This window comes from Brevundimonas sp. AVps31, from assembly GCF_058681355.1.
In genome coordinates this window covers 2,390,155-2,443,733 of record NZ_CM178736.1, presented here as the reverse complement: position 1 = coordinate 2,443,733, position 53,579 = coordinate 2,390,155, and the positions used below count along the sequence as shown (strand labels likewise).

61 protein-coding genes, 1 tRNA gene and 1 pseudogene (2 of these 63 only partly in view) are annotated in these 53,579 nt (G+C 68.5%); 25 read left to right on the top strand and 38 right to left on the bottom strand.

The genetic code is table 11. The features are described from left to right. Positions 1 to 54, bottom strand: partial view of a phage holin family protein gene (locus ACW174_RS11945; protein WP_492014644.1) — the beginning only. 309 nt of this gene lie to the left of the window's left edge; 54 of the gene's 363 nt are visible here — the first part of the coding sequence; its start codon is at positions 52 to 54; the stop codon falls past the left edge of the window. Positions 55 to 155: 101 nt separating this feature from the next. Between ACW174_RS11945 and ACW174_RS11940 the strand changes: the two genes are divergently transcribed. Then, entirely contained in the window at positions 156 to 590 is a 435-nt protein-coding gene (locus ACW174_RS11940) for an HIT family protein (protein WP_492014643.1), read from the top strand. Here the strand turns inward: ACW174_RS11940 and ACW174_RS11935 are convergent. Next, entirely contained in the window at positions 587 to 940 is a 354-nt protein-coding gene (locus tag ACW174_RS11935; protein ID WP_492014642.1) for a DMT family protein, read from the bottom strand. The genes ACW174_RS11940 and ACW174_RS11935 overlap by 4 nt on opposite strands. A 61-nt stretch (positions 941 to 1,001) precedes the next feature. On the opposite strand from ACW174_RS11935, the gene ACW174_RS11930 reads away from it, so the two are divergent. The 3 genes and pseudogenes from ACW174_RS11930 (at position 1,002) to ACW174_RS11920 (ending at position 2,591) form a co-directional block, all read left to right on the top strand. After that, positions 1,002 to 1,077, top strand: a tRNA-Thr gene (locus ACW174_RS11930). 307 nt (positions 1,078 to 1,384) lie between these two features. Then, positions 1,385 to 2,196 (top strand): annotated as a pseudogene (locus ACW174_RS11925) (TIGR02587 family membrane protein). Next, complete coding sequence (locus ACW174_RS11920) at positions 2,196 to 2,591, top strand: hypothetical protein (protein ID WP_492014641.1); 396 nt, start codon at positions 2,196 to 2,198, stop codon at positions 2,589 to 2,591. The pseudogene ACW174_RS11925 and the gene ACW174_RS11920 overlap by 1 nt, the downstream one beginning before the upstream one ends. A gap of 384 nt (positions 2,592 to 2,975) precedes the next feature. Here ACW174_RS11920 and ACW174_RS11915 read toward each other — a convergent pair whose 3' ends face one another. The 4 genes from ACW174_RS11915 to ACW174_RS11900 all read right to left on the bottom strand — a co-directional run bounded on the left by ACW174_RS11915 (position 2,976) and on the right by ACW174_RS11900 (position 6,669). Further along, positions 2,976 to 4,100, bottom strand: a complete 1,125-nt coding sequence (locus ACW174_RS11915) for an MDR/zinc-dependent alcohol dehydrogenase-like family protein (RefSeq protein ID WP_492014640.1) — start codon at positions 4,098 to 4,100, stop codon at positions 2,976 to 2,978. A gap of 292 nt (positions 4,101 to 4,392) precedes the next feature. Continuing rightward, positions 4,393 to 5,286, bottom strand: a complete 894-nt coding sequence (locus ACW174_RS11910; RefSeq protein ID WP_492014639.1) for a sigma-70 family RNA polymerase sigma factor — start codon at positions 5,284 to 5,286, stop codon at positions 4,393 to 4,395. Continuing rightward, positions 5,283 to 5,888 (bottom strand): glutathione binding-like protein, encoded by a 606-nt coding sequence (locus tag ACW174_RS11905; protein WP_492014638.1) that lies wholly within the window; start codon positions 5,886 to 5,888, stop codon positions 5,283 to 5,285. The genes ACW174_RS11910 and ACW174_RS11905 overlap by 4 nt, the downstream gene beginning before the upstream one ends. 28 nt (positions 5,889 to 5,916) lie before the next feature. Then, the gene (locus ACW174_RS11900) at positions 5,917 to 6,669 is read right to left on the bottom strand and encodes an SDR family oxidoreductase (RefSeq protein WP_492014637.1); all 753 of its coding nucleotides are present in this window, start codon (positions 6,667 to 6,669) and stop codon (positions 5,917 to 5,919) included. Between the two features lie 251 nt (positions 6,670 to 6,920). On the opposite strand from ACW174_RS11900, the gene ACW174_RS11895 reads away from it, so the two are divergent. The 4 genes from ACW174_RS11895 (at position 6,921) to ACW174_RS11880 (ending at position 9,663) form a co-directional block, all read left to right on the top strand. After that, positions 6,921 to 7,481, top strand: coding sequence for a type 1 glutamine amidotransferase domain-containing protein (locus ACW174_RS11895; RefSeq protein WP_492014636.1), 561 nt, complete (start codon positions 6,921 to 6,923; stop codon positions 7,479 to 7,481). An 80-nt stretch (positions 7,482 to 7,561) separates the two neighbouring features. Further along, entirely contained in the window at positions 7,562 to 7,795 is a 234-nt protein-coding gene (locus tag ACW174_RS11890) for a hypothetical protein (RefSeq protein WP_492014635.1), read from the top strand. Between the two features lie 121 nt (positions 7,796 to 7,916). After that, positions 7,917 to 8,522: a flavodoxin family protein gene (locus tag ACW174_RS11885; RefSeq protein ID WP_492014634.1), complete on the top strand. Its 606-nt coding sequence runs from the start codon at positions 7,917 to 7,919 to the stop codon at positions 8,520 to 8,522. A gap of 157 nt (positions 8,523 to 8,679) precedes the next feature. Beyond that, positions 8,680 to 9,663: a sensor histidine kinase gene (locus ACW174_RS11880; RefSeq protein WP_492014633.1), complete on the top strand. Its 984-nt coding sequence runs from the start codon at positions 8,680 to 8,682 to the stop codon at positions 9,661 to 9,663. Between the two features lie 37 nt (positions 9,664 to 9,700). Here the strand turns inward: ACW174_RS11880 and ACW174_RS11875 are convergent, their stop codons facing one another. The 3 genes from ACW174_RS11875 to ACW174_RS11865 form a co-directional block, all read right to left on the bottom strand. Next, a complete protein-coding gene (locus ACW174_RS11875) occupies positions 9,701 to 10,180 on the bottom strand; it encodes a hypothetical protein (RefSeq protein WP_492014632.1) in 480 nt (159 codons plus the stop codon). An 83-nt stretch (positions 10,181 to 10,263) separates the two neighbouring features. Beyond that, the gene (gene feoB, locus ACW174_RS11870; RefSeq protein WP_492014631.1) at positions 10,264 to 12,147 is read right to left on the bottom strand and encodes a ferrous iron transporter B; all 1,884 of its coding nucleotides are present in this window, start codon (positions 12,145 to 12,147) and stop codon (positions 10,264 to 10,266) included. Continuing rightward, a complete protein-coding gene (locus ACW174_RS11865; protein WP_492014630.1) occupies positions 12,147 to 12,413 on the bottom strand; it encodes a FeoA family protein in 267 nt (88 codons plus the stop codon). The genes feoB and ACW174_RS11865 overlap by 1 nt, the downstream gene beginning before the upstream one ends. 153 nt (positions 12,414 to 12,566) lie before the next feature. Between ACW174_RS11865 and ACW174_RS11860 the strand changes: the two genes are divergently transcribed. Beyond that, on the top strand, positions 12,567 to 13,085 hold the full coding sequence (locus tag ACW174_RS11860) for a c-type cytochrome (RefSeq protein WP_492014629.1): 519 nt from the start codon (positions 12,567 to 12,569) through the stop codon (positions 13,083 to 13,085). A 47-nt stretch (positions 13,086 to 13,132) separates the two neighbouring features. On the opposite strand, the gene ACW174_RS11855 is transcribed toward ACW174_RS11860, so the two are convergent. The 4 genes from ACW174_RS11855 to ACW174_RS11840 form a co-directional block, all read right to left on the bottom strand. Next, the gene (locus ACW174_RS11855; protein ID WP_492017273.1) at positions 13,133 to 16,357 is read right to left on the bottom strand and encodes an efflux RND transporter permease subunit; all 3,225 of its coding nucleotides are present in this window, start codon (positions 16,355 to 16,357) and stop codon (positions 13,133 to 13,135) included. Continuing rightward, complete coding sequence (locus tag ACW174_RS11850) at positions 16,357 to 17,505, bottom strand: efflux RND transporter periplasmic adaptor subunit (protein ID WP_492014628.1); 1,149 nt, start codon at positions 17,503 to 17,505, stop codon at positions 16,357 to 16,359. Before ACW174_RS11850 ends, ACW174_RS11855 begins: the two co-directional genes overlap by 1 nt. 127 nt (positions 17,506 to 17,632) lie before the next feature. Further along, positions 17,633 to 18,415 (bottom strand): hypothetical protein, encoded by a 783-nt coding sequence (locus tag ACW174_RS11845; RefSeq protein ID WP_492014627.1) that lies wholly within the window; start codon positions 18,413 to 18,415, stop codon positions 17,633 to 17,635. Continuing rightward, complete coding sequence (locus ACW174_RS11840; RefSeq protein WP_492014626.1) at positions 18,412 to 19,176, bottom strand: class II aldolase/adducin family protein; 765 nt, start codon at positions 19,174 to 19,176, stop codon at positions 18,412 to 18,414. Before ACW174_RS11840 ends, ACW174_RS11845 begins: the two co-directional genes overlap by 4 nt. A gap of 160 nt (positions 19,177 to 19,336) precedes the next feature. On the opposite strand from ACW174_RS11840, the gene ACW174_RS11835 reads away from it, so the two are divergent. The 3 genes from ACW174_RS11835 (at position 19,337) to ACW174_RS11825 (ending at position 21,837) form a co-directional block, all read left to right on the top strand. After that, a complete protein-coding gene (locus tag ACW174_RS11835; protein ID WP_492014625.1) occupies positions 19,337 to 20,479 on the top strand; it encodes a DUF2336 domain-containing protein in 1,143 nt (380 codons plus the stop codon). Positions 20,480 to 20,510: 31 nt separating this feature from the next. Further along, the gene (locus tag ACW174_RS11830) at positions 20,511 to 21,293 is read left to right on the top strand and encodes an NAD kinase (protein ID WP_492014624.1); all 783 of its coding nucleotides are present in this window, start codon (positions 20,511 to 20,513) and stop codon (positions 21,291 to 21,293) included. Positions 21,294 to 21,360: 67 nt separating this feature from the next. Next, positions 21,361 to 21,837 carry an Hpt domain-containing protein gene (locus tag ACW174_RS11825; RefSeq protein ID WP_492014623.1) on the top strand — a complete coding sequence of 159 codons (477 nt, stop codon included), beginning with the start codon at positions 21,361 to 21,363 and terminating at the stop codon, positions 21,835 to 21,837. Between the two features lie 63 nt (positions 21,838 to 21,900). On the opposite strand, the gene spbR is transcribed toward ACW174_RS11825, so the two are convergent. Further along, positions 21,901 to 23,040 carry a SpbR family protein gene (gene spbR, locus ACW174_RS11820; RefSeq protein WP_492014622.1) on the bottom strand — a complete coding sequence of 380 codons (1,140 nt, stop codon included), beginning with the start codon at positions 23,038 to 23,040 and terminating at the stop codon, positions 21,901 to 21,903. 78 nt (positions 23,041 to 23,118) lie between these two features. Continuing rightward, positions 23,119 to 23,919, bottom strand: a complete 801-nt coding sequence (locus tag ACW174_RS11815) for a transglycosylase SLT domain-containing protein (RefSeq protein ID WP_492014621.1) — start codon at positions 23,917 to 23,919, stop codon at positions 23,119 to 23,121. 169 nt (positions 23,920 to 24,088) lie between these two features. Here ACW174_RS11815 and ACW174_RS11810 point away from each other — a divergent pair, with 169 nt between their 5' ends. Continuing rightward, positions 24,089 to 24,835, top strand: a complete 747-nt coding sequence (locus tag ACW174_RS11810; protein WP_492014620.1) for an energy transducer TonB family protein — start codon at positions 24,089 to 24,091, stop codon at positions 24,833 to 24,835. On the opposite strand, the gene ACW174_RS11805 is transcribed toward ACW174_RS11810, so the two are convergent. Together ACW174_RS11805 and ACW174_RS11800 are read right to left on the bottom strand one after the other, a co-directional pair. Beyond that, a complete protein-coding gene (locus tag ACW174_RS11805) occupies positions 24,804 to 25,841 on the bottom strand; it encodes an NAD(P)/FAD-dependent oxidoreductase (protein ID WP_492014619.1) in 1,038 nt (345 codons plus the stop codon). The genes ACW174_RS11810 and ACW174_RS11805 overlap by 32 nt on opposite strands. 86 nt (positions 25,842 to 25,927) lie before the next feature. Further along, positions 25,928 to 27,772, bottom strand: a complete 1,845-nt coding sequence (locus tag ACW174_RS11800; protein WP_492014618.1) for a phosphoenolpyruvate carboxykinase (GTP) — start codon at positions 27,770 to 27,772, stop codon at positions 25,928 to 25,930. A 208-nt stretch (positions 27,773 to 27,980) separates the two neighbouring features. Here ACW174_RS11800 and ACW174_RS11795 point away from each other — a divergent pair, with 208 nt between their 5' ends. Both ACW174_RS11795 and ACW174_RS11790 read left to right on the top strand, forming a co-directional pair. Further along, positions 27,981 to 28,616 carry a DUF938 domain-containing protein gene (locus ACW174_RS11795; protein ID WP_492014617.1) on the top strand — a complete coding sequence of 212 codons (636 nt, stop codon included), beginning with the start codon at positions 27,981 to 27,983 and terminating at the stop codon, positions 28,614 to 28,616. Between the two features lie 28 nt (positions 28,617 to 28,644). Continuing rightward, positions 28,645 to 29,403 carry a pseudouridine synthase gene (locus ACW174_RS11790; RefSeq protein ID WP_492014616.1) on the top strand — a complete coding sequence of 253 codons (759 nt, stop codon included), beginning with the start codon at positions 28,645 to 28,647 and terminating at the stop codon, positions 29,401 to 29,403. On the opposite strand, the gene ACW174_RS11785 is transcribed toward ACW174_RS11790, so the two are convergent. Beyond that, on the bottom strand, positions 29,400 to 29,930 hold the full coding sequence (locus ACW174_RS11785) for a dihydrofolate reductase family protein (RefSeq protein WP_492014615.1): 531 nt from the start codon (positions 29,928 to 29,930) through the stop codon (positions 29,400 to 29,402). The genes ACW174_RS11790 and ACW174_RS11785 overlap by 4 nt on opposite strands. Position 29,931: 1 nt before the next feature. Then, a complete protein-coding gene (locus ACW174_RS11780) occupies positions 29,932 to 30,606 on the bottom strand; it encodes a glutathione S-transferase family protein (protein ID WP_492014614.1) in 675 nt (224 codons plus the stop codon). Positions 30,607 to 30,686: 80 nt separating this feature from the next. Between ACW174_RS11780 and ACW174_RS11775 the strand changes: the two genes are divergently transcribed. Continuing rightward, the gene (locus ACW174_RS11775) at positions 30,687 to 31,127 is read left to right on the top strand and encodes a MarR family winged helix-turn-helix transcriptional regulator (RefSeq protein WP_492014613.1); all 441 of its coding nucleotides are present in this window, start codon (positions 30,687 to 30,689) and stop codon (positions 31,125 to 31,127) included. A 332-nt stretch (positions 31,128 to 31,459) separates the two neighbouring features. On the opposite strand, the gene ACW174_RS11770 is transcribed toward ACW174_RS11775, so the two are convergent. Further along, positions 31,460 to 32,203: a glutaredoxin family protein gene (locus tag ACW174_RS11770; RefSeq protein WP_492014612.1), complete on the bottom strand. Its 744-nt coding sequence runs from the start codon at positions 32,201 to 32,203 to the stop codon at positions 31,460 to 31,462. A 70-nt stretch (positions 32,204 to 32,273) separates the two neighbouring features. Between ACW174_RS11770 and ACW174_RS11765 the strand changes: the two genes are divergently transcribed. From ACW174_RS11765 to ACW174_RS11755, 3 genes are all read left to right on the top strand, one after another. Then, a complete protein-coding gene (locus ACW174_RS11765) occupies positions 32,274 to 32,660 on the top strand; it encodes a MerR family transcriptional regulator (RefSeq protein WP_492014611.1) in 387 nt (128 codons plus the stop codon). Between the two features lie 221 nt (positions 32,661 to 32,881). After that, positions 32,882 to 33,550: a hypothetical protein gene (locus ACW174_RS11760; RefSeq protein ID WP_492014610.1), complete on the top strand. Its 669-nt coding sequence runs from the start codon at positions 32,882 to 32,884 to the stop codon at positions 33,548 to 33,550. Positions 33,551 to 33,589: 39 nt separating this feature from the next. After that, positions 33,590 to 34,063, top strand: coding sequence for a surface-adhesin E family protein (locus tag ACW174_RS11755; RefSeq protein ID WP_492014609.1), 474 nt, complete (start codon positions 33,590 to 33,592; stop codon positions 34,061 to 34,063). A gap of 6 nt (positions 34,064 to 34,069) precedes the next feature. Here the strand turns inward: ACW174_RS11755 and ACW174_RS11750 are convergent, their stop codons facing one another. Beyond that, positions 34,070 to 34,381, bottom strand: coding sequence for a GIY-YIG nuclease family protein (locus ACW174_RS11750; protein WP_492014608.1), 312 nt, complete (start codon positions 34,379 to 34,381; stop codon positions 34,070 to 34,072). 285 nt (positions 34,382 to 34,666) lie between these two features. Beyond that, positions 34,667 to 35,002, bottom strand: coding sequence for a low molecular weight protein tyrosine phosphatase family protein (locus ACW174_RS11745; protein WP_492014607.1), 336 nt, complete (start codon positions 35,000 to 35,002; stop codon positions 34,667 to 34,669). Positions 35,003 to 35,037: 35 nt separating this feature from the next. On the opposite strand from ACW174_RS11745, the gene ACW174_RS11740 reads away from it, so the two are divergent. Further along, on the top strand, positions 35,038 to 35,604 hold the full coding sequence (locus ACW174_RS11740; RefSeq protein WP_492014606.1) for a hypothetical protein: 567 nt from the start codon (positions 35,038 to 35,040) through the stop codon (positions 35,602 to 35,604). 1 nt (position 35,605) lies between these two features. Here the strand turns inward: ACW174_RS11740 and ACW174_RS11735 are convergent, their stop codons facing one another. From ACW174_RS11735 to crcB, 8 genes are all read right to left on the bottom strand, one after another. Next, positions 35,606 to 37,138 carry an acyl-CoA carboxylase subunit beta gene (locus ACW174_RS11735; RefSeq protein ID WP_492014605.1) on the bottom strand — a complete coding sequence of 511 codons (1,533 nt, stop codon included), beginning with the start codon at positions 37,136 to 37,138 and terminating at the stop codon, positions 35,606 to 35,608. 190 nt (positions 37,139 to 37,328) lie between these two features. Further along, positions 37,329 to 37,631, bottom strand: a complete 303-nt coding sequence (locus tag ACW174_RS11730) for a winged helix-turn-helix domain-containing protein (protein ID WP_492014604.1) — start codon at positions 37,629 to 37,631, stop codon at positions 37,329 to 37,331. Beyond that, complete coding sequence (locus ACW174_RS11725; RefSeq protein WP_492014603.1) at positions 37,628 to 38,074, bottom strand: hypothetical protein; 447 nt, start codon at positions 38,072 to 38,074, stop codon at positions 37,628 to 37,630. Before ACW174_RS11725 ends, ACW174_RS11730 begins: the two co-directional genes overlap by 4 nt. 213 nt (positions 38,075 to 38,287) lie before the next feature. Continuing rightward, positions 38,288 to 39,049, bottom strand: a complete 762-nt coding sequence (locus ACW174_RS11720; RefSeq protein ID WP_492014602.1) for an ATP12 family chaperone protein — start codon at positions 39,047 to 39,049, stop codon at positions 38,288 to 38,290. Positions 39,050 to 39,063: 14 nt separating this feature from the next. Continuing rightward, on the bottom strand, positions 39,064 to 39,744 hold the full coding sequence (locus ACW174_RS11715) for an HAD-IA family hydrolase (RefSeq protein WP_492014601.1): 681 nt from the start codon (positions 39,742 to 39,744) through the stop codon (positions 39,064 to 39,066). After that, entirely contained in the window at positions 39,741 to 41,075 is a 1,335-nt protein-coding gene (locus ACW174_RS11710; protein ID WP_492014600.1) for a putative 2OG-Fe(II) oxygenase, read from the bottom strand. The genes ACW174_RS11715 and ACW174_RS11710 overlap by 4 nt, the downstream gene beginning before the upstream one ends. A gap of 25 nt (positions 41,076 to 41,100) precedes the next feature. Further along, the gene (locus ACW174_RS11705; protein WP_492017272.1) at positions 41,101 to 42,084 is read right to left on the bottom strand and encodes an RluA family pseudouridine synthase; all 984 of its coding nucleotides are present in this window, start codon (positions 42,082 to 42,084) and stop codon (positions 41,101 to 41,103) included. A 71-nt stretch (positions 42,085 to 42,155) separates the two neighbouring features. Beyond that, positions 42,156 to 42,542 carry a fluoride efflux transporter CrcB gene (gene crcB, locus ACW174_RS11700; RefSeq protein ID WP_492014599.1) on the bottom strand — a complete coding sequence of 129 codons (387 nt, stop codon included), beginning with the start codon at positions 42,540 to 42,542 and terminating at the stop codon, positions 42,156 to 42,158. A gap of 47 nt (positions 42,543 to 42,589) precedes the next feature. On the opposite strand from crcB, the gene ACW174_RS11695 reads away from it, so the two are divergent. From ACW174_RS11695 to ACW174_RS11685, 3 genes are all read left to right on the top strand, one after another. Then, complete coding sequence (locus ACW174_RS11695; RefSeq protein WP_492014598.1) at positions 42,590 to 42,934, top strand: hypothetical protein; 345 nt, start codon at positions 42,590 to 42,592, stop codon at positions 42,932 to 42,934. A gap of 10 nt (positions 42,935 to 42,944) precedes the next feature. Then, positions 42,945 to 43,343: a hypothetical protein gene (locus ACW174_RS11690; RefSeq protein WP_492014597.1), complete on the top strand. Its 399-nt coding sequence runs from the start codon at positions 42,945 to 42,947 to the stop codon at positions 43,341 to 43,343. Positions 43,344 to 43,497: 154 nt separating this feature from the next. Continuing rightward, positions 43,498 to 44,706 (top strand): hypothetical protein, encoded by a 1,209-nt coding sequence (locus tag ACW174_RS11685; RefSeq protein ID WP_492014596.1) that lies wholly within the window; start codon positions 43,498 to 43,500, stop codon positions 44,704 to 44,706. Positions 44,707 to 44,828: 122 nt separating this feature from the next. On the opposite strand, the gene ACW174_RS11680 is transcribed toward ACW174_RS11685, so the two are convergent. From ACW174_RS11680 to ACW174_RS11660, 5 genes are all read right to left on the bottom strand, one after another. Beyond that, positions 44,829 to 45,329 carry a CC0125/CC1285 family lipoprotein gene (locus ACW174_RS11680; RefSeq protein ID WP_492014595.1) on the bottom strand — a complete coding sequence of 167 codons (501 nt, stop codon included), beginning with the start codon at positions 45,327 to 45,329 and terminating at the stop codon, positions 44,829 to 44,831. A gap of 179 nt (positions 45,330 to 45,508) precedes the next feature. Then, positions 45,509 to 46,234 (bottom strand): RluA family pseudouridine synthase, encoded by a 726-nt coding sequence (locus ACW174_RS11675; RefSeq protein ID WP_492014594.1) that lies wholly within the window; start codon positions 46,232 to 46,234, stop codon positions 45,509 to 45,511. Then, a complete protein-coding gene (locus ACW174_RS11670) occupies positions 46,231 to 46,650 on the bottom strand; it encodes a hypothetical protein (protein ID WP_492014593.1) in 420 nt (139 codons plus the stop codon). Before ACW174_RS11670 ends, ACW174_RS11675 begins: the two co-directional genes overlap by 4 nt. A 53-nt stretch (positions 46,651 to 46,703) precedes the next feature. Beyond that, a complete protein-coding gene (locus ACW174_RS11665; RefSeq protein ID WP_492014592.1) occupies positions 46,704 to 47,159 on the bottom strand; it encodes a hypothetical protein in 456 nt (151 codons plus the stop codon). A gap of 88 nt (positions 47,160 to 47,247) precedes the next feature. Next, positions 47,248 to 48,552: a replication-associated recombination protein A gene (locus tag ACW174_RS11660; protein ID WP_492014591.1), complete on the bottom strand. Its 1,305-nt coding sequence runs from the start codon at positions 48,550 to 48,552 to the stop codon at positions 47,248 to 47,250. Between the two features lie 71 nt (positions 48,553 to 48,623). Between ACW174_RS11660 and ACW174_RS11655 the strand changes: the two genes are divergently transcribed. Next, complete coding sequence (locus tag ACW174_RS11655) at positions 48,624 to 49,046, top strand: VOC family protein (protein WP_492014590.1); 423 nt, start codon at positions 48,624 to 48,626, stop codon at positions 49,044 to 49,046. 28 nt (positions 49,047 to 49,074) lie between these two features. On the opposite strand, the gene ACW174_RS11650 is transcribed toward ACW174_RS11655, so the two are convergent. From ACW174_RS11650 to ACW174_RS11640, 3 genes are all read right to left on the bottom strand, one after another. Further along, entirely contained in the window at positions 49,075 to 50,448 is a 1,374-nt protein-coding gene (locus ACW174_RS11650; RefSeq protein WP_492014589.1) for a trypsin-like peptidase domain-containing protein, read from the bottom strand. 75 nt (positions 50,449 to 50,523) lie between these two features. Further along, positions 50,524 to 51,834: a TCR/Tet family MFS transporter gene (locus ACW174_RS11645; protein WP_492014588.1), complete on the bottom strand. Its 1,311-nt coding sequence runs from the start codon at positions 51,832 to 51,834 to the stop codon at positions 50,524 to 50,526. 49 nt (positions 51,835 to 51,883) lie between these two features. Continuing rightward, positions 51,884 to 53,119 (bottom strand): alkaline phosphatase family protein, encoded by a 1,236-nt coding sequence (locus tag ACW174_RS11640; RefSeq protein ID WP_492014587.1) that lies wholly within the window; start codon positions 53,117 to 53,119, stop codon positions 51,884 to 51,886. A gap of 136 nt (positions 53,120 to 53,255) precedes the next feature. Between ACW174_RS11640 and ACW174_RS11635 the strand changes: the two genes are divergently transcribed. Then, on the top strand, positions 53,256 to 53,579 hold the 5' portion of the coding sequence (locus tag ACW174_RS11635) for an ABC transporter ATP-binding protein (RefSeq protein ID WP_492014586.1). 585 nt of this gene lie beyond the right edge of the window; only the first 324 of its 909 coding nucleotides appear in the window; the start codon lies at positions 53,256 to 53,258; its stop codon lies off the right edge, out of view.

Genomic DNA, 53,579 nt, shown 5'->3' with positions numbered 1-53,579 from the left:
GGCCAGCCACAGGGCCAGACAGGTGACGAGGAACTGGACGATCAGGCGCAGCATGGCGAACTCCATCAGGGAACCTTGACCATAACACGCGAACCGCGCCGGGGCTCCCCTCCCCGCGCACGGATTGCTACCTTGGGATTCAGACGGAGCCCGACATGACCCTTCACGCGCCTTACGACCCCGACAACATCTTCGCGAAGATCCTCAAGGGCGAGATCCCGTCGGTGAAGGTGTTCGAGGACGACGACGTCCTGGCCTTCATGGACGTGTTTCCGCAATCGGAAGGCCATGTGCTGGTGATCTCGAAGACCTCCACCGCCCGCAACCTGCTGGAGATCGAGCCGGAGGCGCTGGCGAAGGTGACGACGGCGACGCAGCGCATCGCCCGCGCGGTCGAGGCGGCGCTGAAGCCCGAGGGCTTCCAGATCCTGCAGTTCAACGGCGAGGCGGGCGGGCAGACCGTCTTCCACCTGCATTTCCACATCGTCCCCCGCTGGGCCGACCGGCCCATGAAGGGCCACGGCCATGCGCCGATGGCGGAGGTCGGGACGCTGACGGCGCTGGCGGCGCGGATCGCGGCTGAGCTCTAGAGCGGCCCCCGGAAGATGAACCACGCCCCGCCCAGGATCAGGGCGAAGCCGACCGCGTGGTTCATCGTCAGCTTCTCGCCCAGGAAGGTGACGGAGAAGATCGCGAACACGACCAGGGTGATGACCTCCTGCATCGTCTTCAGCTCGGCGGCCGAATAGACCTGATGGCCGATGCGGTTGGCGGGCACGGCCAGGCAGTATTCGAAGAAGGCGATGCCCCAGCTGACGATCACCACGATCCACAGCGGCTTGGACCCGAATTTCAGGTGCCCGTACCAGGCCAGCGTCATGAAGACGTTGGAGGCCACCAGCATCAGGACGGGCGCGATATGAGGAATGGAAATCGGCACGGGCAACTCCGCTTGCGTCCGGCGTCTTGCGCCAGCATAAGGACCGCCCGTCAAGCGGGACGCCGGCTTAGCTCAGTTGGTAGAGCGCCAGTTTTGTAAACTGGATGTCGCGGGTTCGATTCCTGCAGCCGGCACCACAAAATCAATCATTTAGCTCCGAAAGTTGCTCCCTGACGGCTGACTGGGGCCCACCGGGAACCCGTATTTCGCGGTGTTTCGGGCCTCTCCGCAGGCTTTCAGGCCGTGGCGCCCCTGCCGAATTTCCAGACGGCGCCGGTCGTGGCGTCCTGAAGTCTCCGCTCCCGGAGCCCCGACCGCGCGCCGCTTGGCCCCCATGGGCAAGGCGTTCAGCCGACGATCGCCGGCCGGACCCCGGTAACCATCCGCTCGATCGAAGCACCCTGGCCAAGCGGAGCCATAGCCGTGCGGGCGCGTTTGGACGCCATGACCGCGATCCCGTCAGAACCCTTTTCCACGGCGCTGGGCCGCGCGGTCGTCGGCGCGATCTTCTTCGCCTTCCCCCTGCTGATGACGATGGAGATGTGGGCGCTGGGCTTCCACATGGATCGCGTGCGCCTGTTGATCTTCCTGGCGGTCGGCGTCTGCGTCGTTTTCGGACTCGCCTACTATGCCGGATTTCGCGAAGCCCGCGGCGTGTTCAATGATGCGGTCGACACCTTCGCGGCCCTCGCCATCGGCTTTCTGGTCAGCGTCGTCCTGCTCGCCGTCTTCGGCGTCTACAGCCTTGACGAGCCGCTCAGCGCCGCCGTCGGCAAGACCGCGCTGCAGGCCATTCCCGCGGCGCTGGGCGCGGTCCTCGCCCGCCATCAGCTGACGGGGGCGAAAACCAACGAAGCCTCCGCCGCGCCCGGGTCCACCTATGCCGGCGAACTGTTCCTGATGAGCGCCGGCGCCCTGTTCGTCGCGTTCAACGTCGCGCCGACGGAGGAGATGATCCTGATCAGTTTCCAGATGAACCTGTTGCAGACCCTGGCCCTCGCCGCCCTCTCCCTGGCCTTGCTGCATCTGATCGTCTTCAGCCTGGGGTTCGCGGGGCAGGAGGCGCACGACGGCCCGCTTCGCGCCCTCGCCCACTTCACCCTCCCCGGCTACGCCCTGGCCTGCTGATCAGCCTCTATGTCCTGTGGACCTTCGGCCGGACGGACGGCCTGTCGCCCCATGAGATCGTCTCGACGATGATCGTGCTCGGGTTTCCCGCCGCCCTCGGCGCGGCTCTGGCGAGGTTGGTGGTCTGATGCCCCGAAGCAAGGTGAAGACCTCGACGAACGCCCGCCCGGAGCGGCACGGCCCACTGACCTGGATCGTCTCCGGCCTCGGCCTGCTGGTCATCGTAACGGCGATCGTCATCGTCGCCCTCGACGCGACGAACCGCGAGACGCCGCCCGATCTGCGGGTGTCCGAAACCGGTCGCTCCACGAGCGCCGGCGTCACCCGGGTCGAGATCGAGATCCGGAACAATGGCGGCGAAGCGGCCTCTGCGGTCGAGGTTGCGGGCAAATCGGCCTCCGGTGAAACCGGCCAGGTCAGCCTGGACTATGTCGCCGGTCAGTCGCACCGCGAGGCGACGCTCGCCTTTCCGGGCGACCCCGGTCCCGTCACCCTCTCGGTCACGGGCTGGACCCAGCCCTAGAACAGCCGTTCAACGCTGACCTGAAGACCGCGCTGCGGCCGTGGTCAGCATCGCTCCGCCGAGTACAGCAGACCCCGGATGCCGCCGACGTCGAAGCGGTCCGGGCGCCGCGGCGGGCGTGGCGCCCCCACGCAAGCCTTCGCGGCCAGCACGCGGCGCAACCTTCGGGCCCGCACCTCCCGGCGCAACGCAGGGTCCAGAGCCGAGGCGAACATGTCCTCCGCAATCGGAAGGTCGCCTCTCGGATCGCCGATCAACAGGCCCAAATGGAGGGGAACCGCCGCATGATCCCGCGGCGACCGCCAAGCCTGCAAACGCCGTGATCGGGCGCCTGTCTTTCCGCCGCACCGGACCGGCCGCCTCGCCAGCCCCGTGCGGTGAAGCCTAGTTCAGGGTCGGATCGATGAGGTATTTTTCGCCGGTCGCCTTGCGCTCATAGGCGCGCAGCAACTCGGGGGTCAGGGCTTCAGCCAGACCGATCGTTCTGGTGTAGCGCGTCGCGAACGTGGTGGTCAGCTCATCGAACACCCGTTTGCGCATCCGCATCACTGTCTCGGCGCCGGCTTTTTGCAGGAACGGCGTCAGCAGCCACCCGGAGACGCTCCACTGGAACCCGAACGCCAGGCGGTCCAGCACCATCGGCGAGAGATCGAGGGCGCCGTAGGTGTAGAGCTGCTTGAAGCTGGAGGAGCCGTAACGGCTGTACTCCGTCATGCGATTGACCGCACCCTTCTCCATCGCACGCATGATGTCGCTGCCGAGCGTGCCGCCGCCGATCGCGTCGAACGCGATGGTCGCGCCGGTTGCGCTGACCGCGTCGACGAGTTGCGCCCGGAAGTCTGCGTCTCGGCTGTTGACGACAAAGCTTGCGCCCAGGTCCCGCAACAACCGGGCCTGCTCGTCAGATCGGACGATATTGACGAGGGGGATGCCATCGCGGATGCAGATCTTTTGCAGCATCTGGCCGAGGCTTGACGCTGCGGCGGTGTGAACAATCGCCGAGTGGCCCTCGGCGCGCGCGGTTTCGACAAAGCCAAGCGCCGTCATGGGATTGACCGTCAGCGCCGCGCCCTCGGCCGCGGTCACCCCGTCCGGAAGCGGCAGCGCGTCGCGCGTTCTGATCTTGCGAAGGTCAGCATACATCCCCCCTCCGATCATGCCGACGGATCGCCCGATCCAGTCCTGGGCCTGCGGCCCGGCCGCGACCACCGTGCCGGCCGCTTCATTTCCGACGCTGAGGGATTGGCCGAGACGGGCAGCGACGCCGGCGCGCCGGGCCTCCGGAATGTCGAAAACCAAGCGCGGCCGGTCGGGAGTTCCGTCCGAGCGCATCGACGCCACGTCAGCCGGGCCGAGCAACAGGCCGAGATCGCTGGGATTGATCGGAGCCGCCTCAACCTTCACGACGATTTCGTCAGGAGCCGGATCTCCGACGACAACGTCCTCAAGCGACAGCGTCAGTTGACCGTCAGATACGACTGACCGGAGTTCACGTCCCGTGAGCGACATAGGATTTCCTTTGCGGCGGCAATGTTCCGAGGCGCCCTTCGGTGCCCCTGACGGCGTGAAAGCGCAAGTCGCCCCGGCCCGTTCAGCTCAACGGCGCGCCGCGCAAAAGGCCCCTCGGGAAGATTTCGAGGCTGATCCGCGCCGCGGATGACCCCGCGCCGGCCACCAGCCTGAGCGCCGCCGTGTCGTCGATCCGTCCGGCCAGGGAGGCGATCGCCCCTGCCGTCCAGCGGACGGGCGCCGGCCAACGGCGGTCGAGCCGGGCGCAGCAGCGTCCTGCCCGCCACCTTTCCTACTGCGGCAGATGCCGCGAGGCCGCCATGCCGGATGCCGCGATCAGTTTGTCGGGATTGCGCATGATGAAGATCGACACGATCCGACCGTCCTCGATCTCCAGCGCGGTCGTCTGCAGGGCGCCGTCGCGTTCGTAGCTGACGTATCCCGGCAGGCCGTCGATCCACACCCAGTCGACCAAGATCGGCGGGTCGCGCGTCAGTTTCCGAGCCAGACCCTCAAACAGTCGGACCACATGATCCAGACCGACGATCGGGCGCCGCCAGGCGTTGGACTTGCCGCCGCCGTCGGCGGTCAGCACCACCGCATCGGCCAACAGGCTCCGCAGGCCGGCGAGGTCTCCCCTGTTCGACGCCGCATAGAAGGCCCGGGCCACGCGGTCGCCCTCCTCGCGCGTGACCGGATAGCGAGGGCGGGCGTCCCGAACATGCTTGCGCGCCCGGGCCGCCAGTTGCCGAACAGCGGCGGCGTCCCGCCCCAGGGTGACGGCGACCTCGGCCAAGGGCGTTCCGAACACGTCGTGGAGCAGGAAGGCGGCGCGCTCCAGCGGCGACAACCGCTCCAGCGCCATCATGAGCGACAGGGTCAGGTCGTCGAGGGCGGGCCCCGCTTCTTCCGGCTCGAAGATGGGCTCGGGCAGCCAGTTGCCGACATAGGCCTCACGCCTGACCCGGGCGGACTTCAGCGTATCCAGGCACAGGCGCGTGACAGTGCGCGCCAGCCAGGCGGCCGGCTGCTCGATGCCTCCGGGATCGACCCGACGCCACCGCAACCAGGCCTCCTGCACGATGTCCTCGGCCTCGGACGACGATCCCAGCATCCGATAGGCCAGCCGTAACAGCCGGGTGCGCTGGTATTCGAAAGTCGCGGTCGCGGGATCGGTCGGCGTCATCGAATGGGCGGCTCCCCGGGCAGAAGGCCTTCATACACCATCGCGGCCCGAACGGCGGGTCGCGTCCGCATCCGGTCCCGCAAGGCCTCCAGAGGCACCGGCGTCATCACGCCGAACCGTTCAGCCCACAGCAACATGACGAACAGGTAGAAGTCCGCCACGCAAGGCCGATCCGAGAACAGATAGTCACCCGCCAGAGAACCGGCGAACAGATCCAGGAGGGTGGTGACCCTAGCGCCGGCCTTCGCCTTTTCCTCGACCGAGCCGCCGTGCCACATCGGCTTGAAGGCGTGGTGGATCTCGGTGGTGATGTAGGTCAGGGCCTCAAGCGTGCGCGTCCGCCCCAACGGGCCCGCAGCCGACAGTTCGGGCGCCGCCGTCGCGATCCAGTCGAGGACCGCGACGTTCTCGGTGATCATTTCGCCCCCGTCGAGCACCAGAACCGGGACATAGGCCTTGGCGCTGATCTCTCGGAAATCGCGACCGGTTTCCGTGCGATGGGTTTTCAGGTCGACCCGCTCCAGGTCGAAGGCGAAGCCGGCCTCGCGCAGGGCGATATGATCGGCGAGGCTGCAGGCCAGCGGGCTGTAATAGAGTTTCATGACTTTGATCCTTGGGCTCGGGCTGAGGTCAGTCGGCGCTGAGGGTGCGGAGCCAGTCTTCCAGCGTGATCCTGCCGATCCGCGACCCCGGGCCCGGGGTCAGCGAGCCGTCGTCGATCACTGACCCGAAATAAAGACCCTCGGGCTCGGCCACGACGGTGCGGCGATCCTCTTGCGCGGCGAGGTACTCCCGGGCGAAGGCGTCCATCCGGATCGGCTCGGGACCGGCGATCTCGATCGTGTCGTTCAGGGGGGCGGCGAGGACCAGTTCGATCAGGGCTTCGACGACATCTTCGGCGGCGACCGGCTGGACCATCGCCGAGGACAGATGCACCTCGTCGCCGACGCTGCCCGACTGGATGATGCCTGCCACAAACGGGAAGAACTGCGTCGATCGGAGGATGGTCCAGGGCGTCGACGAGGCTTTGATCAGCGCCTCCTGGGCCAGTTTGGCGCGGAAATAGCCGCTGGACGTCAGACGATCCGTGCCGACGACGGAGAGGGCGACGTGGTGGGCGATGCCGGCGAACTGCTCCGCCGCCAGCAGGTTGGTCCCGGAGGTGCGGAAGAAGTCCAGCGCCGCCTCCGCCTCGAACGAGGGCGAGTTGGCGACGTCGACGACCGCGTGGGCGCCGGCCAGCACCTCGGCCAAACCCTGGCCGGTCAGGGTGTTGACCCCGGTGTTGGGCGAGGCCGCGACGGCCTCGTGACCAAGGGCCTTCAGTCCCGACACCACCCGGGAGCCGATCAGGCCCGTGCCGCCGATGACTACGATCTTCATGTTCGTCTCCTTCCCGTGACGGGCTTCGCCATCGAAGCCTCGCCCGGCCGTCACAGCGAAGACGAGACAGGGCGCGCGGATGTGACATGGGCGGCGGGTTTTCTACCTCTTCCCCGCCTGCAGGCGTCATGGCGGAGGGGGTTCACCGCCGGCCGGCGAGAAGAAGGGGGACCGCGAGATCCCCGCATTCGCCAAGGAACGACCTGCCTTCGCTTCGGTTAGCCGTCCGGCGCAACTGTAGGAGACACGTCATGGCGACCGCGGCCCTCGCTGGAAAAAAGATCGCCGTCCTTGCGACGGATGGATTTGAGCAGATTGAACTGACCGAGCCGGTCAAGGCGCTCAGAGCCGCCGGTGCGACGGTCGAGATCGTGTCGCCCAAGGGGGGCGAGATCCAGGGGTTCGAGCACCATGACAAGGGCGAGCGGGTCGCCGTGGACCGGACTTTGGGCGACGCGGACGCCGGCGACTATGCCGGCCTCGTCCTGCCCGGCGGCGTCATCAATCCCGACGCGCTCCGCCTCGAGGAAGACGCCGTCCGCTTCGTCAAGGCGTTCGCCGACGACGGAAAGCCCATCGCCGCGATCTGTCACGGCCCGTGGACCCTGATCAACGCCGGCGCGGTCCGGGGGCGCCGGATGACGTCGTGGCCGTCGCTGCAGGTGGACCTCGAGAATGCGGGCGCCGAGTGGGTGGATGAAGAGGTCGTGGTCGACACCGGCCTGGTCACCTCTCGCAAGCCGGAGGACCTTCCGGCCTTCTGCGCGAAGATGATCGAGGCGTTCATCGACGGTCAGGGCGCGACAAACTAGCGGGCAGCGGCGCTCATCGCAGACGCCCAAGGAACCGGAAGCGGCGCCCGCCGTTTCCGGCGCCACGCTGGAGTAATCGTGTGAATTCCTACTATTGCATCATCAACCTGCCCGGCGTGCCGGTTCGCGAAATCGCCGCCGTCGGGGCGCACGACGACGCGGCCGCCGAGCGCGAGACCGTTCGTCTGGCGGATCGCTGGCCGGGCTTCGAAACCGTCGCCCTGTACGACGGGGAGCGGCCGGTGTTGGTGCTCGCCAATCCCCATCTCGGCTTCGCGGTCGACGCCCTCGTGCCGGAGACCAGAGCCGCGTGACGACCGGGCTGTCGCCGTCGCCCGGACGAACTCCAGGCGATTTCACGACACGACTTTGATCACGGGTCAGGAACGCCCGGCCGCCCGGCGCGCTCCCCTGTGCAACAGATCGGAGACGACCATGCTGCGTGCCCAGCCCATCAACTGCACCCTCAAATCCGACGCCTCATCCCGCAGTTCGACCGACGTGATGATCGGCTTGCTGGGCACGGCGTTCGAGGCTTGCGACGTGACCGTGGAGGAAACGATCCGCATCGCCGCCCACAACGTTCTTCCCGGCGTGAAGTCCGACGAGGGCGAGGGTGACGACTGGCCGGGCATCCGGGAACGGATCCTGGCGGCGGACATCCTGATCTTCGGAACGCCGATCTGGATGGGCCAGGCCAGCAGCGTCGCCAAACGCGTGCTCGAGCGAATGGACGCCTTCCTCGGCGAAACCGACGCGGCGGGGCGGATGCCGTCCTATTCCAAGGTGGCGGTGGCGGCCATCGTCGGTAACGAGGACGGCGCCCATGGCTCCTCGGCCCAGATCTTCCAGAGCCTGAACGACGTGGGCTGGACGATCCCTGCTGTCGCCGCCTGCTACTGGGTGGGCGAGGCGATGCAGAATGTCGACTTCAAGGACCTGAAACATACGCCTGAGAAGGTGACCAAGACCACCAAGATGGTCGCCGCCAACGCCGCCCACCTCGCGTCGCTTCTGAAGGCGAACCCCTTCCCGGGATAGGACCGGCGGAGTGGGGCGGACGACCCGGCCCTTGATGCCAGACGCCTCCCTTCCGACAGCGAACAGCTTTGCAGTCAGATGGGGCGAGCAGGCTGGACGCGGGCACGCGACTACGGATAACTGAGCGTCACTGACGCCCGGCGTCCATGGGGGTCGCATGCATCGCGATATGTTTCGAACTCCGGCGTGGCGCGGGTATGTCCTGGCCGTCGCCGCGTGGGCGATCGCATTCGGCCTTCGCTACAGCCTGGCGCACTGGTTTCCGCCGGGGTTTCCCTACCTGACCTTCTTCCCTGCCGTGGTTCTGGTCGCCTTCTACGCCGGTGTCCGTCCGGCGATCCTGACCGCGGCGCTCTCGGGTCTGTCCGCCTGGTGGTTCTGGATCGGGCCGAAAGGCTTCGATCTCGGCGTCGCCACTCTCGTCGCGATCGGCTTCTACGTCTTTGTGGTTGCGGTCGACATCTTCTTCATCGTCGGGATGGACGGCGCTTCGCGTCGCCTGGCCCGCGAGGTCGAGCGAAACGCGGCGCTGGCGCACAGCCGCGACATTCTGCTGAAGGAAGTGCAGCATCGCGTCTCGAACAATATTCAGGTCGTCAGCGCCCTTCTGAGCGTCGAGGCGCGTGGGGCCACGGATCCGAGCGCACGCAAGGCGCTGGCCAACGCATCCGCCCGAACGGCCCTCATCGCCCGGATCCAGCGCAGTCTCGCGGATGCAGACCAGCAGGCGACCGCCTTCGAAACCCTCGCGAATGCGATTGCGGTGGACGCCCTGAAGGCGGCCGCGCGAGAAGACGTCACCCTCGAACTGTCCGGGGATGGGGTCGTGCTGTCGGCGGAAGAGGCCACGCCGGTTGTTCTGATCATGCTGGAGTGTGTGAACAACGCGCTTGAGCACGCCTTTCCGGATCGTTCAGGACACATCTCGATCAGCCTGTCCGACGACGGGACCCGCAGGAGCCTTCTGGTCACCGATGACGGCGTGGGCGTGCCTGAAGAGCCTTCCGGCACGGCCGAAAGTCTCGGCCTGAAGATCATCCATGCCTTGAGCCGCCAGTTGAACGGGACATGGTCGCTCGTCCCGGCCCGGCCTGGCTCTACAGCCCGCCTGACATGGCCGCCCCCCGTCGGTCAGGACTGACCGTCGCGCACCCTCTGGCTGAGCTCCGCCCCCTTCGTCAGAAGATCAGGCTGGTCCGGGTCTCATGCAGCCGGGCGAAATGGACCGCGGCCTGGTCGCCGAACAACACGGGGTCCGACGAGTGCGCGTCCTCGATCACCGCCAGCACGGCGTCGATGGCCTCTTCACGCGACGGCTGCCGTCCCTCCGCCAGTCGGTCCAGCAAGGCCAGCAACGCGTCCCGACGCAGTTTGGCCTGCGCCTTCAGCACCTTGTCGCTGGCAGCCGCGCGTTTGGGCGGCAGGGGAGCGTCAAAGATGGGGATGTCGAGAAAGCTGTCCTCGACCGGCGCCCCCATGACCGGCTCGGGCGGACGCACGGTGGCCACGGGTTTGGGCCAGTCGGCGAACGGCATCAGCACCGGGGACTCGGGCTGGGCGGCGTTCGGCTTGCCGCAGCGCCGACAAAGCTCGGCCTTGTGGCGTTCGGACCAGAAATAATCGTGTCTGCAAAGCAGCGGCTTGAGCGGCGACAGCATGGATCCAACCCCCGGATATCGGGGAAATCGACCCTCGCCGTCGCCTTGTCAATCACGGTTCGCCCGACGCGCGAGGCCCGCCGTCAGCCGCCGCCCATCGCCACGGAGACATGGTAGGTCACGTAGGACGCCAGATAGGCCAGACCGAACATGTAGCCGATCATGATCCAGGTCCACTTGAGCGAGTTGGTCTCGCGACGGACTACGCCCAGCGTCGGCAGACACTGCGGCGCGAAAATATACCAGGCCAAGAAGGACAGCCCGGTCGCCAGCGACCAGTTGGCGGCCAACACGCCTGCCATCGCGTCGAGTGAGTTCTCGGCGTCGGCGACGGAGTAGACGGTGCCCAGCGCCGCCACGGCGACCTCCCGCGCGGCCATGCCGGGCACCAGTGCGACCACCATCTGCCAGTTGAAGCCGATGGGACGGAACAGGGGCTCCAGCGCATGGCCGATCATGCCGGCGAAGGAATAGTCGATGGCCGGCCCGGTCGCGCCTTCGGGCGGATAGGGGAAGGTCGACAGGAACCAGACGAGGATCATCAGCGGCAGGATGATCCGGGCCGCGCGGTTGATGAAGATCTTCGCCCGGAGCCACAGATTGAACAGGACGTTCTTCAGGTCGGGCATCTTGTAGGCCGGAAGCTCCATCATGAAGGGCTCGGTCGAGCCCCTCCAGAAGATCTTGCGGATGACGAAGGACACCGTCAGCGCGCTGACGATGCCGGCCACATAGAGGCCGAACATGACCAGTCCCTGCAGGTTCGCGAAGCCCCAGACCTTCTCATTGGGGATGAAGGCGGCGATGATCAGGGTGTAGACCGGGATACGCGCCGAACAGGTCATCAGCGGCGCGACCAGGATGGTCGTCAGGCGGTCGCGGCGATTGTCGATCACCCGCGTCGCCATGATGCCCGGGATGGCGCAGGCCACGCTGGACAGCAGGGGAATGAACGCGCGGCCATGCAGGCCCGCCCCGCCCATGATCTTGTCCATCAGGAAGGCCGCGCGGGCCATGTAGCCGAAGTCTTCCAGCGCGATGATGAAGGCGAAGATGATCAGGATTTGCGGCAGGAAGACCAGCACGCTGCCGACGCCGCCGATCAGGCCGTCGACCAGCAGGCTCTGGACCAGACCCCACGCGCCCTCATCCGGGATGACGGCGGCGATCCCCTGCCCCATCAGGCCGACAAGGTTCTCGATCCCGTCCATCGCGGGCGCGGCCCAGGCGAACACCGCCTGGAACATCACGAACAGGATGGTCAGCAGGATGACCAGCCCGGCCACCGGGTGCAGCAGAACGCTGTCGATCTTGCCGGTCAGGGTGTCCGGTCGCTCGGGCGGCAGGACATAGGTCTTCATCAGGCGCTCGGCCTCCCGCGCCTTGCCCCGCACGGCTTCGGCGTCCGGGGCGATCCATTCGCTTTCGTCAAGGGTCGCGCTGACGGCGGCCGCGATTTCGACCTCGGTGACCAACTCCTCGATGCCGCGCCTGCGCGTCGCCACCGTCGTGACGATCGGCACGCCCAGTTCGGCCCGAAGACCGTCCAGATCGATGCGCAGGCCCTGACGCTGGGCGATGTCGTACATGTTGAGCGCCAGCACCATCGGACGTCCGATGGCCTTCAGCTCAAGGATCAGGCGCAGCACCAGTCGCAGATTGGTGGCGTCGGCCACGGCCACGATCACATCCGGCGGAACCTCGCCGGCCAGTCGGCCCAGCACGGCGTCGCGGGTGACTTCCTCATCGGGGCTGCGGGCGCGCAGGGAGTAGGTGCCGGGCAGGTCGAGCACCGACAGGGTCCGACCGGCGGCGGAGCGGATGAAGCCCTCCTTCCGCTCGACCGTCACGCCGGCGTAGTTGGCGACCTTCTGGTGTGCGCCGGTCAGGGCGTTGAACAGGGCGGTCTTGCCGCTGTTGGGGTTTCCGACCAGGGCGACGCGGGCGGTCTTCAGCGCGACATCCATCAGGCGGCGTCCGGCTTCATAAGCAGGCTGGCCGCTTCATGGCGGCGCAACGCCACGCGCATGTCGTCCACCTTCAGGGCGATGGGATCCCGCCCGAACAGACCCTCGTGCAGCAGTTCGATCCGCGCGCCCTCGACGAAGCCCAGCTCCAGCAGGCGGCGCTCCAGCTCGACCGCATCGTTCTGGTGGTGACAGTGCTCGCCGACCTTGACGATGACGCCGCGAGCGCCCTTGCGGGCTTCGCTCAACCTGAGGGTATCGGACATGGAACTCGTGAGACCTCGGCGCTGACGACGGCGCGCCTTTCCTGACACTGATTATCAGGTGCGATGCCCAAGCGTCCACCCCGGCCAAGCGTCGCAGGCGGTTGCCGAGGGTCGCGGTTGGCTGTCAAATGCGGCCGCTACCGGAGCCCGCCCATGATCCGCCCGACCCTCGCCGTCCTGTCCCTGCTGGCCCTGTCCGCCTGTGGCGAGCCCGGCCCGGCCGCGCCGGCGAAACCGGTCAGACCGCCGATGACGCCGGAACAGAAGGCGGTGCTGCTGGCCGCCCTGCCCGCCCCATATGATCAGGGGGATCTGGAGAACGGCCGTCGGGTCTTCGCCCGCTGCCGCTCGTGCCACACCGTGACCGAGGGCGGACCGAACATGACCGGGCCGAACCTGTATGGCGTATTCGGGCGTCAGGCCGGGACGGCGCCGAACTACACCTACTCCGCGGCCGTGAAAAACGCGGGCTTCGCCTGGGACGCCGAGCATCTGGATCACTGGCTGGAGAACCCGCACACCTTCCTGCGCGGCACCAAGATGAGCTTCGCCGGCCTGCCCGAAGCCGCCGACCGCCGCGACGTCATCGCCTGGCTGAAGGTCGAGACGGGCTATGCGCCGCCCGTCACGCAAGCGGCGCCCGCCGAGGCCGCGGAAGCTGCGGCGCGATAGGCCTCGCCGCCGTCCGGGCGCAGCCCGGACAGCGACCTTGCAGAGGACTAGTCCACCCGCTTGCCGTCGGTGCGGGCTTCCTGGGCTTCCCATTCCTCGATCTTGCGGGCGGTGTATTCCGGCGACTTGGTGAAGCGCGCCAGGACGCCGTAGATCACCGGCACCACGAACAGGGTCAGGACCGTGGCGAACATGGCCCCGGAGAAGATGACCACGCCGATGGTCTGGCGGCTGCCCGCGCCCGCGCCCTGCCACAGGGCCAGAGGCAGGGCCCCGAAGGCGGTGGCGATCGAGGTCATGATGATCGGGCGCAGACGCAGGGTCGACGACTCGATAATCGCCTCGGTGATCGACCGTCCCTGATCGCGCAGCTGGTTGGCGAATTCGACGATCAGGATGCCGTTCTTGGCCGCCACCCCGATCAGGATGATCAGGCCGATCTGGCTGTAGATGTTCAGGCTGGAGCCCGCCATCACCAGACCGAACAGGCCGCCCGCCGCCGCCAGCGGCACCGTCAGCATGATCACCGCCGGAGTGATCCAGCTTTCGAACTGGGCCGCGAGAACCAGGAAGACGAGCAGCAGCGCCAGACCGAAGGCCGCGGCGACCGCGCCGCCGGCCTCCTGCTGATCGCGCGCCGCCCCGCCCCACTGGGTCGCCACGACGCCCTGGGGCTGCTCGCTGGAGACCCGCTCGAGGAAGGCGGTGGCGTCGGCGATGGTGGTGCCGGGGTTCAGATCGGCCGACAGGCTGATCGAGCGTTGGCGATCCAGGCGGCGCCGGTCGGGCGTGTCGCCGGAGGTCTGGGTCGTGACCACCGCCGACAGGGGCACGAGCTGGCCGCTTCCGGTCGAGACATAGAGGGCTTCCAGATCCTCAACAGTGCGCCGGCTGTCGCGCTCGGTCTGCAGGATGACGTCATACTCCTGACCGCCCCGCAGATAGGTGGTGGCGCGACGGGAGCCGAACATGGTCTCCAGCGTCCGGCCGATGGACTGGGCCGAGACGCCGAGCGCCGCCGCCTTTTCAGGATCGACATCCACCAGCAGGCGGGGCGAGTTGGGCTCATAGTTCAGGCGTGGGCGCGAGAAGCCGGGATTTTCGAGCGAGGCCGCCAGAACCGGCTGCAGCCAGTTGTAGATGTCCTGATACTCCGACCCCGTCACGACCATCTCGACCGAGTTGGAGTTGCCGCCCCCGCGCTGGAAGGCGCCAGGGACGCTGGCGTTGACCTGGGCGTCGGTCTGGCTGCGCAGCTTGCCGTTGAGCTCCTGAGCGATCTCGTCGGCCGAGCGGGTCCGCTTGGACCAGTCGGCGAGGGTCAGGTTGGCGTTGCCGGAGTTGTAGCTGCCGCCGCCGAAACCGGGCGCGGAGATCAGATAGCTGTCGGCCTCGCCGTTTTCCCGGTACTCGGCCAGGATCGGTTCGAGGCCCAGCATGATGCGGCGGGTGTAGTCGAACCCGGCCCCCTCAGGCCCCTGGACGCGGATCTGGACGCGGCCCCGATCCTCGGGCGGGACCAGTTCATTGGGCAGGGTCATGAACATGGCCACCGCCCCCCCGGCCACCAGCACGATCACCCCGGTCACGCCGATCAGGGCGATGCGCTTGCCCAGCAGGACCTGAAGGGAGTTGCCGTAGGAGGACTTCAACCTGTCCATCGCCCAGTCGACCCGGCGCGACATCCAGCCGCCGGTCGTGACCGGGCGCAGGATCTTGGACGCCATCATCGGCGACAGGGTCAGGGCCAGGAAGGCGGAGAATGCCACGGCGGCGGCGATCGCCGCCGCCAGCTCGACGAACAGACGTCCGACATAGCCGGGCAGGAACAGCAGGGGCGCGAACACCGCCAGCAGCACGATGGTCGTGGCCACGACGGCGAAGAAGACCTGACGCGCCCCACGCTCGGCCGCGACCAGCGGCGGTTCGCCGTGATCCAGACGGCGCTGGATGTTCTCGGTCACGACGATGGCGTCATCGACCACCAGACCGATGGCCAGGACGAGCGCCAGCAGGGTCAGCAGGTTCAGGGAGAAGCCCAGCGGCGCCAGGACGATGAAGGTCGCCAGCAGACAGATCGGCGCCACGACCGACGGGATCAGGGCGGCGCGGAACGAGCCGAGGAAGACGAAATTGACCAGGGCCACCAGCGCCATGGAGATGCCGATGGTGATCCACACCTCATCAATGGCGTGCGAGGTGAAGACCGAATTGTCCGAGCCGATGACCAGTTCTGTGCCTTCCGGCAGGCTGGCGCGCACGCTGCCCAGCAGGTCGGTGACGCCGTCGGAGATGGCCAGATCGTTGGACTGGGCCTGACGGGTGATGGCCAGACCGATCTGGTCCAGACCATTGCCGCGGAACAGACGACGGTCTTCCTCAGGGGCTTCTTCAACGCGGGCGATGTCGCCCAGACGGGTGACATAGGCGCCGGCCCCCTGGATCGCCGTCGTCGCGCCGCTGGGCAAGGCCGTGGCGGCGGCCGCCCCGTTGGCGGCGCCGGTGGTCGCGGGTGCAGCGGTGGCCGAGCCGCGGGTGCCGATCGGCAGCTGTCGGAAGTCCTCGGCCAGCGCATAGGTGCGGGCCACCCGGACAGTGTAGTTCTTTTCGCCCGACTCCAGCGCGCCGGCCGGCAGTTCGACGTTCTGGGCCGTCAGGGCGGTTTCGACGTCAGTGACGGTCAGACCCCGCGCCGCCAGGGCGGCGGCGCCCAGCCAGATGCGCATCGAATAGCGCTGCTCACCGTAGATCTGGACCTGGGCCACGCCCGGCACGGTGGCCAGTTGGTCGATCAGGTACCGATCCGCATAGTCCGTCAGCTCCAGCCGGTTCATCGCGGTGGAGCGCAGGAACAAGATCATGATCGGCTGGCTATCGGAGTCCGCCTTGGCGACCTCCGGCGGGTCCGCCTGATCCGGCAGACGTCCGACGACGCGGCTGACCCGGTCGCGCACGTCGTTGGCGGCGTCGTCGATATTGCGGTCCAGCGCGAATTCGATGGAGACGCTGGAGCGACCGTCGCGGCTGGTCGAGTTGATGCGCTCCACGCCCTGCAGGCCGGCGATCTGCTGCTCGATCGGCTCGGTGATCCGACTTTCGATGACCTCGGCGGAGGCCCCGGCATAGCTGGTGTTGACCGACACGATCGGCGGATCGACGTCCGGAAGCTCGCGCACCGGAAGGAAGAAGAAGGCCGCTGCGCCGATGACGCACAGCACGATGGCCGCGACCGCCGCAAAGACCGGGCGGCGAACGGCCATATCGGACAACATCATCGGGCGGCTCCCTGCGCCCCGGCCGCAGCGCCCGGACGGGCGCCGCCTTGCCGGCCGCCGGCTCCGGCGACGGTCACGGGCGCATTGGGCTGGATCCGGTTCAGACCCGAGGCGACGATGCGGTCGCTGGCGTTCAGACCGGACAGGATTTCGACAAAGCCGCCTTCGACCGCTCCGGCCTCGATCTCGACCCGCTGGGCGGTGGATCCTTTTTCACCTCGGGCGATCCGATAGACGAAGGCCGCATCGCCCTCGTACTGGACGGCGGCTTCGGGCACGGCGACGGAGGTGCGCTGGCCCTGCTGGACCGCCACCCGCACAGCCATGCCGGGACGGATGCGACCGCCGGGGTTCGGAATCTCGGCGCGGGCCGTGACCGAGCGGGTCTGCTCGTTGACGCGCGTGTCGATCAGGGCGATCCGGCCGGTGAAGGTCTCGTCGCCATAGGCGTCGATATTGGCGGTGATCGCCGCACCGGGCCGCAGGACCGACAGATAGCGCTCGGGAATCGGGAAATCGACGCGCACGACATCGATGTCGTCCAGGGTAGCGATGATGCCGCCCGGATTGACCAGCGTGCCGGCCGTCACCGTGCTGAGGCCCAGCACGCCGGCGAACGGGGCGCGGATCGTGCGGTCGCCCTGACGGGCCCGGGCGGCTTCGAGCGAGGCCTGGGCCGTGGCCAGTTCCGTCTCATACTGCTCGATCATCATCGGCGAGGCGAAACCGCGTTCGCCCAGCTGACGATAGCGATTGTACATCGAGCGGGCCTGATCCACCCGCGCACGGGCTTCGCCGACGCCGGCGTCTTCCTCGCGGGCCTGCAGTTGAACCAAGGGCGCGCCGGCCGCCACCCGCTGCCCGTCGGTGAACAGGACGCGCGTGATCAGCTGGCTGGTCGGGGAGGTGATGTTGACCGAGCGACGGCCCCGGGCCACGCCCAGGACGCGGATCTGGTCGCTGAACTGGCGCGGCGTCGCCACGGCTTCGGACACCGTCTGGCCGCGGCCGCCGCCGGGTCCGCCGCGACCGCCGCCGCCGCCACCCTTCTCATCGTCGGCGAAGGCCATGCGCATCACCAGCGCGACGACCATCAGGCCGAGGACCACCGCTGCTGCGATGAGGAAGAAGTGACGCTTTATCACGCGGCGGGCGCTCCTGAATCCGGGGACGAGCCGACTTAGCGGCTCCCGCCGTCGACGCAACTAAAGTTCATGTAACGGAGGCGGTTCCGGTTTCCGTCGCCAACCTCTGGACGACGGCTTGTCGCAGTCAGAAGCGTCGCCAGACGCCGATCACGGGGCCGGACGCGTTCGGCGTTTCCCGTCCGGTCAGGGTGGTGCGCCAGCCGCCCTGAACGTTCCATCGCCCGAAGCGCCGGACCAGCGAGGTCTCCAGCGACAACCAGCGCGCGCCACCATTGTCGGCCTCGCCGCCATAGGCCTGATTGAGCAGCATCCAGTTGTCGCCGTAGTGGGCGCCCAGCGTCGCATCGACCCGTGTCTCGTCCGGCAGACCGCTGCGGAACCGGCGCGCGACCTCCAGCGTCACGAAGCCGCCGGTGGATTTGGTCGGGAGCCATTTCGGCATGCCGAAGGCGTGGCCGACCTGGGCCCGAACCTCCCAGTCCTGCCCGCCGACGCCGGGGGCCGCATAGCCCGCATTGCGCCCCTCCCCGCCGTCGGCCACGCCGCCGTACAGCGCCAGGGCTGTGTGATCGTCGCGCCAGACCTGCCAGTTGAGCCCGACCTCCAGTGGTCCCCGCCCCTCGTAGTCGACGAAGGCGTCGCTGCCCGACTGCCAGTCGCCCTTGACCCGGACCGTCAGGCGGGAGGTGAGGCCGTATTCGGTGAAGACGGACCAGACCGTATCGCGTCGCTCGGCCGGCAGGGGCGCGGCGACGCCGTCGGGATCGAACCCCTCGCTGGCCCGCATGTCCTCATATTTGACGATGATCTGCCCATCGCCCTTCGGCAGGGTCCAGGGACCGGCGACAGCCGGGGCGGCGACCGCGAGGGCCGCCAGCGTCAGCAGCAGCCCCCCGGCCGGCTTCAAGTGTCGTAGCCGGGCGACTTCCTGTCGAGCATACGCAACGCGCCCGGCCAGGCGAGGGCCGAAATGAAACCGATGCCGCGACCCTGTTCTTTCGTCTCGGCCTGTGCGGCGTCGGGCGCGAACAGCACATGCTCGCGTCCGCCGGACAGGGCGGCGACCTGCTGGGCGCAGGCGCGCTCCAGGAAGAAGATGCCGATCCAGGCCTGCGCCGCCGTCTGGCCGACCGCCAGGGTGCCGTGGTTGCGCAGCAGCATCAGCGGCTTGTCGCCGAGATCCGCCACCAGCCGCTCGCGCTCGTCGTGGTTCAGCGCCAGCCCCTCATAGCCGTGGTAGGCGACCTGATGCTGCAGCAGGCAGGCGTTCTGGCCGATCGGCAGCAACCCCTCCTGCTGCGCCGCCACGCCCACGCCCGCGACGGTGTGCAGGTGGATGACGAAATGTGCGTCCTCGCGGGCCCCGTGAATGGCCGAGTGGATGGTGAAGCCCGCCGGATTGATGAAGTTCTCGGTCTCCTGAACGATGTTGCCGTCCAGATCGACCTTCACCAGACAGGAGGCCGTCATCTCCTCGAAATACCAGCCGTACGGGTTGATGAGGAAGTGATGCTCCGGTCCTGGAACGCGGGCCGACACGTGGGTGAAGATCATGTCGTCCCAGCCGTGCAGGGCGACCAGACGATAGAGGGCGGCCAGTTCGACCCGCACCTTCCATTCCGCTTCTGAAACCTTCGACCGGATCGACGTGATCGCACCGTCAGCCATGACTGTTTCCTCTGCCGTCTTGTTCGTCGGCCTGTTCTGGAGGCGCACGCTCGCGCCAACGTTGATCTGCGTCAAGATTCAGGTTCCGTTAACCGCGTCTTAGTTAGCGGCCCCTTAGCGTAACTGTAGCCGATGCTCCGTCGGCGCGCCGGAGGCGTGAGTGACCGTGCTCGTCCAGCTTAATCCGTCACGGACTTCGGAAAGCGCGCCGCGCGCCGATGAACTGCTGGCGCTGGCCCGGAACAACAGTCCGGACGCGCGCCAACGGCTGTTGCTGGGCGTCATGGCCCTGTGCGACGCCAGCCCGCCCGACGGCCAGTTGTCGCCGATCCTGGGCGAAATCTTCCTGTTCCTGGCCCGTCAGGCCGAGCGTGACATTCGCAAGGCCCTTGCCGCGCGACTGGCCCACGCGGACTGGGCCCCCACCGCCCTGGTCAATGTGCTGGCGCTGGACGAGATCGAGATCGCCGCCCCCATCCTGGCGTCGAGCCCCGTGCTGCACGACGAGGACCTGCTGCAAATCCTCGTCGAAGCCTCACTGGATCACCAGATCGCCGTCGCCCGTCGCCCCCATATCAGCGGCCGCATCGCCGACGCCGTCATCGACCGCGGCGTGCCCGCCGTGCTCACCGCGCTGGCGACCAACCGCACCGCCCAGATCAGCGGCGAAGGCTTCCGTCGGCTGGTCGATCATTCGCGACGCATCGCCGCCCTGCGCGGTCCCCTGTCGCGCCATCCCGGCCTGACCGAGGCGCTGGCGGAACAGATGTACCACTGGGTCGGCGCGGCCCTGCGCGAGTCGATCAGCACCCGCTTCCAGGTGGACGAGCGCAAATTCGGCGCCGCCGTCTACGACGCCGTGCAGGGCGTCATCCGCAAGGATCGCCCTGAGGAAGCCCCTGACGACACGCCTGAACGTGAGGAGATGGAGCGCCGGCTGGTCGCCAAGCTGCAGGCCGCCGGCCAGTTGAAGCCCGCCCTGCTCATCCGCGCCACGCGGGAAAAGCGGCTCAGCCTCGTCGTGCATGGCCTGTCCGCGCTCAGCGGCTTCACCGTCGGCCAGATCCGGCAGGCGCTGAACGCCCCGACGCCGGAAGCCCTCTACTACGCCTGCGCCTCGGTCGGCATCGACCGGGCCGTCTTCCCCACCCTGCTGGTGGAACTGCGCAAGCTGAACCATGGCCTGCCCGGGGACAACGGCAACCCGATCTGGCAACGCGGCGCCCTGTCGGCGGCCTCCTGCGTCCGCGCCTTCCGCGCGCTGGTGGACCCGGATCCGGGCGAACAACGCATCGCCGTTTGACTTCACCGGTCCGCTCGGCTTGCGTGTGCGGGTGACCTTGCCTTCTGAACCCGCCCTGCGCATCGCCTTCGCCGCCTCGGACCGTCCCGAGGCGCAGGAGGCCCGCGAACGCCTGATCGCCCGCTACGGCTCAGCCCGGGAGGAAGAGGCTGACGTGATCGTCGCCCTGGGCGGCGACGGCTTCATGCTGGAGACCCTGCACACGGTCATGGAGCGTCGCACCCCGGTGTTCGGCATGAACCGCGGCTCGGTCGGCTTCCTGATGAACGACTACGAGGAAGAAGGCCTGCTGGAACGGCTGGGCGACGCCGGTCGCGCCGTCATCCACCCGCTGCAGATGGACGCCTGGACCGAGAGCGGTCAGGTCCACAGCGGGCTGGCGATCAACGAAGTCTCCCTGCTGCGTCAGACCCGCCAGAGCGCCAAGCTGCGGATCAGCGTCGATGACCGCGTGCGGCTGGAGGAACTGTCCTGCGACGGCTGCCTGGTGGCCACGGCGGCAGGGTCGACCGCCTACAACCTGTCGGCCCACGGCCCGATTATCCCGCTGGATTCGCGCGTCCTGGCCCTGACCCCGATCAGCGCCTTCCGCCCCCGCCGCTGGCGCGGAGCCCTGCTGCCACACCAGGCCAAGGTCTGTTTCGAGATTCTGGAGGCCGACAAGCGTCCGGTCAGCGCCACCGCCGACAATTTCGAGGTCCGTCGGGTCGTGAAGGTGGATGTGCGCGAACGCCGCGACATCGCCCTGACCATGTTGTTCGACGCGGGCCGCTCGTTCGAGGAACGGGTGCTGGCCGAGCAGTTCGCCGCCTGATCCCGTGCACGGCTTCTTAAGGTCGCCTGTGCGACCTTGACCGCCAGTCAATTTACGGGAGCGCCCGGTGAGCAACTCGGCCCAGGTCATTCGTCCGCCCAACACCCTTCGCATGAAGGTCGGTGGCGCCTTCGGCGGCATCGACGCCAATGCGATCGCCAAGGCCGAGGAAGCCCTGAAAGCCATGTCGGCCCAGTTCGGCCAGTGGCTGCAGGACGAGATCGTCAAGCTGGACAAGGCCCAGACCGACATCCGCGCGGAGGGCTACAACACCCGGACCGCCGAAGCCCTGTATTTCCGCGCCCACGATCTGAAGGGTCTGGGCACCACCTACCAGTATCCGCTGGTCACCCGTCTGGCCGGTTCGCTGTGCAAGATGATGGATGATCCGGCCAAGCGCATGGCCGCGCCCCTGCTGCTGATCGACGCCCACATCGACGCCATCAAGGCTGTCGTTCGCGACCAGATCCAGACTGACGACCACCCGACCGGCAAGATTCTGGCTGAGACGCTGGAAGCCAAGGTGGCCCAGCACTTCGCTTGATCGACCACATCAAGGATTGTCGTGAACGCCCGCCCTCACCGGCGGGCGTTCTGCTGTCCGCAGTCAGGCGGCGGCGCTGACGCCGCGGGCGGGCAGCGGGGCCTGATCCAGCCGCTCCATCAGATAGGCCAGATCCTCGCGCGGGGCGTTCGGGCGCTGGGTCAGGAAACGCTCCAGCATCTGTTGGCGGAAGGCGTCGTCGGTCGTGTCCACGCCCTCGGCCTGAAGCGCGCGCCAGGTGTCGACGCCGGCGCGGAAGGCCTGGAACAGGCGCGGCGGCAGACCGGCGCGGTCGTAGATGGCCTTCAACCCCAGCGGACCCGCATCGTGGATCATCAGCCACGCCCGCTGGTGCGGCGTCCCGGCCAACTCGGCCAGACCATGCTCGAACAGCGCCATCTGCCCTCGCGCCAGCGCGCGCAGCATCAGCGAACTGGTCAGGGCGCGGCGCGCGTTCAGGGTGGCGACGAACTGGGGCAGGTCCGCATGGCTGTTGGCCTGATCGACCAGATCGACCGTGGCCCGCTCGCGCGCGAAAGACGCCAGACGGATCGCCGTCTCCGGCGCGACCGAGTGGCGGGTGACCAGATGTTCGCGCACGGCCTCGGACGCCAGTTCGACCAGCCGCTCCGTCACCGACAGCGGCAGCACCTGCCGATAGGACAGGGCGGCGATAATCTCGGGCGAGTCCCCGAACCGGTCGACACAACGTCCCAGGGCGGCTTCGGCGATGTCGGCGTTATCGTTGGCGGCCAGGGCGCGCACCGCGGTGTCGGCGCCCACCTCGGCGATGGCGGTGGCGACGTCGCGGCTGACGTTGGGGCGACTGGCCACGGCGGTCTGGCGCACGGCCGAACCGGCCTGCACGATCTCGATCAGGTCCTCGTCCGAAAAGACCGGCGAGAAATTGATCAGCGGCAGGGCCACGCTGTCCACATCGGCGGCCAGACGACGCGCCACGTCGCGCGGGATCAGGTCGGACGATTTCAGCGTCACCGCCATGGCGCGGCGAACCAGTTCGGCCGCGTCATTGGCCAGCAGGCGCAGGATCTTCTGGGCCGCGGCGCGGTCTTCCTCGTCCAGATCGGCCTTGTCCATGCTGCGGCACAGTTTGTGGGCGGCGGACGCGCGCTCGTCATCATCGGCGGCCTTGATCAGGCGGCGAATGTCGATCTCTGTCAGACGGGCGCGATAGGCAGTCATGGGGCGGTCAGATTCCAGCTTTGCGACAGCATCGACCCGGCATCGTTAACGGGCGGTTCACCATGGCCGGATTCGCGCTCAGGCGGTGGAGTTCGTGCCCGGCCCGAAAGCGCCGCCGAAGCCGCCGCCCTTGCCCTCGCCATCCTGCCCCAGCAGCAAGGCCAACAGACTCTGATCCTGCTTCAGGCGGTCCAGCCGCGCCGCCAGCATCTGATCCCGCTCCGACAAGGGCGGCGCGGCGGGGACGCCGTCGCCCGCGCCCGAGGCCGGAGCCCCCTCGCCCGCCGAGCGCTGCAGGTTGGCGTGCACCTCGGCCACGGTGGCGGGGCGCCCGTCGCGGTAGAAGATTGAGCGGTTCGCCGCCGCCGCCTCCGGGAAGATGGCGGCCGCGCTGGAGCCCGGACGGCGATCCATCGCCTCCATCAGCTGCGCTGCGCCCGCGGGACCCAGGAAGTGGGCGGCGTACAGATCTCCCGCCGCCGGTTCACGCCCCGTGCGGCCGCGCAGATAGGCGGCGTTCTGGGCCGTCAGTTCGCCCGCCATGGTCGAGGCGGCCTGGGGATCGAAGCGCAGGTCCAGCACCACGTTGCGGGCCGACCCCTCGACCCGCCAGCGTCCGTCGGAGCCGCGATAGATCAGGTCGGCGTACTGGCCGTAGCCGTGCTTGGCGCCGTGGGCCTTCACCGTGCCCAGCCAGGTCTGTTCAATGAACTGGAACAGGCCCGAGGCCGACGACGTCGGCGCCCGCGCATTGGGGTTCATCGCGCTTTCCCGCCGCGCGGTGCGCACGAGGAAGTCGGCGTCCACACCCGTCGCGCTCGATGCCCGACGAATGGCCGCCTCTACTCCGCCTGACGATGGAATCGCCCTGATGGTCATAAGTGTTAATGCTGGTGAACTCTGGTTAACGAGCTCTTAACGTGATGGGAAAGCCACGTTCTTTCACGTGTCCAATCCCGCCCGACCCTCGCCGCAAACCCGCCCCAAGCGGCGCGCCCCACTGATGTCCGGGACGCTGTGGGGACGGCGAATGACAGGGACGAAGACCATGATGATACGTACTGCCGGCGGGCCCGGAATGGTGAGCCCCATCGACTTCCACGAACGCAAGGGCCGGCGGCTGTCGCGCTCCACCTGGACCGCGATCGGTCTGGTGGCGGCGGCGCACGTCGGGGTGGGCATGGCGCTGTACTATCAACGCTTTGAAATGCCTCAGCCGATCACGCAGGCCGAGGAGCGGATCACCGGCACGATCCTGGATCTGACGCCCCCGCCCCCGATCAAGCCGGAGGTCGCCGAGCGTGAGCCGCTGGCGCCCAATCCGCCGCTGCACCAGACCGACAGCGTGCCGGTGAACACCGAGGTCCTTCATGCCAGCGTCAGCGACGAGGCCAAGCCGACCGGCAGCACGACCCTGACGTTCGACACGCCGGTCCGCGAATCTGTGGATGACGCCAAACCCGCGCATCAGCCGCAGCCGGAACAGCCACCCGCGAGCCTGATCCGCAACCCGAGCTGGGACCGCCAGCCGACGGCGGAGCAGATGATGCGGGCCTATCCGGGCCGCGCTCTGGACCGGGGCGTGGCCGGGTCGGTGGCGCTGAACTGTCTGGTTGAGTCCAGCGGCGTGGTCTCGGGCTGCGCTGTCACCGGCGAAACGCCGGCAGGCAACGGCTTCGGCCAAGCGGCCCAGCGTCTGTCGCGCTTCTTCAGGGTCAATCCCCGCACCGTGGACGGGGCGGCGGAAGGGTCCCGGGTCGTGATCAACCTGCGCTTCGTGCCGCCGGCCGATTAACGAACCGGAGGGGCGAGAGGGCCGCGGCGTCCGCAAGAGGCGCGCAGCCCTCAAGTCCGTCGGCCACGATCCGCCCGACCATCGGCCCCAGCAGCCAACCGTTACGGCGGGGCGCCAGGGCGAGGAACAGACCCGGCGCGCCGGTCGATCCCGCGAGGGGCAGGCCGTCAGGCGACGCGCCGCGGATGCCGACGCGCGGCGCGCCCGCTTCTCCGTCGCCGCCGGTCAGCCCCCGGCCGTTGGCCGCCTGTTTCGCCGCCATCTCCATGTCCGGCTCCAGCCCGCGCTGGCCTGACTGCATGGTGGCCCCGCACAGGACGCCGTCCGCCGTCGGGGTCGCATAACCGCCCGGCCCCCGCAGCACGCGTCCGGGCGCCGCGCCTCGGAGAGGCGTCAGCTGCCCCCGGATCGGCTCGATCCCATTGACCAGCTGCATCACGTCGTCAGGCAGGCCCTCCAACGCCGCCGCCGCCCCGGTCGCCAGCACCAGCGCAGGCGCGGACCAGCGCCGACCGCCGTCGGCGACCACCGTCCAGACGCCGTCCGCTTGAGACAGGCGTTGCGCGATGGCCGTGATCCGGGTCACGCCCGCCGCTCGGGACAGGACCGCCAGGGCAGCCTGCGCCTCGATCCGCCAGTCGTCGGGGGTGAACAGACCCTGCGCCACGCGCTCGGCGGCGAAGCCCAGCGCGTGCAGGCGATCCAGGGCGGCGTCGGGATCGTCCCCGCGCCACTCCGCGCCGTCCTGATGCAGGGTCAGGCCATGGCGGCTGGCGAAGGCGGGCCACAGGTCGCGCCCGCGTTTCAGCACGGCCGCATGGTCCGGCGACAGGCCGTCGATCAGGCTCTCCATCGCCGGCGCGAGCATCCCCGCCGCCGCGCTCGAAGCATTCGGCCCGCCGGGATCCAGCACGACCACCGCCTGACCGCGCGCAGCCAGTTCGGCGGCGCTGGACAAGCCCAGCACGCCTGCGCCGATGACGATCACATCAGGGGAAGAAGACACGGCGGGTCACATCGACCCGCCGTGTCTCTTTTGCAAGGGCGCTAACGCTCGCGACCCGGTCGCTCGCGGCTTGAGCGCGGGTGGCGCTACTCCGCCGCGATGGCGGCGGCGCGGCTATCCTCGATACGGGCGGTCAGGGCCGCGTGCTGGTCCCACAGGGCCTGGGGCAGACGCTCGCCGAAGGTGGCGTAGAAGTCGGGGATCAGCGCCGCCTCCTCGGCCCAGACGTCGGCGTCGACCGTCAGCAGGGTCGACAGGTCGGCGTCCGACAGGGTCAGGCCCGACAGGTCCAGGGCATCGACCGACGGCACCCGGCCGACGGGGGTGTCCACGGCCTCCGCCTCGCCGTCCAGACGTTGCGAAATCCACTTCAGCACGCGGGCATTGTCGCCGAAGCCCGGCCAGATGAACTTGCCGTCCTCGTTCTTGCGGAACCAGTTGACGAAGTAGAGCCGCGGCAGCTTCGACGCGTCCGTCTTGCCACCCATGGCCAGCCAGTGGGCGAAATAGTCGCCCATGTTGTAGCCGCAGAAGGGCAGCATCGCGAACGGGTCGCGGCGCAGTTCGCCGACCTTGTTCTCGGCGGCAGCGGTGCCTTCCGAGGCGACCGTCGAGCCCATGAAGACGCCGTGCTCCCAGTCGAAGGCTTCCGTCACCAGCGGTACGGCGCTGGCGCGACGTCCGCCGAACAGGATGGCGTCGATCGGCACGCCCTTGGGATCTTCCCACTCCGGCGCGATGGTCGGGCATTGGTGGGCGGGGGCGGCGAAGCGGGCGTTCGGATGGGCGGCGGGCTCGCCCGAGGCCGGGTCGTGGCGCGCGCCCTTCCAGTTGGTCATGCCGGCGGGGGCGTCCTTCGTCAGTCCCTCCCACCAGACGTCGCCGTCATCGGTCAGGCCGGTGTTGGTGAAGACGGTGTTGGAGGCCAGGGTCGCCAAGGCGTTCTGGTTGGTGTTGCGGCTGGTGCCCGGCGCAACGCCGAAGAAGCCCGCTTCCGGGTTCACGGCGTACAGGCGGCCGTCGTCGCCGAAGCGCATCCAGGCGATGTCGTCACCGACCGTCTCGGCCTTCCAGCCGGGAATGGAGGGCTGGAGCATGGCGAGGTTGGTCTTGCCGCAGGCCGAGGGGAAGGCGGCGGCGATGTATTTGGCGCGGCCCTTCGGATCGGTCAGCTTGAGGATCAGCATGTGCTCGGCCAGCCAGCCCTCGTCGCGGGCCATGACGGAGGCGATGCGCAGGGCGTAGCATTTCTTGCCCAGCAGGGCGTTGCCGCCGTAGCCCGAGCCGTAGGACCAGATCTCGCGCGTCTCGGGATAGTGGACGATCCACTTGTCCTCGTTGCAGGGCCACGGCACGTCGGCTTCACCTTCAGCCAGCGGCGCGCCGAGCGTGTGCACGGCGGGCACGAAGACGCCGTCGTCGCCCAGCACGTCCAGCGCCGGCTGGCCCATGCGGGTCATGATGCCCATCGACACGGCGACATAGCCGCTGTCGGTGATCTCGACGCCCAGGGCGCTGATCTTCGAGCCCAGCGGCCCCATCGAGAAGGGCACGACATACATCGTCCGCCCGGCCATGCAGCCGTCGAACAGCCCGTCCATCCGCGCGCGCATCTCGACCGGGTCGGCCCAGTTGTTGGTCGGACCGGCGTCGGCCTGATCGGCCGAGCAGATGAAGGTGCGGCTCTCGACGCGGGCGACGTCCCTGGGGTCGGAGGCGGCGTAGTAGCTGCCGGGGCGCTTGACCGGGTCCAGCGCCTTCAGCGTGCCCTTGTCGATCAGGTCGGCGACAATCTCCGCCTTCTCGGCTTCCGAGCCGTCGCACCAGTGGACGTGCGCCGGTTTGGTCAGGGCCGCGATCTGCTCGACCCAGGCGATCAGGCCGGCATGGCGGGTCGGGGCCGGGTGAAGGCCGGGAATGGACTGGGTCACTTGGCGTCTCCTGAACCGTTCAGCCCGGCGATCTACGTCGCCGTGGCCGTCCCCTCGCGTGCAATCACGCAATGTTTCAGTCGCGGAATGACACCGAAGGGCGAGGGTCGTCAACCGGCGCAAATTTCGACCTCCCGCGCAGGCTCGCCGACACCCGCGCCGCACATTTCCGGTCGCGATCCGGGCCGGAGCGGGCTATCGGGCGACCATGCAGACGATGGACCCGATCATCTCCACACCCACGGGCGGCCGGACCTCCCCGTCCGCGGCGCGCAACACGGCGCCGATCCTTTCGGCGCTCAAGGCCCACCTGCCCGCCCGGGGCCGGGTGCTGGAGATCGCCGCAGGGGCGGGCCAGCACGCCGTCGCCTTCGCCGCCGCCCTGCCCGATCTGACGTGGACGCCCAGCGACCCGTCGCCAGAGGCCCGCGCCAGCATCGCCGCCTGGGCCGCGCAGGCGAACCTGCCCAACCTTCAGGCCCCGCTCGCGCTCGACATGACCGATGAGGCCGGATGGCCCGCCGATCCGGTGGACGCCGTCCTGTGCGTGAACATGATCCACATCAGCCCCTGGGCGGCGACCGAGGGGCTGATGCGGCTGGCGGGCCGAACCCTGCGCCGTCCCGGCGGCCTGCTGGTCCTGTACGGCCCCTATCGCGAAGCGGAGGTCGAGCTGGCGCCGTCCAATGTTGAGTTCGATCTCAGCCTGAAGAGCCGCAACCCCGACTGGGGCCTGCGCGAGCGCGACGCCGTCGCGGCCGAGGCGAAGACGGCGGGGCTGGCCCTGACGCAGCGGATCGAGATGCCGTCGAACAACATCATGCTGCTGTTCCGGGCGGTTTGATCGCCCGGGACGTGCTAGAGGCCGCCGCATGAGTTTCACGAAGACCTATGACGGCGCCGAACCCGTCCGCATCAACAAGTGGCTGGGACAGACGGGGGTCTGTTCACGGCGCGAGGCCGACGCCCTGATCGCCGACGGTCTGGTGTCCATCGACGGCGAGGTGGTGCGCGACGCGGGCCGCAAGCTGGAGCCCGGCCAGACCCTGACGCTGAACGACACGGCCACGGCCCAGCTGGCCGAGGGCATCACCGTCGTGATCCACAAGCCGACCGGCTACGTCTCGGGCCAGCCGGAGCCGGACAAGCTGCCGGCCATCCGCCTGATCAGCGCGGGCACCCAGGTCGGGCCGGGCGAGGTTCCGGGCGACATCTCCCTGCCCCCCATCGGCCGACTGGACGAGGATTCGCGCGGCCTGCTGATGCTGTCCTCGGACGGGGTGGTGGCCAAGGCGGTGATCGGGCCGGAGTCCGACCTCGACAAGGAATATCTGGTCCGCGTGACCGGCGACATCACCGAGAAGAAGCTGAAGATCCTGCGCCACGGCCTGATGCTGGACGGCCGCCAGCTGAAGCCGGCCTATGTCAGCCGGATGGAGTCGCAGCGACTGAAATTCATCCTGCGCGAAGGCCGCAACCGCCAGATCCGCCGCATGTGCGAGATGGTCGAACTGGAGGTCACCGACCTTCTCCGCGTCCGCATCGGCCCGCTGAAGCTGGACAACCTGCCCGAGGGCAAATGGCGGATGCTGACGGCCGAGGAGCGCGACGCGCTGGTCCGGAGCCGCTAGGCCGGCACATAGGTCAGCAGGATGGCGTCATCCCCGATCCGCTCGCTGTCCACCAGCCGGAGCCGCGGCCGCGGACCGGCGAAATAGGGCCTGCCGCCGCCGGTCACATAGGGGTGCAGATAGATGCGGTAAGCGTCGATCAGGCCCAGGTCCCCCAGGCTCTTCGCCAGTTCCGGGCCGCCGACCTCGATCTCGCCCTCGACCTCGGCCTTCAGCGTGCGGACCGCCGCTTCGACGTCGTGGGAGATCAGGGTGGCGTTGGGGCCGACGGAGGTCAGGGTGCGTGAAACGACCCATTTCGGGTGGGCGCGCCACGCCTCGGCGAACTCGCGCTCGTCCGCCGACCATTCCGGATGGTCCTCGTCCCAGTAGGCCATGATCTCGTACAGACGGCGGCCATAGAGACTGCCGGCCTGGCCGCGCACCTGATCGATGAAATGACGGAACAAGACGACGTCGGGCGCGAAGGCGTCGTGGTCCACATAGCCGTCCAGCGACTGGTTCATGCCGAAGATGAGGCGCGCCATCTCAGGCGCCGCCGACCAGCGCGGGGTTCTTCGCCTCCGCCGCCCTGAACGGCTTCAACTGATCCGCCAGCGCGCGCCTGAAGGCCGGACGGGCCTCGTTGCGGACCACATAATCCCTCAGCCCGGGGAAGTCGGCGACGATGTCGGTGTGACGCAGGTCGCGCAGCACATGGGTCATCAGGATGTCGGCGGCGCTGAAACGGTCGTTGGCGAACCAGCGGCGGCCGCCGAGCGCGGTCTGCAGATCACCCAGTCGCTTGCGCACAAAAGCCTCGACCTCAGGCCGGCGGGCCTTAGCCCAGTCCTTGTCGGCGTTGAACAGGTCGATGGTCGCCAGTTCGGCGACACAGGGCTCGACGCTGTTCATGGCCGCGAACAACCAGGTCATGACCATGGCGCGCCCCGCGTCGTCGGCGGGCATCAGCTGATCGGAGTTCTGGGCGATCCACAACACGATGGCGCCGCTCTCGAACATCTCGACCCGGTCGTCCCGGTAGGCCGGAACCTGGCCGAACGGCTGCATGGCCCGGTACTCGGCGGTGGCCTGGTCCTCGAATCCGATCAGCCGGTCGTCATAGCCCAGCCCGGCCTCCTCCAGCGCCCAGCGGACCCTTAGGTCGCGGACCGAGCCCTGGGCGAAGGGCGGCACCCATTTGAAGGCGGTGACCTGGATCATGGGGCGTTCCTTCCACGCTGCCGGCGCCGTCCGCGCCGCTTCATTGACGAATAGGTTGATATCAAACTATCCACAACGCCATGTCAAACGTCCCCGCCGCCTTCGCGACGACCCTGCACATCCGTGACCACTGCCTGTGCCTGCATGCGCAGCGGGCGGCGCGGGCGCTGTCGCGCCGGTTCGACGAGGCGTTCCGGCCGTTCGGGATCACCAGCGGTCAGTTCTCGCTTTTGAACAGCCTGAACCGCCCCGCCCCGCCGACCATCGGTCAGGTGGCGGACACCCTGGCCATGGACCGCTCCACCGTGACGGCCAATCTGAAGCCGCTGGAGCGGCTGGGGGCGGTGATCACCACCGTCGATCCGCAAGACCGGCGGGGGCGTCGGGTGGCCCTGACCGGAGCCGGCCGCGCCTTGCTGGCGCAGACCACCCCGATCTGGGTGGCGGAGCATGCAAGGGTCGAGGCCGAGCTGGTCGGCGGCGGCGACGCCCTGAGAGCGGGCCTGCGTCAGCTGGTCTGAGGCTCAGACCCGGGCCCCGGGCGGCGCGCGCCGGAGCAGTCTGCGGACGGCAGTTCCCATATGGGCCAGACGGACGGCGCAGCCCTCCGTCAGTCCTCGCGCGGGCAACGGTTTGGGACTGCGGCACAGGCACATGTAGCAGGTGAACGGGCGGTCGCTCTCCAGCTCGATCCGCGTCCGCCAGTCGGCCTCGCAGCACTCCGGGCAGCGCACGCGAACCGCCCCCTCCAATCCTCGCATCCACATGGTCAACGACCTACTCTGGCTACAAAAACGGTCATTACTCGCTATACGTGTATCAGAAATGCGCTGATTCGCTGACGTCGTCGCGCCTAATGTCCCGCGGCCAGCATCCAGACCGCCATGCCGATCATCATCAGGTTTTCGGTCAGGGAGACGAAGCCGAGCGGGACATTGGTCGAGCCGCCGACGCAGGCGCATTTCAGATGACGCCTGTCGATGTAGACAGCCTTGAAGACCGACAGCGCGCCAATGCCGCCGATGACGAGCGCCACGGGGGCCGACACCACCGTCAGTATGCCCGCCAGCATCAGCACCCCGGCCCCCAACTCCAGGAAGGGATAGAGGTAGCCGTAGGGCGGCCATTTCTGCGCCAGGAGGTCGTAGTTCAGGAACATGGTCGAGAATTTCTCGACGTCCTGCAGCTTGAGCATCGCCAGCAAACACATGGCGATAGCGATGAAGGTCGGCAGCAGTCCGGACAGCACCGGTCCGTCCTTCAGCCAGACCACCGGCAGGGCGATCAGCAGCGCCACGGCGAAGACCACGAGCACCGGGACGTAACTGGTGGCGCCGGGCTCCGCCACCCGCTGACCGAAGAAGCGGCGCAGGTCGTCGTAGCCGCCCACCCGCTTGCCGTCGATGAAGGTCTGGGGCGTCGTCTTCACGTCATGGTCGGACTTGAAAGCGTCGGTCGCCTCGCGCGTCTCCAGCCAGCGGTCCTCGACCGCATAACCCTTGCGTTTCAGCAGCCACAGCGCCTTGCGGCCATAGGGACAGACATGGTCGGGCATGACCATGCGGTAGAGGACAGCGGTCTTTTCAGGGTCTGACATCGGAATCTCCAGCTTGCCGACAGAGGGCCGCACCCTATGTGGGGTCCGTACCATGGTACGGAGTCAAGACATGAGAGATCTGACCATCGGCGGACTGGCCCGTGTGGGCGGCGTGGGGGTGGAGACCGTCCGCTATTACCAGCGCCGCGGCCTGTTGGAGACGCCGTCCGGTGATGGTGGAATCAGGCGCTACGGCGCGGCGGAGGCGCGGCGGCTGCGGTTCATCCGTTCGGCCCAGACGGCGGGTTTCACCCTGGAGCAGATCGCCGAACTGCTGGCGCTGGATTCAGGGCAGGACCGGGCGCGGGCGCGGGAGTTGGCGAAGGTCCGGCTGACCGAGCTGGACGCGAAGATCGCCGAGCTGGAGACGGCGCGCGCCGCGCTGCGTCGGCTGGCGAACGCCTGCGGCGAAGGTGGCGCGGGCCCCTGCCCGATCATCACCGCGTTCGAAGGGTGAGCGACCAACAGGGTGCAAAGAGCGCAATCGGCGTGCTCGGACGGATGCGATCGTCAAAGACCTGAAGCCGGCAGTTCAGCGGGCCGATGCGTCAGGATTGAACGCTTGCGTCATGCGCCTTGACCTTGATCATCCTCGTACTCGTCGTCCCGACCGGAAACCTCGGGATGACGACGGCGACCGGTCCGCGCTAACCTCCCCCCATGCCAGGGAGCAACCCCATGAACGTCCTGACCATCCTGCGGTCCGTCGAGGAACTGCTGTACGAGGTCATGTCGTGGCTGCTCTTCTATCCGCGGACGCTGGTCATGACGCTGCGGCATCCGCTGAAGACGATGCGTTATTCGGACAGTGAGCAGCGCGACAAGCCGGACCAGCAGTATCTGGAAACCCTGAGCCCGCCCCTGTTCCTGGTGCTGAGCATCCTGCTGGCGCACGGGCTGGAGGTGATTTTCGGCTTCAGGGTCGAAACCGGCCAGAACACCCTCGGGCGTCTGGTCGCCTCCAGCGACCAGAACCTGCTGGCCTTCCGGGCGCTGATGTTCAGCCTGCATCCGCTGATCTTCGCCTGGGCCTGGCTCAAGCTGTCGAAGCACAAGATCGACCGCGACAGCCTGCGCCCGCCCTTCTTCGCCCAGTGCTACCTGTCGGGCGCCACCTCCATCCTGGTCAGCCTCGGCTCGCTGGGGGTGCAGGACCCGGCGCTGTGGACCACCCTGTCGGGCGCCGCCATCGTTGTGGCCGCCAGCATCTGGTACGTCTCGATCCAGAGCCGGTGGCTGATGACGGTGCAGGGCGGGATGAGCCGGCCGCGGGCCTGGGCCTGGTCGATCGGCCTGTTCCTGCTGACCACCGGGCTGGTGGTCGCCGCGAACGCGCTGGTGGAGTGAGCGATTGCCGCCAGCGGCAGGGCGGGCCACTGTCGCCTGATGATCGTCGCCCTGTTCGCCCTCGCCCTCTCGTCGACGCCCCAGGCCGCGCCCGCTCCGACCGCCCCGACCGCCATGAGCGAGACCGCGCTGCGCACATGGGTTGAGCGCACGGTCCGGACCGATGGCTGGGTCATCCTCGCCGCCGATCAGATGGCGGTGGCCCTGGGTCAGGCGCCGGGCGTCACGCGCGACGGCGAGATCGTCACCGCCACCGTCCGGCATGAGTACTACGCGCCGTTCGAGATCGGCGGCTTCACCACCCGCTCCAACCGGCAACGCCGCCAGCTCGACTGCGCGGGCCTGCGTCAGCGGACGGTCGAGATGACCCTCTACGCCGGCAACAACCTGACCGAGGCGCTGGAGGCCCGCGCCTTCCCCGACGCCGAATGGACGGCGACGACGCCAAACTCGGTGTCCCGCACCGTGCTGGAGCGGGCGTGCGCCGCCGCGCGGGGGAGGACGGGGTGGTGAGGACCGTCAGCCGGCCTCCCGCAGCACATCGGGATAGAGGTCGGCCCAATGCGGGTTCGTGTCCTCGATCAGCGCGAACTTCCAGGGCCGCAGCCACCGCTTGATCCGCTTCTCGCGCACGATGGCCTGATCGACGTAGCGATGCCGTTCGTACCAGACGAGCCGATCCGTCCCGCGTTCGCGACTGTAGCCGTCGATCTGGCCATGCCGGTGCTCGTCTATCCGACGGATCAGGTCGTTGGTCATGCCGACGTACAGCCAGCCGCAAGGGCCGCTGGCGACAATGTAAACCCAGTAGCTCTGGTCCGGGTCACGCATTATGCAACCTTAGGACGCACGTTCGCGAGCCTGCAAGCGGAACCTCTTGTCATCCCGGCCGAAGCGAAGCGGAGAGCCGGGACGGCGTGACGCCCCTCCCATCCCGCCCGGAAACTGCGGAGCAGTTATCCGGGCGACGGCCGGCCGTGATCTTGATCAGCACAGTGTGCGAGCGGAACCCTGCTTCCGGCTCAGCCCGATGGGCTGTCCGGAAGAGATAGTTTTTGTTCGGCCCCGTCCCGGCTCTCCGCTTCGCTTCGGCCGGGATGACAAGCGCGAAATCCCTCATCCCCGGGGAAGATGAGGCCCCACCTTCTTCTCCAGCAGCGCCAACAGTTCGGGCTGCATGAAGGCGTAGTCGTCAGGGATGTCGAGGCAGATGACGCGGGCGCGCTTGAGGTGAGCCTTGAAGCGGCGCTGCAGCCGCGCCCGGTGCGCCTTCTCCATGACGAAGATGAGGTCGGCCCACTCCACCAGCTCAGCGGAGCATTGCTCCTCCGCATCCGGCGCCAGCCCGGCGGAGGCGGTCTCGACGCCGGAGCGGTTGGCGAACACCTGCTCGGCCGTGGGGGAGCGGAGGCGGTTGCGGGAGCAGAGGAAGAGGAGGTTGGCGAAAGCCATAGCTACACCATAAGGTCGACGGACAGGAGACGTGAATGGACCTGGGTTGGCGAGAGCACTTTTCGGAGATCGTGATCCCCGCGTGGCAGGCTTACCTCGGCGCGGAGAATGAACTCACTGCAGCAAGAAGGGCTAACGACCAGACCGCTCTTCGAGCGGCAAAGCTCAAAGCGTTGCGCGAAGGCGGAGCGGCAACGTTGTATCTGCACCACTTCGTTGAGATCGTGGTCGCGGAGTCCCCAGCGTGGCTACCCAAAGTGAAAGACTATCGCGCTGCACAGGATTGGCTGGAGGGATTTTGCTTTGCTCTCCGTTCAGAGACCCCCTCCAAAGATGTGCGGCTTCTGGGCGACGTTGCCGACGCCCTCAAGCACTCACGACTCAGAAGCGCTGAGCGGACTGTCTCTTCGCGCGATGCAGTTCTAGCCGTGGAGTCTGGCTACGGGGAGGTTCCCTACGGCGAGGGTAAGTACGGCGGGACCGACCAAGTTCTGATCCTCGCAAAAAGCGGAAAGCGCCCCCTGTCCACAGTTCTTCAAAATGTAGTGGATGCTTGGCGACGCGTGGCTGGCCTAGAACTTCCCCCAATTAGCGAAGCCTGAGCTACAGCGGAATATTATCGTGCTTCTTCCACGGGTTCTCCTGCACCTTCCCCTTCAGCGTCCGTAGCGCCTTGATCAGTCTCCGCCGCGTCCCGTGCGGCATGATCACGTCGTCGATGTAGCCCAGCGAGGCCGCCACGAAGGGGTTGGCAAACCGTTCCTTGTACTCGGCCTCCCGCGCCGCCAGCGCCTCCGGGTCGCCGGCCTCCTTGCGGAAGATGATCTCGACCGCGCCCTTGGCGCCCATGACGGCGATCTCGGCGGTGGGCCAGGCATAGTTTACGTCGCCGCGCAGGTGTTTCGACGACATGACGTCATAGGCGCCGCCATAGGCCTTGCGGGTGATCAGGGTCAGCTTGGGCACGGTGGCCTCGGCATAGGCGAAAAGCAGCTTGGCGCCGTGCTTGATCAGGGCGCCGTACTCCTGACGGGTGCCGGGCATGAAGCCGGGCACGTCGACCAGCGTCACCAGCGGAATGTCGAAGGCGTCGCAGAAGCGGACGAAGCGGGCGGCCTTGCGGCTGGAGTCGATGTCCAGCACCCCCGCCAGCACCTGGGGCTGGTTGGCGACGATGCCGACCGACTGGCCGTCCAGACGGCCGAAGCCACAGATGATGTTGCGGGCGAAGTCGGCGCCGATCTCGAAGAACTCGGACTCGTCGACCGTCTTCAGGATCAGCTCCTTCATGTCATAGGGCTGGTTCGGATTGGCCGGGATCAGGGTGTCCAGCGACGCCTCATCCCGCTCCGGATCGTCATAGCTGTCGCGGACCGGCGGCTTCTCGCGGTTCGACAGGGGCAGGAAGCCGATCAGGCGGCGGACCTCCGACAGGGCCTCCAGATCGTTCTCGAAGGCGCCGTCCGAGACGCCGGACTTCTTCGTATGGACCGAGGCGCCGCCCAGGTCCTCGTGCGTCACGACCTCGTTGGTGACCGTCTTCACCACGTCGGGGCCGGTCACGTACATGTAGGAGGTGTCCTTCACCATGAAGATGAAGTCGGTGATGGCGGGCGAGTAGACGTCGCCGCCCGCGCACGGCCCCATGATGACGCTGATCTGGGGGATGACGCCCGAGGCCAGGGTGTTCTGCAGGAAGATGTCGGCATAACCGGCCAACGACTCGACGCCCTCCTGGATGCGGGCGCCGCCGGCGTCGAACAGGCCGATGATCGGCGCGCCGGTGGTCAGGGCCATCTTCTGCAGCTTGACGATCTTGGCCGCATGGGCGCCCGACAGCGAGCCGCCGAAGACGGTGAAGTCCTTGGAGAAGACATAGACCAGCCGCCCGCCGATGGTCCCCCGCCCCGTCACCACGCCGTCGCCGGGGATGCGCTGCTTCTCCATGCCGAAGTCGTGCGAGCGGTGCTCCACGAACATGTCGGTCTCCTCGAACGAGCCCTCGTCCAGCAGGACCTCGATCCGTTCGCGCGCGGTCAGCTTGCCCTTGGCGTGCTGGGCCGCGATGCGGGCTTCACCCCCGCCCATACGGGCGGCCGCGCGGCGGGATTCAAGCTGGTCGAGGATGGTGTTCATGAGGCGTCTCCTTGGGGCGGAGGCTTAAGGAGACGCGGGCGGACTGGCAAGCGGGACCCCTCCAGCATGCTTCGCATGGTCCCCCTCCCCATCTTCGATAGAGAGGTGAGGGTCGCGGTCACCTCTCCACAAAGTGGGGAGGTGGCGCGGCGCGTCTTCGCGCCGTGACGGAGGGGGCGAACCCGCGCGACTACGAAGCAGCAACCATACCCGCCAGCCTCTGAAGCTCCGCCACATGCGCCGCAAAGGCCTTCTTGCCGGGGCCCGTCAGATTGAGCCAGGTCCGTTGGCGACCGTCGAAGGGCGCCTTGGTCAGGGCGACGTAGCCCGCCTCCTCCAGCTGTTTGATGTGTTTGGACAGAACCGAATCCGACACGCCGATGCGGTCGCGGATCATGGCGAACTCGGCATTGTCGACGCCTGAGAGAATGGCGCAGATCTGCAACCGGCCCGGGGCGTGGATAACGGGATCGAAGACCGGGACAGGGCTCATCGCGGCGCCTCCACCAGTTCCTTACGCCACAGATGCATCCAGATGCGGCTGCCGACGATGGCGGCGACGAAGCCGAGGCCGCCCGAGACCATGAACAGCCAGTCCGGACCGACCACGCGCCCGTACAGCGACAGGCCGATCAGGCCCAGAAAGACGCCCCCCAAGCCGAAGGCGGCCCAGCGGGCGCGCCGGGGCGAGAAGCCGCTGACCCACCAGCCGTAATGTTTGCGCCAGCTCACCACCATGAAGGCGAGCCCCGCCATGGCGACCGGCAGCGCGACGAAGGACCACGGCCGGGGCATGCCCTGCCCCGCCACCAACAGACCGCAGACGGCGCCGTAAAGCAGGTCGTAGGCAATCGGATAGTGGGGCGGCGGCGCGACGCTGCTGCGCGCGGCCTTGATGGCGGCCAAGGCCTCCTGCGGGGTGGGATCCTGCGTCACGGCGAACTCCTTATTTTCCAATACGGAAAGAGTAGGCGTCACTTTCCATATTGGCAAGTGGAAACTTTCCGGATTGGAAAGTAACCCCTCCACCATGCTTCGCCCAAAGGCTCGCATAGTCCCCCTCCCTACTGCGTGGAGAGGTGAGGCTGGAGATCACCTCTCCATGCAGTGGGGAGGTGGCTCGGCGGCGAAGCCGGCGAGACGGAGGGGTCAGCCCTCCAGCACGCGGAACCACCGGTCGAACAGGGCGGCCTCGGCGCGGCGGGCGGCGGTGCGAGTGGCGTTTTCCTCGTCCACGCCCCAGCGCGATTCCTGGAAGGCCTCGTCGATGCGGGACAGGTCATAGGCCAGTTCGCCAGACACCTCGCCGCGCTGCACCGCCAGCCCCAGCACGGCCGAACCCAGCAGGGGCACGAGCGCGGCCAGTCCGGTCAGGGCGAAGTCGTCCAGCGCCAGCGCCAGCTCGCGGACGCGGGCCACGGCGGCGGGGTCCTGCGATCGGTGGGTGACGCCCTCGGCGACCTCAAGCGGCACGCCCAGATCCCGCGCCCACACCAGCCACGCCCCCCACTCGCGCGCCTGCTGGGCGACCAGCGAGCCGGGCGCCTCGGCGGGATAGCAGAGCAGGTCGGTCCCGGCGTAGGCGGCGAGTTCCTCGGCCACGGCCTCGCGCACCTGACTGACCCGGTCGATGGCGGTGGAGGCCAGACGGGTGGCGGGCATGGTCCCGGGGTCGATGAACTCGCCTTGCGCCGCCCATTCGTCGGCGACCAGTTGCGCGGCGGCCTGCGTCGGCAGGGTCAGTTTCGCATGGCCCGGGGTCTTTGGCGTTCGCCCGTCGAGGGTGACGCTCCAGCCCCCCTCCCCTTCGGCCACATCGACCGCCGTCCAGAAACGCTTCAGCCGCTCCTCGGACTCGCGAAAGCCCTTGCGGGCGGCGACCATGGGATCGAGGGGGGGAATGTGGCTCATCAGATCTCTCGAAATCAGGCGTAGGTCCGGGCGAACCCGTCCAGCACCACGTTCAGCTCGCCGAAGCTCCTGGCCACATGGCGGGCGCCGCCGGCGATCTGTTCCTCGGGCGTGTGAAAGCCCCAGCCGACGCCCAGCGGCAGGACGCCCGCCTTGACGGCCATGGTCGCGTCATGGGCGGTGTCGCCGATCATGACGGTCGAGGCCGGGTCAGCCCCGCAGGCGGCCATGGCGGCGTGGAGCATGGCGGGGTCCGGCTTGCCGGGCCCGTCCTCGGCGCAATGGCTGGAGAGGAACAGGTCGGCCCAGCCCTGACGCGCCAGATTGCGGGCGACGCCGCGGCGGTTCTGGCCGGTCGCCAGCGCCAGCCGCCAGCCATCGCGGTGCAGGCGGCGCAGGTGGTCCATGGCGCCGTCATACAGCGGCTCCTCGTGCCCCTCGGCATACATCCGGTTGAAGCTGGCGCGGAAGCCGGCGACGAAGCGGGCCAGCCCCCCGGCGTCCAGCCCCGGCTCCAGCACCGCCATCGCATGCTCCAGCGACAGGCCCACGATCATGCGGACCCGGTCATACTCCGGCTCGGGCAGGCCCATGTCGCGCGCGGCCTCGCAGGCGGCGCGGTGGATGGAGGCGCGACTGTCAACGAGCGTCCCGTCGATATCGAACACGGCGAGCGGGCGGGCGGAGGAGATCATGCGGGTACGACGTCGAAGGCTACGGTCAGGCGAGGTCGGTCGCCCGTAAACGGGACGGTGCCATGCCACAGATAGGAGGGGAAAAGCACCAGCTTGCCCGGCTCGGGCTTCTCGAACCGCTCGGGGGGGAAGACCTCGGGGGCGAAAGGCGCGCCGCCGAAGCCGAGCCATCCCTGATGGCCACCCGCCTCAACGACGGCCGGGACCTCGATGTAGCAGGCCGACGACAGCCAGCCGTTGGGATGCACATGGGGGGCGTGGAAGCCGCCCGGCGCCAGCTGGACCGACCAGCAGCCGGCCATCCGCCAGGCGCCGGTATTGCGGGCGCGCAGGGGATCGGCGCCGACGCCCAGCGCCGCCACGTGCCGGCTGATCGGGCCCTGGACCGCGCCCAGAAAGGACTGGATCACCGGATCCTCGCTGGCCTTCAGATCGACCGCCGTCTGGGTGCCGTGACGCAGGCTCTGCCCCAGCGGGTGGGTCCGCAGGCCGTGGAGCCGCCGCAAGGACCCGGCCAGATCGGACAGAAAGGACGGCAGATCCGGCCAGCCGGCGGGGGTGTCGATGACATGGGCCTGAACCAGGTCCAGATCGTCCGACGGACGTCCGGCCAGCCGCCGGGCGAGGCCGGCGAGCGACAGCACGGCCTGATCGGCGGGGAAGCGCTCCGTCAGCGGCTCGATCAGGGCCAGGGCCTCGTCCGTGTCCCTCCGGGCCAGCCGCACCTCGGTGAGCCGCAACCAGGCCCGCAGGTCGGCGGGGGCGAGAGACGTCGCCCTCACCGCGTGGACAAGCGCCTGATCCGGATCGAAGGCCAGGGCGGCGTGGGCGGCGGCCAGCTCGATCTCCGGATGCGTCGGGACCCCGGGGCCGGTCAGGGTGCGCCAGACGGTCCGGGCCTCGGCGCCCGTATAATCCATCAGCGTGGCGCGAAGCAGGTGAAGGGCCGGGTCGGCGGGCGTTCGGGCCAGGGCCTCGCGCACCGGCGCCATGGCCCGTTCGCCGTCCGCCGTCCGCATCCAGATGAGCTGGGCCAGATCGCGGACGGCGTCGATGTAGCCGGGCCGCCGGGCCAGCGCCGCGCGATAGGCCACGTCCGCCTCGTCATGCCGGCTCTGGGCCAGCAGGGCGCGCGACAGGACCAGCCAGGTCTCGGGCGCGTCGCCGCCCTTGGCGAAGGCCCGGCGGGCGGCCGCCTCGGCCTCCGCGGACCGTCCGAGGTCGCCCAGCAGGGCCGCCAGATTGTGTTCCGCGACCGCGCTGGTCGGGCGCGCGGCCACCGCCGCGAGGCGCTCGACCAGGGCCGCGGGTTCTGGCGACGACGGCGTCATGTCAGCCTGCTGTTGCGATCGCGGCTCACCGCTGGCGCCTTACGCCTTCGAACGGATCGTCGCCGTCGGCCTCATGCGGGTCGAAGCCAAAGTGGGCGAAGCCGGCCTTCATCTCGGGGCTCAGCGGCGCCGTGACGACCAGCTTGCCGCCCGACGGGTGGTCCAGCTCGATGCGGTGGGCGTGGAGCTGCAGTTTCAGACCGCCCGACAACTCCTTCGATTTCTCATCACCGTATTTGTGGTCGCCCAGGATGGGATGGCCGATGGCCGCCATATGGGCGCGCAGCTGGTGGGTCCGGCCGGTGAAGGGGCGCAGCGCCATCCAGCTGGCCCGGTGGGCGGCGCGGCTGAGGGTGGCGAAGGCGGTCTCGGCCGGCTCGGCGCGCGGGTCCTTGCGCTCGGCCGGGCGCATCATCTCGAAGTCGTTGATGCCGGTCTTCTTCAGCGGCATGTCGATCTGGCCCGCGCCCGGCTTGGGGTTGCCGATGACGATGGCCCAGTAGGTCTTCTTGGCCTGACGGCGGGCGAAGGCGCCGGCCAGCCGCTTGGCCGCCTCCGGCCCCTTGCCGAGCAGCAGCACGCCCGAGGTGTCGCGGTCGAGGCGGTGCACCAGACGCGGCCGCTCCATCCCCTCGCCCCAGGCGCCCAGCAGACGGTCGACGTGGCGACTGGTCTTGGTGCCGCCCTGCACGGCCAGGCCGTGCGGCTTGTTCAGGGCGATGACCATGTCGTCTTCGTAGATGACCATGGATTTGGCGAAGCGGATGTCCTGTTCCGACAGGGTGTGGGCGTCGCCGGCCTGACGCGAGGTGTCGTCGGGGATCGGCGGCACGCGCACGGCGGCCCCGGCGGTCAGGCGACCCTCGGGCTTGATGCGGGCGCCGTCGACGCGGATCTGGCCGCTGCGGGCCATCTTCTGCACCTGGATATTGGACAGGTGGGGCCAGCGCCTGCGGAACCAGCGGTCCAGCCGGATGCCGTCCTCGGCCTCGGCGACGTAGATCGTCAGGACTTCGCGCTTGGGGGCGTCCTTGGGCGCGTCGGCCTCGTCGCCGTCGGCGGGGTTGTAGTTTTCGTCAGTCAAATTGCGGCTCCGAAGACGCGGCGGGCCAGCATCAGGCCGAGGAACAGGGCGGTGATCGAAACGACCACCGAAACGGCGACATAGCCCGACGCCATGGCGAACTGACGGCGCTCGATCATCAGCGCCGTCTCCAGGGAGAAGGCGCTGAAGGTGGTGAAGCCGCCCAGAACGCCGACGGCGGCGAACAGGCGCAGCGTCTCGCCCTGCGCCCCGCCCCGCAAGGCCAGCCAGCCGGTCAGCAGACCCATCAGCAGGCCGCCGAGGACATTGGCCGCCAGCGTCGGCCACGGCCAGCCGCCCGTCACAGGCAGCAACCGTCCCAACCCGTACCGGGCCATGGCGCCCAGCGCCCCCCCGGCGGCAACGATGAGAAAACGTGTCATGCTGCGGGGCTTATAGCGGTTTACCGGCTTTGTTGAGGGTTTGAGGAATGATCGTCGCTGCGCTTCTGGCTGCGCTTGCCCTGTCGCAGGAGCCCGCAACTCCAGAACCCGCCGAAACGACCCTGACAATCGAGGCCGTCGGGCCACAGCCCGAATTCGATTCCGGCTATCTACTCGTGACCTTTTGGGTAACCGGTCGGACCGAAAGTGGGCAAGAGTCCAGGCACTATGTGGTTTACATGGGTCAGCCTCTGATCCCTGTCGGCGCACGCTGTACGCTCCGTTCAGGTCTTACGCAGATCGACTATGTGGCCGGTGAGACGAGCAATTTCCGAGAACCGCAGCCGGCGGTCATCAGCTACGACTGCGGCGACATTCATTTCTCTGCTTAAGGCCGGCGACGTGCAGTTCTTCATCGCAGTCGCACAGATCGCCGGCCTGCTGGCGGGAGGCTGGTTGATCGCGCTCGGGGTCTGGATGGCCGCATATCCGGACCGGGCGCTGTCGGCGCTCGCCGCTATGGGCGGCAGTCCTGTAGTCCACTTCGGAGAGATGATCACGCGGCTGCTGATCGGGGCGGCGCTGGTGGCGGCAGGCCCGGCGTCGCGGTTTCCGCAGGTGATTCCCCTGCTCGGGTGGTTCCTGATCATCTCCGCGCTGGTCCTGATGGCCCTGCCAAGGCGCTGGCATGCCGCCTATTCGACTTGGTGGGCCGCGCGGATCCCGGTCGCCGCCGTCCGGGTCGTCGCGGCTTTCTCCATGATCGGCGGCGCGGCGGTGATCTGGGCGCTCTCGCCCTGAGCCGTCCCGCCTAAATCAAACTTCACTTGCCGCCGCACACGGTTAACGGCGATAGCCGAACGGCGGCGCTCGCGTCGTGAGAGAACGCCGTCCGCCCGGCGGCGTGATCTGCCATAGTGCCGGGCCTCGAGACTCAAGGGACCGCCGAAGCGCCATGTCGCACGACGATCATCACGGCCACGATCCGCACGCCCCCGGCGGCTTCCCCGCCGATGGCGGTCATGGCGGCCACGGCCACGACGCCCGGCTGCAGGCCGCGCCGAACCCGCCGCCGCGCGGCGCCGAGGACAGCCCGCACCGCGTCGCGCCCGAGCCGACCTCGCGCACCGCGGCCCCGCCGCTGCGCAGCGCCGACGGCATCCTGCGTCCCATTCAGGACAGCGAGTATTTCTCCAGCGACCCGGCCTCCGAGGCCGCGGTGTCCACCCATATCGACGAGTACTTCAACCAGCCGCTCGACCTGTTCCCCTTCTGGGAGTCGGAGGGCAAGCCGGACCGCTTCCACGTCCTGTTCAGCCGCCAGATCGAGGAGCGCTTCCCGGTCGACAGCGACCTGCGCAAGCACATCCACGACTATGGCCGTCGGGTCTTCAAGGCGCTGATCGTGCATGTGACGGTCAAGCGGGTCAGCCAACTGCTGGCCCTGATCGGCTTCACCCTGCTGGCGACCCTGGGGCCGACCTGGTTCTCGAGCTGGACCGGCTCGCCGCCGATGGGTCTGGGGCTGGCCGTCGCCGCCATGTTGGCGGTGGTCGGGGTGTTCTGGGCGGCGCAGGCGATCCTGTTCGTTCAGTACCGGTTCCAGCTGGAGAACGACTCATACGAGCTGTCGCGCGAGATCGTGCAGCGGACGCGGGAGCTGCAGAACCTGTTCACCTCCGCCCGCGCCATGGCCGATCAGGCCGAGACGCAGTTCCAGATGGACGGAAAGGGCTGGGGCCAGCGCGCCATGTACCTGACCCGCCTGACCATGTGGATCGGCGCGCGGATGGAGTATCTGGAGAAGTACGTCCAGATGGAGCTGTGGCGCGTCCGGCGCGAGCGTTACTGGATGCGCTGGGCGCAGCGGATCATGACGCCGCTGGTGTTCGTCGTGTGGCTGGCGGTCTTCCTGCTGGAGCCGGCGCCGGCCGACGCCGGGGCCTTCCGCGCGCTGCAGGCGCTGGCCATCGTGCTGGGCGCGGGCGTCAGCTGGCTGTCCTACTTCCGCTGGCGCACCCCGGTCGCCGCGATCCAGGACAAGCTCGGCGTCGAGGGCTGGGTCCGCTACGCCTCGCTGGACGTCGACAACGCCGTCGCCGATCAGGTCCGCCGCGACAAGGAGCGGCTGGTGGAATACCGGGCGCTGACCCGGGGGCGCTGACGGGTTTGGTGGCTAGCGGCGAGTGGCGAGTGTTTGCGGTTCAGTGCCCGCGGAAGGGCGACGCTGACGGTGCAGTCGCACGCCGTTGGCCAGCCACTAATCACTAGCCACTCGCCACGTCTTTACCGCCGCAGCGCATCCTGCACGCCCCGCGCATCATAGGCCTCGGGCCGGTCCGGCTTGGCGCCGCGGCCCATGACGACTTCCAGCGAGGTCGAGGTGGGGGACGGGCCGCTGAAGTTCAGGCCGACGCCCAGTCCGACGCCGGAGGTCGAATAGCTGCCGTAACGGCCCGACGACCGTCCCGCGCCATAGCCGAGGCCGACGCTGGGGCGGACGCCGCCCGCGCTGTCGGGACTGCCGTCGATCCAGCGCTGGGTGACCTCGAACCAGTCATAGCCCTGCGCCGTGGTCAGCTCGGCCGCGCGCAACAGGGCATAGTCCGCGACCGGGCCGGGCGCGCCGACACCGTTGTAGGTGACGCGGAACCGGTTGCTCTCGATCTGCTGCTCCGAATACCCCTGCCCGCGCGGCCCCTGCTGGGCGCCGTAGGGCGACAGGCTGGCGCAGGCCGACAGGCCGAGGCCGGCGGCGAGGATCACAGGCAGGACAAGGCGCTTCATGGCAGGGCTCCGGAGCTTCTGAAGATTAACCGTGGCGGGGGGCGGTGGTTCCGGTCAACGGGAGCTGAGCGGCTTAACCCCTCCACCATGCTTCGCCTTTGCGCCGTGACGGAGGGGTCAGCCTACCTCTCCACGCAGTGGGGAGGTGGCTCGGCGGCGCAGCCGACGAGACGGAGGGGTCAGAGTCCCGCCGCCGCCTTCAGCGTCTCGAAATCCTCGGGCAAGGGCGCCTCCACCGTGACGTAGCCGCCGCTCGGATGCGGAAACACCAGTTTCGACGCGTGCAGCATCAGCCGCGACGCGCCGCGACCGGCGAACGTCAGCGCCCCGCCATAGCGGACGTCGCCGGCCATGGGCCTGCCGATGGAGGCCATGTGGACGCGCAGCTGGTGCATCCGGCCGGTGGCGGGATCCAGCTCGACCAGCGCCCCGTCCTCCGACGCCGACAGGGTGCGATAGCGGCTGACGGCGGCCTGGGCGCCGGGCGTGTCGGCGGTGACGGCGCGGGTATAGCTTTCGCGCCCGATCTCCTGCCGAATCAGGGGGGTGTCGATGGTCCCGGACTTCGGCTCGGGCGCCGCCGACAGCAGGGCCTGATAGGTCTTCTTGAACCGCCGCGCCTGCAGCGCCTTGCCGAGGAAACCGGCCGCGGGCTTGGTCCGGGCGGCGAGGATGACGCCGGAGGTGTCGCGGTCCAGCCGGTGCACCAGTTCGGGCCGCTTGCCGTTCGAGCGCATGAAGGCCCACAGCAGGTCGTCCAGCGTATGCGCCTTGATCCGCCCGCCCTGGCTGGACAGGCCGGACGGCTTGTTGAAGGCCAGCACATGCTCGTCCTCGTGGATCACCCACGAGCGGACGGCGGCGATCTCCTCGGGCGTCAGGTCAACGGGCGCGCGTTCACTCACGACGCAGCCTTCGGCGCAAAGCGGATGCGGTCGAACCGGACCAGGAGGCCGGCGATCACGCCGAGGATCAGACCGGCGAACGGCCCGGCGATCAGGGTCGCCAGCAGGATGCGGTGAGCCGCGATGACGTCTCCACCGGCCTCGGTCTCAAGAAAGACGGACAGGCGGGCGTTCAGGTGGACCGCCCAGGCCATCAGGATGAAGCCCAGCCCGGCGGCCATCAGCGGCCGTCCCCGCCCCTGCGGCACGACCATCAGCAGGATGGCGACGCCGTACAGGACCAGGGCCGCCACCTCGACCATCGGCGCCGAGCCCGCATTGAGGCGATAGCCCAGCAGCCATTGCAGGAGCACACCCGCCCCGATCAGGCAGGCGGCGGCGAGGGTCAGGGTGCGGCGTTGGGCGACGATCTGCATGCCGACCGCTTAGCATACTCCGCCCCCGACCCAAGCCGGAACCGGCCATCGGGTCAGCGCAGGACGCCCGCCTTGCGCATGGCCCAGGCGTACCAGAGCAGCACCAGGGCGATGGCCATGATGACGAAGGGCATCCACGCCATCATCGCCATGGCGGGCGGCGGCGCCGGCGGGGGCGCGATGAACTTGCCGTAGATCAGGCTGACCAACGCGCCCAGCGCCGACAGGGCGAAGGCCGGGACAGCCAGCCTGTTGCGGATCAGCAGCAGGATCGAGCCTATCGCGGCGCCCCAGACGCCCAGCGTCCACGGCAGATACATCCAGTTCGGCATGGCGTTGAAGTAGTCGATCATCGCCTGATCGAAGCCGGACTCCCGGAAATAGGCCTCACCCCGCGTGATGGTGCTGACGAAATCGAACGCGCCGAAGCCGTTCCAAAGCAGCGACAACACCCCGACCACCCACAGGTGCCAGGGCGTGCGAACAGTCATCGCATCGGTATCGGTCATGGTCCCCTCCCAAGGTCATGTGACGGGCGGAGGATGATCCCAAACCGGCGTTACGGCAACGGTCGCCACACCTTGCTATCGTGGCGAGTTAAGCCCCCGCCTTCCGCGCCCGCATCTCGGCCCAGCGTTCCAGCCGTTCCTTGACCTTGGCCTCGTGGCCCTCGCCCTTCGGCTTGTAGAAGGTCCGGCGCTCCATGCCGTCGGGGAAGAAGTTGGCGCCGGAGAAGCCGTCTTCCGCGTCCGGGTCGTACTGGTAGCCCTTGCCGTAGCCGAGGTCCTTCATCAGCTTGGTCGGGGCGTTGCGGATGTGGGCGGGCGGCATCAGGGACCCGGTTTCGGCGGCCGCGCGCTTGGCCGCCTTGTAGGCCTCGTACACCCCGACCGACTTGGGCGCGGTGGCGAGGTGGACGACCGCCTGGGCCAGGGCCAGCTCGCCCTCGGGACTGCCGAGGAAGTCGTAGGTGTCCTTGGCCGCATTGGCGACCAGGAGCGACAGCGGGTCGGCCTGGCCGATGTCCTCCACCGCCATCCGCACGATCCGGCGCGCCAGATACAGCGGATCCTCGCCGCCGTTCAACATCCGCGCCAGCCAGTAGAGGGCCGCGTCAGGGTCCGATCCGCGAACCGATTTATGAAGCGCTGATATGAGGTTATAGTGTTCTTCTCGACTCTTGTCGTAAGCGGGCGCCCGCTTCTGAAGGATGCCGGCCAGCGCCTGCACATCCAGCGGCTCCGCGCCCTGAAGGTCGAACAGCACCTCCGACATGGTCAGCAGATAGCGGCCGTCCCCGTCGGCCAGGGCCAGCAGGGCGTGACGCGATTCCGGCGTCAGGGGCAGGGTCTTGCCCTCCATCGCCTCGGCCCGGGTCAACAGTTGATCCAGCGCCGCGTCATCCAGCCGCTTCAGCACATAGACCTGTGACCGCGACAGCAAGGCCCCGTTCAGCTCGAACGACGGGTTCTCGGTCGTGGCCCCGACCAGGGTGACGATCCCCTCTTCCACGAACGGCAGGAAGCCGTCCTGCTGGGCGCGGTTGAAGCGATGGATTTCGTCGACGAACAGCAGGGTCGACTGGCCCGCGGCGCGCCGCATGCGGGCGGCCTCGAACGCCTTCTTCAGGTCGGCGACGCCCGAGAAGACCGCGCTGATCTGCTGGAACTGATAGCCGGCCGCCTTGGCCAGCAGCCGGGCGATGGTGGTCTTGCCGGTGCCCGGAGGCCCCCACAGGATCATCGAGCCCAGCCGCCCCGCTTCGATCATGCGCCGGATCGGCCCGCCCTCGCCCAGCAGGTGATCCTGGCCCACCACCTCTTCGAGCGTCTGCGGCCGCAGGCGGTCGGCCAGCGGGGCGTCAGGGGGATGGATGCCGGAGGCTTCGAACAGATCGGACATGGACGCTTGTAGATAGGCGTAACCGGCCCACATTTCACGCGTTACTGTGTGCAGGATCCGAGGAGAACGACATGGCCGATGACGCAGCGCCCTCGCCCCTGACCGGCGTAACCCCCTACCTGACCATTCCCGCCCGCGGCGGTCAGGCGGCGGTCGAGTTCTACGCCCGCGCCTTCGGGGGGGTCGAGGTGCATCGCCAACTTGCCGACGATGGCGAACGGCTGGTGCATGCCCATCTGCACATCAACGGCGCCAGCATCATGCTGTCCGACGAATTCCCCGAATGGGGCGGCGAGACCGATACCCGCCCGGCGGGCGCGACCATCCATCTGCACGTCGACGACGCCGAGGAGTGGTGGGGCCGCGCCCTGCTGGCCGGCGGCGTGCCGGTCACGGAACTGGAAGACCAGTTCTGGGGCGACCGCTATGGCCGGCTGAAAGACCCGTTCGGCCACACCTGGTCCATCGGCGCACCGATCAGAAACGGAGCCTGAGCGGACCCGCCCGGGATCCGACTCCGGGCTAGCGCATCACCCCGGTGATCACCCGGCCGCGACGGTTGATCGAGACCTGCGCCCCGCGGCCGACGTTGCCCAGTTGGGCCACCGTCGTCACCGGCCGCCCGTTAACGGCGACGATGACGTCCCCGCCCTGGAAGCCGATGCGGCTGGCGTAGCTGCCCCGCTGCACCCCGCCGACGATGACGCCGGCGGAGAAGGGATCGCCGCCCAGGCTGTCGGCAAGCGCCGGATTCAGCGCCAGCAGCTGCGCGCCGGCGAAGGCGCCGGACTGGACCACGGTGGCCTTGTCGGTGTCCGGGTCGCCCGGCAGCAGCGAGATGCGCGCGTTCAGGGTCTGGGCCCGGCCGTCACGCAGGATGGCGACCTCGACCGTGTCGTTGGGATCGTGCAGGCCGACGCGGAAATTCAGCCCGCCCTGATCATTGACCTCGGCCCCATCAACAGCGGTGATCAGGTCGCCCTCGCGAATGCCCGCCCGCGCGCCCGGTCCGTTGGCCCAGACATTGGTGACGATCACGCCCTGCGGCCGTTCCAGCCCCAGGCTGCGGGCGATGTCGGCGCTGACCGTCTCGCCCTTCACGCCCAGCCACGGCCGCACGACGGCGCTCGCCCCGCCGACGGCGGTGTCCACCACCCGCTTCACCTGCGCCGCCGGAATGGCGAAGCCGACCCCGGACGAGGTGCCCGAGCGCGAGAAGATGGCCGAGTTGATGCCGATCAGGTCGCCGTCCATGTCCACCAGCGCCCCGCCCGAGTTGCCGGGGTTGATGGCCGCGTCGGTCTGGATGAAGGAGCCGGAGTCAGAGATATTCGTCTCGGTCCGGTTCAGGGCCGAGATGATGCCGTTGGTCACCGTCTGGCCGACGCCGAACGGATTGCCGATGGCCAGCACCAGATCGCCGACCTGCTGTTCCTCGCGGTCGTCGATGTTCAGCACCGGCAGGCGCTCGTTGACGCCCTCAAGCTGCAGCACGGCCAGGTCGGAGCGTTCGTCCGACAGCACCACCCGCGCCTCGAACTCGCGCCGGTCGCTCAGGATCACGCGGATCGAGCTCATGCCGTTGACGACGTGGAAATTGGTCACGACGACGCCGTTCGCACGGACAATCACGCCTGAGCCGACCGAGCCGGTCTCGCGCTGGCCCGGCATGCCGAAGAAGGGGTCGCGGACCTGCTGGACGCCCCGCGCGGCGATATTGACCACGGCGGGCGCGGCGGCCCGGACCACGGGGGCGAAGCTGGACTTCATCGCCATGGCGTCGCCCGGCACGACCCGGTTTTCGGCGAAGACGCCGTCCTGGGCCTTTGAGCTGTCGGCTTGGCCGCAGGCGGCGAGCGTGAGGGCGAGTGCGATCGCGAGAGAGCCGGTCTTCATCATCGTCCGTAAGGCAGAGGCGGTAGAGACGTTCCCATACCGCAACGTCTTTCGGGCCGGATCAAGGCGCGATTGTTACGCTTGCGCGGCCTCGGCCCGGTTGGCGTTCCGGCCCACGATCCAGCCGATCACCGCCGCCAGCAGCAGGACGACGGCGGCCAGATAGAAGGCCAGGCCCGGATCGTACAGGCCGCCGACCAGCAGCCGCGACATCGGCCCCTGCCCCGCCCAGCTCTCGATCCATCTCGCCACGCTCTCGAAACGCCCGCCCGTCGAGTGAGTGTAAATCCAGCCGAAGAACAGCGGCGACAGCACGCCGGCGATGGCGGCCACGCTGTTGTTGGCGCCCTGCAGCTGGCCCTGCTCGTCCTCGCCCACCCGGCGGGTCATCAGGGCCTGAAGCGTCGGCATGGCCAGCCCCCACAGGGCGTTGGGCAGCATGGCGGCGATGAAGGCCCAACCCGTGGGAGCCCAGCCCATCAGGCTAATGCCGATGGTGCCGCCGATCAGGCCCAGCACCATGGTCCGCCGCTCGCCCAGACGCTGGCTCACCGGCCCGGTCAACACGCCCTGCACGATCATGTCCAGCACGCCGACCAGCGCCAGCAGCAGCCCGACCTGCACCGGGCCCCAGCCGTAGCGCAGCGCCGCATACAGGACGAATACCGCCGAGAAGACGTGGTGGGCGAAGTAGAGCAGGAAGTTCACGACCGCGAGCCCGGTCAGCTCCGCATGGCGCTTCAGCAGGATCAGGGCGCCGACCGGATTGGCCCGCTTCCAGCTGAACGGCATCCGCTTCTCGGGCGACAGGCTCTCCGGCAGGACCAGCAGGCCGTAGACGAAGGCCACGCCCGACAGGACGGCGGCGAACCAGAAGGGCGCGCGCGGCCCCAGCTCACCCAGAAACCCGCCCAGCACCGGCCCCAGAACGAACCCGCCGGAGAAGGCCGCGCCGATCAGGCCATAGGCCCGCGCCCGCTTCTCCGGGGCGGTGATGTCGGCCATGTAGGCGAAGACGGTGGTGAAGCTGGACGAGGTGATGCCCGCGATGATCCGCCCGGCCGCCAGCCACCACAGGCTCGGCGCCAGCGCCATCAGCACATAGTCTAGCGCCAGCCCGGCGCAGCTGATCAGGATCACCGGCCGCCGCCCGTACTTGTCCGACAGCGAGCCGATGATCGGTGAGCAGACGAACTGCATGGCCGCCCACAGGGCGATGAAGACGCCGTTGATCCAGCCCGCATCGGCGTTGGAGCCGACGAAGTCCTCGATCAGCCGGGGCAGGACGGGGATGATGATCCCCATCGCGATGACATCCAGCACCGCCGTCACCAGAATGAAGGCGATGGCCGCGCGGCGGACTTTCAGATCGTTCAGGGCGTTCATGGGCTGGCTTTCAGAAGGACGGGCCTTCTAGCCGAAGAAGGCGGTCGCGTCAGCGCGCCATCGCCGCCTCGGTATCCGCCGCCCGACCGTCCCCTGACCCGCCGGCGATTCCCAGGGTGCGGGCCAGCAGGGGCTGGACGTCGACGCTGTCCATGTCCGGCAGGGTGACGCCGCGCGCGAAGGACGGACCGTGGGCGATGAACAGGGCGCGCATCTCGGGCGCCTGGTTGTCGAAGCCGTGGCCTCCGCCCCGGATCCGCGCGGGATCGACGCGCCCGCGCAGGCCGACGGTCCAGCCGGTCTCCACCAGACAGACGATCGCCGGGATGCGGGCGTTGGTCCCATAGGCCAGACGCGCGGGGATCTCGCCCTTGCGCCAGCATTCCATGTGCGGCTTCACGCCCAGCAGGGCCGCCTCGACCTCGGCCTCGCGACCGGACACCGGATCCAGCGACACGACCGCCCCCCACGCCGTCACGGTGATCGCCGCCGGGTCGATCAGGTCGTCGAGGACGGCCACCCGCTCGCCGGACAGCGCGGCCATCCCGTGGTCGGCGACGACGACGATGTCGGCGTCGAGGTTCTGCTTCTCCAGCCCCTCGACCAGCATCTTCAAGGCAGTGTCGACCTCGACGACGGCGGCCATCGTCTCCGGCGCGTCCGGTCCGAACGAATGCCCGGCGGTGTCCACCACGTCGAAATACAGGGTCGAGATGCGGGGCCGCTCCGCCTCCGGCAGGCTCAACCAGGCCAGCAGGATGTTGACCCGCGCATTGGACGGCACCGACTTTTCATACGGCACCCAGTAATCAGGCCGGACGCCGCGCACCGCGGCCTCTGATCCCGGCCAGAACATCGCCGCCGTGCGCAGACCGGCGTTGTGGGCGGTGACCCAGATCGGTTCGCCCGCGTCGTACCAGACGTGGTCCATCACCTCGGCCCGGTTGCCCAGCGAGAAGCGGCGTCCCGGCAGGGTGGCGTCATTGATGGTGTTGTAGACCAGCCCGTGATGGTCGGGATGCAGACCGGTCACCAGCGTATAGAAGTTGGGGAAGGTCACGCTGGGCCAAGAGGGCCGCATGCCGCCCTCCGCCTGCACGCCTTCGGTCGCCAGCCGGTACAGGGTCGGGGTCCGCTCCGCCGTCAGATAGTCGGCCCGGAACCCGTCGACGCCGACCAGGATCACCGGACGCGCGGCCGGCGCCGCCTGGGCCTCGACGACGGTCGGGGACAGGGCCAGTGTCGCGGCGGCGGCGAAGGTCAGGCACAGGGCGCGCAGGGACATCAGGCGGAACTCCTTACTAAAACGGGGCCTCCCTAGCTCGCATCGACGACAGACGCACGACGCCGCCGCCCGATTGCAAAAGCTTAATGCTATGCCGCCTTGCCAGCAGGCCCGACACACGCTCAACCTTGGCCGCATGACCGCTGTTATTGAAACCCGTGGACTCACCAAGACCTACGGCGACGTTCGCGCGCTGGATGGACTGAACCTCTCGATCCCCAAGGGCGGGGTCTACGGCGTGCTGGGGCCGAACGGCGCCGGCAAGTCGACCCTGTTCCGCATCCTGCTGGGCCTGATCAGGCCCACGGACGGCTCGACGACCGTGATGGGCGGCGCCGTCGGCGACGTGGCCGCCATGCGCCGGATGGGCTCGATGATCGAGACGCCCCGCTTCCCGCCCTACATGACCGCCCGGCAGGTGCTGCACTGGCTGGCCAAGGAGCATGGTCTGGGGGCCGAG

What these genes read in the sequence shown, in the direction of transcription:
- ACW174_RS11735 (WP_492014605.1), bottom strand. Translation starts at nt 37,138, where the DNA reads ATGAACACCATCCTCGACCAGCTTGAATCCCGCCGCGCGGCCGCCCGT.
- ACW174_RS11875 (WP_492014632.1), bottom strand. Translation starts at nt 10,180, where the DNA reads ATGCTGTCGCCGCTCAAGCCGCTGCTTTGCAGACACGATTATTTCTGG.
- ACW174_RS11785 (WP_492014615.1), bottom strand. Translation starts at nt 29,930, where the DNA reads ATGGCGCGCCTCATCTTCGGCATGAACCAGTCGCTGGACGGCTATGTG.
- ACW174_RS11745 (WP_492014607.1), bottom strand. Translation starts at nt 35,002, where the DNA reads ATGGCTTTCGCCAACCTCCTCTTCCTCTGCTCCCGCAACCGCCTCCGC.
- ACW174_RS11815 (WP_492014621.1), bottom strand. Translation starts at nt 23,919, where the DNA reads ATGACCATCAGGGCGATTCCATCGTCAGGCGGAGTAGAGGCGGCCATT.
- ACW174_RS11710 (WP_492014600.1), bottom strand. Translation starts at nt 41,075, where the DNA reads ATGACGCCGTCGTCGCCAGAACCCGCGGCCCTGGTCGAGCGCCTCGCG.
- ACW174_RS11755 (WP_492014609.1), top strand. Translation starts at nt 33,590, where the DNA reads ATGATCGTCGCCCTGTTCGCCCTCGCCCTCTCGTCGACGCCCCAGGCC.
- ACW174_RS11910 (WP_492014639.1), bottom strand. Translation starts at nt 5,286, where the DNA reads ATGACGCCGACCGATCCCGCGACCGCGACTTTCGAATACCAGCGCACC.
- ACW174_RS11780 (WP_492014614.1), bottom strand. Translation starts at nt 30,606, where the DNA reads ATGATCCAGGTCACCGCCTTCAAATGGGTGCCGCCCTTCGCCCAGGGC.
- ACW174_RS11715 (WP_492014601.1), bottom strand. Translation starts at nt 39,744, where the DNA reads ATGATCTCCTCCGCCCGCCCGCTCGCCGTGTTCGATATCGACGGGACG.
- ACW174_RS11655 (WP_492014590.1), top strand. Translation starts at nt 48,624, where the DNA reads ATGGCCGATGACGCAGCGCCCTCGCCCCTGACCGGCGTAACCCCCTAC.
- ACW174_RS11645 (WP_492014588.1), bottom strand. Translation starts at nt 51,834, where the DNA reads ATGAACGCCCTGAACGATCTGAAAGTCCGCCGCGCGGCCATCGCCTTC.
- ACW174_RS11795 (WP_492014617.1), top strand. Translation starts at nt 27,981, where the DNA reads ATGCAGACGATGGACCCGATCATCTCCACACCCACGGGCGGCCGGACC.
- ACW174_RS11765 (WP_492014611.1), top strand. Translation starts at nt 32,274, where the DNA reads ATGAGAGATCTGACCATCGGCGGACTGGCCCGTGTGGGCGGCGTGGGG.
- ACW174_RS11905 (WP_492014638.1), bottom strand. Translation starts at nt 5,888, where the DNA reads ATGAAACTCTATTACAGCCCGCTGGCCTGCAGCCTCGCCGATCATATC.
- ACW174_RS11750 (WP_492014608.1), bottom strand. Translation starts at nt 34,381, where the DNA reads ATGCGTGACCCGGACCAGAGCTACTGGGTTTACATTGTCGCCAGCGGC.
- ACW174_RS11915 (WP_492014640.1), bottom strand. Translation starts at nt 4,100, where the DNA reads ATGTCGCTCACGGGACGTGAACTCCGGTCAGTCGTATCTGACGGTCAA.
- ACW174_RS11880 (WP_492014633.1), top strand. Translation starts at nt 8,680, where the DNA reads ATGCATCGCGATATGTTTCGAACTCCGGCGTGGCGCGGGTATGTCCTG.
- ACW174_RS11740 (WP_492014606.1), top strand. Translation starts at nt 35,038, where the DNA reads ATGGACCTGGGTTGGCGAGAGCACTTTTCGGAGATCGTGATCCCCGCG.
- ACW174_RS11840 (WP_492014626.1), bottom strand. Translation starts at nt 19,176, where the DNA reads ATGGCTGACGGTGCGATCACGTCGATCCGGTCGAAGGTTTCAGAAGCG.
- ACW174_RS11860 (WP_492014629.1), top strand. Translation starts at nt 12,567, where the DNA reads ATGATCCGCCCGACCCTCGCCGTCCTGTCCCTGCTGGCCCTGTCCGCC.
- feoB (WP_492014631.1), bottom strand. Translation starts at nt 12,147, where the DNA reads ATGGATGTCGCGCTGAAGACCGCCCGCGTCGCCCTGGTCGGAAACCCC.
- ACW174_RS11920 (WP_492014641.1), top strand. Translation starts at nt 2,196, where the DNA reads ATGCCCCGAAGCAAGGTGAAGACCTCGACGAACGCCCGCCCGGAGCGG.
- ACW174_RS11695 (WP_492014598.1), top strand. Translation starts at nt 42,590, where the DNA reads ATGATCGTCGCTGCGCTTCTGGCTGCGCTTGCCCTGTCGCAGGAGCCC.
- ACW174_RS11730 (WP_492014604.1), bottom strand. Translation starts at nt 37,631, where the DNA reads ATGAGCCCTGTCCCGGTCTTCGATCCCGTTATCCACGCCCCGGGCCGG.
- ACW174_RS11660 (WP_492014591.1), bottom strand. Translation starts at nt 48,552, where the DNA reads ATGTCCGATCTGTTCGAAGCCTCCGGCATCCATCCCCCTGACGCCCCG.
- ACW174_RS11810 (WP_492014620.1), top strand. Translation starts at nt 24,089, where the DNA reads ATGATGATACGTACTGCCGGCGGGCCCGGAATGGTGAGCCCCATCGAC.
- ACW174_RS11720 (WP_492014602.1), bottom strand. Translation starts at nt 39,049, where the DNA reads ATGAGCCACATTCCCCCCCTCGATCCCATGGTCGCCGCCCGCAAGGGC.
- ACW174_RS11770 (WP_492014612.1), bottom strand. Translation starts at nt 32,203, where the DNA reads ATGTCAGACCCTGAAAAGACCGCTGTCCTCTACCGCATGGTCATGCCC.
- ACW174_RS11855 (WP_492017273.1), bottom strand. Translation starts at nt 16,357, where the DNA reads ATGTTGTCCGATATGGCCGTTCGCCGCCCGGTCTTTGCGGCGGTCGCG.
- ACW174_RS11665 (WP_492014592.1), bottom strand. Translation starts at nt 47,159, where the DNA reads ATGACCGATACCGATGCGATGACTGTTCGCACGCCCTGGCACCTGTGG.
- spbR (WP_492014622.1), bottom strand. Translation starts at nt 23,040, where the DNA reads ATGACTGCCTATCGCGCCCGTCTGACAGAGATCGACATTCGCCGCCTG.
- ACW174_RS11775 (WP_492014613.1), top strand. Translation starts at nt 30,687, where the DNA reads ATGTCAAACGTCCCCGCCGCCTTCGCGACGACCCTGCACATCCGTGAC.
- ACW174_RS11940 (WP_492014643.1), top strand. Translation starts at nt 156, where the DNA reads ATGACCCTTCACGCGCCTTACGACCCCGACAACATCTTCGCGAAGATC.
- ACW174_RS11865 (WP_492014630.1), bottom strand. Translation starts at nt 12,413, where the DNA reads ATGTCCGATACCCTCAGGTTGAGCGAAGCCCGCAAGGGCGCTCGCGGC.
- ACW174_RS11895 (WP_492014636.1), top strand. Translation starts at nt 6,921, where the DNA reads ATGGCGACCGCGGCCCTCGCTGGAAAAAAGATCGCCGTCCTTGCGACG.
- ACW174_RS11685 (WP_492014596.1), top strand. Translation starts at nt 43,498, where the DNA reads ATGTCGCACGACGATCATCACGGCCACGATCCGCACGCCCCCGGCGGC.
- ACW174_RS11680 (WP_492014595.1), bottom strand. Translation starts at nt 45,329, where the DNA reads ATGAAGCGCCTTGTCCTGCCTGTGATCCTCGCCGCCGGCCTCGGCCTG.
- ACW174_RS11650 (WP_492014589.1), bottom strand. Translation starts at nt 50,448, where the DNA reads ATGAAGACCGGCTCTCTCGCGATCGCACTCGCCCTCACGCTCGCCGCC.
- ACW174_RS11885 (WP_492014634.1), top strand. Translation starts at nt 7,917, where the DNA reads ATGCTGCGTGCCCAGCCCATCAACTGCACCCTCAAATCCGACGCCTCA.
- ACW174_RS11640 (WP_492014587.1), bottom strand. Translation starts at nt 53,119, where the DNA reads ATGTCCCTGCGCGCCCTGTGCCTGACCTTCGCCGCCGCCGCGACACTG.
- crcB (WP_492014599.1), bottom strand. Translation starts at nt 42,542, where the DNA reads ATGACACGTTTTCTCATCGTTGCCGCCGGGGGGGCGCTGGGCGCCATG.
- ACW174_RS11790 (WP_492014616.1), top strand. Translation starts at nt 28,645, where the DNA reads ATGAGTTTCACGAAGACCTATGACGGCGCCGAACCCGTCCGCATCAAC.
- ACW174_RS11760 (WP_492014610.1), top strand. Translation starts at nt 32,882, where the DNA reads ATGAACGTCCTGACCATCCTGCGGTCCGTCGAGGAACTGCTGTACGAG.
- ACW174_RS11900 (WP_492014637.1), bottom strand. Translation starts at nt 6,669, where the DNA reads ATGAAGATCGTAGTCATCGGCGGCACGGGCCTGATCGGCTCCCGGGTG.
- ACW174_RS11670 (WP_492014593.1), bottom strand. Translation starts at nt 46,650, where the DNA reads ATGCAGATCGTCGCCCAACGCCGCACCCTGACCCTCGCCGCCGCCTGC.